The following is a 55085-nucleotide window of genomic DNA, read 5'->3' on the forward strand; positions in this document are numbered from 1 at the left end:
ACCAAGGAGGAGGGGGCGCATGTCCGCGGATACATTCGACCATATCGTGATCGGCGCAGGTTCGGCAGGCTGCCTGCTGGCCAACCGGCTGAGCGCGGATCCCTCGCGCCGGGTGCTGCTGCTGGAAGCGGGCAGGCGCGACAATTATCACTGGATCCACATCCCGGTCGGCTATCTTTATTGCATCGGCAATCCGCGCACCGACTGGCTGTATGAGACCGAACCCGATCCCGGCCTGAACGGGCGCAAGCTGCGCTATCCGCGCGGCAAGACGCTGGGGGGCTGTTCCTCGATCAACGGCATGATCTATATGCGCGGGCAGGCGCGCGACTATGACGGCTGGGCCGAGGCCACCGGCGACACCGCCTGGAACTGGCAAAACAGCCTGCCCGATTTCAAGGCGCATGAGGATCATTACCGGCTGGACGGCGGCGCCGATCCCGCGACCGGCGGCAACAGCCGATTCTCCGACCTGCACGGGCATGGCGGCGAATGGCGGGTCGAAAAGCAGCGCCTGCGCTGGGATGTGCTGGACGATTTCGCCGAAGCAATGGTGCAGGCCGGCATCCCCCGCAGCGACGACTTCAACAGCGGCGACAATTCCGGCGTGGGCTATTTCGAGGTCAACCAGCGCTCGGGCTGGCGCTGGAACAGTTCGAAGGCCTTTCTGCGGCCCGCGAAATCCCGGTCGAACCTGACCGTGCGGACCGAAGCCCATGTCCATCGCCTGCTGTTTGAAACCGGCGCGGACGGCCGCCCGCGCTGCACCGGCGTCCTGCTGCGGGGCGGGGCGATCCTGCGCGCGCGGCGCGAGGTGATCCTGTCGGCGGGGGCGGTCAACACGCCCCAGATCCTGCAACTGTCGGGCATCGGGCCGGGCGCGCTGTTGCGCGAACACGGCATCGAGGTGGTCCGGGACCTGCCCGGCGTTGGCGAGAATCTCCAGGACCATTTGCAGATCCGCGCCGTCTACAAGGTGACGGGGGCGAAGACGCTGAACACGCTGGCGGGCAGCATCTTCGGCAAGGGCAGGATCGGGCTGGAATACCTGCTGCGCCGGTCCGGCCCGATGAGCATGGCGCCCAGCCAGCTTGGCGCCTTCACCCGCTCGGACCCCGGCCAGCCCTGGCCCAACCTGGAATATCATGTCCAGCCGCTGAGCCTGGAGGCCTTTGGCGAGGGGTTGCACCCCTTCCCGGCGATCACCGCCAGCGTCTGCAACCTGAACCCGACCAGCCGGGGCCATGTGCGTATTCGTTCCGGCGATGCAGGCGATGCGCCGCTGATCGCGCCGAACTACCTGTCCACCGACGAGGATCGCCGGATCGCGGCGGAAAGCCTGCGGCAGGTGCGCAAGGTCGTGGCGCAGGCCGCCTTCGCGAAATACCGGCCCGAGGAGTTCAGGCCCGGCCCGGAATACCAGACCGACGAGGAACTGGCGCGGCTGGCGGGCGATATCGCGACGACGATCTTCCATCCCACCGGCACGGCCCGCATGGGCCGCGCGGACGATGCGGGCGCGGTGGTGGACGCCCGGCTGCGCCTGCGCGGGATCGAGGGGCTGCGCGTCGTCGATGCCAGCGTGATGCCGGCGATCACCAGCGGCAACACCAACGCGCCGGTGCTGATGATCGCGGAAAAGGCCGCGCGCTTCATCCTCGGCGCGGCTTGAGCGTGGTTCTTCGTCAGGTGCTTCATAAAAGCTGCCCGGTGCCTGTCCTTTCATCACGCGGCCATGCGCACGGCATCTGTCGCGGCCCGGTTCCAGCACCGCGATGATCCGCCCAAGATCATCTTGTGCCGATCCGTGCGGCTGTGACTTGCCGGCCATCGCCAAGGCATGATTGGACTACCCGCAGGCCATGACTTCACGCTCATGCGTCAGGTAGGCGGTGACCGCTTCGGGCAATTCGGCCATACCCAGCCCCGCGCGGTCCGGGACGTGCCACAATCCACCGCGCATATTCTCCGCCATCGGGCAGATCGCATCACGCAGCGGATTGGGATTGATGTCCACCTCCAGCACACCCTGCCCGCCTGCCACCGCCAGAACATGGGCCGAGGCCAATAATCCGATACCGCCACCCAGGAAATGCGGACAATAGGTTCGCCCTGCCGCCAAGGCTTGCCGCGCGACGGCAAGACAGCCGGTCACGCCGCCCCATTTGGCGACATCCGGCTGGATGAATTGCAGCGCCCCCGCAGCCAGTGCCTGCGCGAAATCCGCCGCTCCGGCAATGTTCTCGCCACCGGCCAGCGGAACGCCGAGACTTGCCAGCCTCTGCCAGTCGGCAGGCAAGGCATCGGCAGGGATCGGCTCTTCCATCCAGCCTAGGCCAAGGGGCGTGATATTGCGCAGGAATTTCTCGCCCTGATCGACATCCCACGCCTGGTTGGCATCAGCGAAAAGGCGTTCACCCGGTCGCAGTCCGGCAGCCAGCGCCGCGAGCTTTTGCGGTTCCGTTCCAGTATCAAAGCCCACCTTGACCTTGAAGGCGGAAAAACCCAAGGCGCGGGCGCGAGGTATCTCGTGGCCCGCTGCATCGACATGGATACCGCTGGCATAGGCTGGCACCCGCAGGCCGCTATCCGCCGCCAGCATCCGCGCGAGCGGCCTGCCAGCCCGCCGCGCGACCAGATCCCAGGCCGCGATATCCAGCGCCGCGATGACCTGCCGAAACGGTCCCGGTTCGCCGCATTGCAAGGCGCGGATGCGGGTCGCGGCTTCAAGCGCCGCGAACATCGCGGCAGGATCGGGCCAATCAGCACCCATCACCAAGTCGGCCACGTCGTCCAGCAGCAGGTTGACGCGATGCTCGGCCCCGGCCGCCGGCCAGTTGGCGAATGGACATATGCCTCTCCTCCTCCGCCGTCCTCCCAAACGGCTAGTAACCGGTTACATATCAGCGATGCCGCGAATCGTCAATGTCGCTTTCACCACATGGCAAGACTTGTGCAAACGGACATGTATCGGAATAATCCCCGATTGGGAGATTGATCATGTCCAAACATGCGGAAAACAGAAAAAACAGCCAGAAAGCCAGTGTGGGCATAAGAGATGTGGCACGTCACGCCAATGTCTCGACCGCTACGGTGTCCCGTGCGCTGAACAAACCCGAGCGTGTCAGCGCCGATCTGCGTGATCGTATTGCCCGCGTTATCTCAGAAATCGGTTACATTCCTGATGCTTCGGCGCGCGCTCTTTCGTCGCGACGGACCCGCACCATCGGGGCCATCGTGCCGACGATAGACAACGCCATGTTCGCGCAGGGCATTCAGGCGCTGCAAGGCTATCTGGCGACGCAGGACTATCTGCTGCTGCTGGCGACGAACCAGTATGATCTGGAAACCGAGCTGAAACAGGCCCGCAACCTGATCGAGCGCGGCGTCGACGCGCTGATCCTGCGCGGCGACGAACGCCATGCGGAATTGCGCCGCCTGCTGGCCGCCAAGGCGATCCCCTTCGTCAATGTCGGCGTCTACGAGCCGCACAAGCCCTACCCTTCCATCGGGACCGACAATGCCGAGGCGGGGCGGGTCCTGGCGCGCTACGTCACCGGGCTGGGTCACCGCCGGATCGCCGTCGTGGCCGCCCATCAGCGCAACAACGACCGTGCGCAAGCGCGGCTGCGTGGCGTGATCGATGGTCTGGCCGAAAGCGGAACCACCCTGCGTCCCGAATGGCTGCTGCATGTGGAATATACGCTGGATGACGCCGGCAACGCCGCACGCGCCTTGTTGTTCGACAAGGATCGCCCAACCGCCGTGATCTGCGGCAATGACGTGATCGCCTATGGCGTCATGCTGGCAGCGATGCGGCAAGGCATCCGGGTTCCCGATCAGCTTTCCATCGTGGGCTTCGACGATCTGGAATGGAGCCGCCATCTGCAACCCAGCCTGACCACCATCCATATGCCGACCAATGAAATATGGGTCAGGGCAGGAAAATACCTGGTCGACCTTCTGGCCGGACTCAGCCCGTTGAAGCATCAGAAGGTGGATTTTTCCCTGATCGTCCGCGAATCCACCGCGCCCTTTTCCGAATGAACGCAGAGATCGGATCATCCTCGGCGCGGCCCTAGCATGGCACGCCTACGGGATCGGCCCGGTTCATATCCACCGGGAATGGCGCGCGGCGGAACCTTGCGCCTTTACCCAAGCAGGTGAAGGCCAAAGAGGATGGTGGCGGCAAGGAAGACCGTCTCGGCCACGATCAGGGCGACGGCGCTGCCGCCGACCTCCATCATCCGCACGAGCGAGGTCTTGATCCCGACCGCAGCGATGGCGGTCAGAAGCGCCCAGCGGCTGAGTTCCTCGGCGGCATGGGCAACAAGGCCGGGGATGAGACCGAACAAGTTCACCGCCGCCAGAACCAGGAAACCTACGACGAAACCGGGCAGCAGAGGCGGACGTCCGCCGCCCTCGCCACCATCCAGCCCGCGCGCGCGGATCGCCAGCGAAAAGACCAGCACCACCGGGGCCAGCATGGCGACGCGAATCAGCTTAACCACGGTCGCGGTCTCGCCCACCTCGGGGCTGACAGAAAAGCCCGCGCCGACCACAGCACCGTGACGCCCATGACGGTAAAGGCCAGGTTGCGCTCGGACTTGTCGGTCCTGGGCAGGACGGCGGCAATGGCCATTGCCGCCGAGGCCCCGCAGATCGCCACCGCGCCGCCCGAAAGCAGCGCCATCCGCCAGCCGCGGCCAAAGAAGCGCGCGGCGATCAGGGCGAAAAGGATGGTCGCCACGACACCGCCGATCACTAGAAGGATCATCGCGCCGCCCAGATCGGTCAGCATCCCGACCGAGATCCGCGCGCCCAGAAGCGCGACCCCCAGCCGCAGCACCGTGCGCGCCGCATATTCGACGCCCGCCTGCGTCCGCGTGCCGTTCTCGGCCAGGAAGTTCAACGCCAGCCCCATCAGCAGCGCCATCAGCATCGCGGGGGCGCCGTAATGATCGGACAGGAACTGCGCCGCAACCGCGACAAGAAGCGAGACCGCGATGCCGGGAAACAGTTTCGGTCCGGCCGGCGTCCAGAAGATCCTGCGAGCCGGCGATTGCATCTGGTTTGCTGGTTTCGTCATTTGGATCGGGTCCAGGCGTGATAACCGTCCACAGCCATATCCTTCACGGCTGGAAAGATTGCGGGCAGGTGCCGCCCTGTTCTTGCCGCGTTTGAATTGCCACGTCAGGCGGCTGCAAGCGAAGGCCGGGGCCAAGCGCATCCGCCAGCCCTGCCGATCAGGGCTGGCGTTCATATCACCGGTCGCTCAGGCGCTGCGATAGAGCTTGGTCATCGAGAATTCGCGATGCCCCAGCGCCTCGGCGGCGGTGGCGCGGCCGTTCGCGGTGCGGATGATCATCTCGATCAGCGCGTCGCCCGCCTGGTCGATGGTCATCTCGCGCGTCAGAACGCCGGTCACGTCCACGTCGATATGTTCGGACATGGTGCGCAGGGTGCGCGGGTTGCCCGAGATCTTGATGACCGGAACGATCGGGTTGCCGACCACGTTGCCCTGCCCGGTCGGGAAGGTGTGGATGACATAGCCGCCCGCCGCCATCAGCGTGACGCATTCCGCCGCCGCCGAGGAACTGTCCATGAAGTAAAGCCCCGGCCCCTTTGCGGGCGCCTCGGCCGGACCCATCGCATCGATATAGGTCGAGGTGCGGCCGATCTTTTCCAGGTTGCCCAGCGCCTTTTCTTCGATGGTGGTCAGGCCGCCGAGGATGTTGCCCTTGGTCGGCTGGCTGTCCGAAAGGTCGTCGGTCTGGTGGGCAAAGATCACGTCATCCTGATAGGCCTGCCAGATCTGCCTGAACTTCGCCGCCGCCTCGGGGTTGGCGGCGCGCTTTTCGCAGATATGTTCGGCCCCGGTGATCTCGGACGTCTCGCCGAAGCAGCCGTAGATCCCCTGCGGCAGCAGCTTGTCATACATGTTGCCCACGGTCGGGCAGGAGGACAGGCCGGTGGTCGTGTCGCTTTCGCCGCATTTGGTCGAGATCCACAGGTCGCTGATCGGGCAATCTTCCTTTTGCAACTCGGTCGCCCAGTGGACGTATTCCTTGGCCTTCCAGCTTGCCTGGCGTATGGTCTCGAAATCGCCCTTCTGCTCGATGGAAAAGCCCGCGACAGGCTTGCCGGTCCTGGCGATGCCGTCGACGATCACCTGCGTCCATTCCGGTTCGATCCCGATCACGACGACGGCGGCGACGTTGGGGTTCGCGCCGGTGCCGATGATGGTGCGGAAATGCAGGTCCAGATCCTCGCCGAATTGCAGCCGGCCATAGGCATGCGGGATCGCCATCGTGCCCTTGACGTTGTTGGCCACCGCCTCGCAGGCGGCGTTCGAAATGTCGTCCACGGGCAGGATCAGGACATGGTTGCGCACACCGACGCGGCCATTCTCGCGGCGCCATGCCTTGACGGTCGTATTGCTGAAATCAAGAGCCATGACTTACCACCGTTTCGTTTTGCAGTTGTGGGTGTGGACATGCTGTCCGACCTCGGCATCGCCGACCATCTTGCCGATATCCTCGCCGTATTTGATCACGGTATCGCCGGCCTTCAGCGGCTTCAGCGCGACCTTGTGGCCGATGGGGATATCGGCCTTCGCAGTCAGGCGGAAATCCGAATTGTCGTGGGTGACGACGCAAAGCATCTCGGTTCCCGCCGAAAGGTTTTCGACGACGACGACGCCGACGTTGTCCTCATGGTCGTGGACCAGAAGTTGTGGAATGCCCAATTGCTCCTCCTTTTTTTGATGGCAGCATCAAATCCGTGGTTGATATTTATCATGTATAAGATGTCTTATACAAGACTAATTCGTGGCTTTACCCGAATGGTTCCGTCTTGCCGGTCATTCGGCTGGCGATGGCCGGAGATTCCCGGCCAAACCCCTTGGCAGGCTGCTTATTCCGCGTTGACGAAATCGGACAGCGCCTGATCCGCCGCGACGGCCAGCATGGGGCTGGGGTCGATGTAATCGCCCGCCTCGGGGGCCGTGGGGATCGTGCCCACGCTGGTCATGAACTCGGCGATCTGCGTCATCCAGCCATCGACATCGGACGCGCCATCGTCGCGGGCCATCATCGCCACCTGTTCGTCCAGCGTGAAGATCGGGCGCAGTTCGAATTCGGCACTTACGCCCGCCTCGGAAATCTCGACCCCGCCCTCGGAATAGAAATCGACCAGCATCTCGGTCGCTTCATCGGGGTTGGCCTTGATCCAGTTGATGCTTTTCAGATAGACGGCCAGGAACTTCTGGATGGCTTCGGGGTTTTCGGCGGCGAAATCCTCGCGCGCGACCAGCGCACCGGGAACGATGGCACCCGCATCCGCGCCCGAGCAAAGGTAATCGTAGCCCGCCCGTTCTTGCAGCGTATAGGTGTTCGGCGCCCAGACACCGGCGAAACGGCCGTTGCCGCTGATGACGGCGGAAATGATCTGGGCCTGCGCCAGATTGACGAACTCGACCGATCCGGGTTCGACGCCCCAGCTTTCCAGACAGGCGCGCGCGGTATAATCCACGGTCGAGTTGGTCGTCAGCAGCAGGCTGGTGATCTGGCCCGGGTCGGCCTTCACCGCCTCGATCTCATCCGCCGGGGCCATGATCGCGTTGGTGCGCGATTCGTCATTGGTCAGGCCGATGGTCTTCAGTCCGAAACGCGACGCGCCAAGGATCGCGGGAACCGAGCCGGTCCCGCCCACGTCCCAGTCCCGCGCCTGCGCCGCCGCGATCTGCGGCGCGCCCGCGGGGAAGGTCACGAAGGACGGCTCAAGCCCGACCTCGGCCCACCAGCCCTTTTCGGTCGCGACATGGAACGGCAAGGCCCAGTAGAGCGAGGGCTGATAGCTGACGGTGATCGCCTCGGCATGGGCGATCCCGCCCGTAAGCGCAAGCGCGAGGGCTGCGGAAATTCCGGTCTTCATCTTCTTCCTCCCAAGAATTGAATACGGGTTATTGTCCAGGGTGACGGGGGCACGGGGTCAGGCGATCTCCATCGCCTTTTCCTCGCGCAGGCTTCGCCAGATCTGCGTGCGCAGGTGGACGAAGCTTTCCAGATCCATCACGTCCTCGATCTTTTCGTGGTCGTCCCAGCGCTCGGCCTCGCGGATCGTGCGGATGTCCACGATTTCCTTCACCCGGCCCGGCTGGCGGGCCATGATGGCCACGCGATCGGCCAGATAAACGGCTTCTTCGACGGCATGGGTGATGAACATCACCGTGCGCGGATTGCGGCGGGCAAGGCGGACCAGTTCCTCTTGCATGACGACGCGGGTCTGGGCGTCCAGCGCGCCGAAGGGTTCGTCCATCAGCAGGACCTCGGGGTCCAGCACATAGGCCCGCGCGATGGAAACCCGCTGCTGCATCCCGCCCGAAAGCTGATGCGGAAAGGCGTCGGCATAGCTGGTCAGGTTCATCAGCGCCAGGATGCGCTGGATGCGGTCGGCGCGCTCGGCCTTGGGCACGCGCTTGTTGCGCAGGCCCAGCTCGATATTCTCGCGCACGGTCTTCCACGGCATCAGCGCGTATTGCTGGAACACCACCGCGCGGTCGGGGCCGGGGCTGGCGACCCTGACGCCATCGACGCTGACGGTCCCCGAAGTCGGCTTGTCGAAGCCCGCGACGAAGCGCAGGCAGGTGGTCTTGCCGCAGCCCGAGGGACCGACGACGGCCATGAACTCCTTGTCCGCGATTTCGAGGTTCACGCCCTTCAGCGCCTCGAACCCCCCGGTCTTGTCGCCGTAGATGCGGCCGACATCGTCGAAGCGGATCTCTCCCATCCGGTCATTCCTTCCGTTTCATGCCGACAGGCCCCGGCGGCGCAGGATGGCCTCTTCGACCTGCCGCAGAACCACGTCGATGATAAGTCCGATGATGCCGATGCCGATCATCCCGGCCATGACGGTAGTGGTGGAAACGTTCCCCTGCCCCTGCACCATCATGTAGCCGATCCCGGTCGAGGCCACGATCAACTCGGCCCCGACCAGCGACTGCCAGCCAAGCCCCGCCGAAATCCGCAGCCCGGCGATGATCGAGGGCACCGCCGAGGGCAGCAGCACCTCGGTGATCATGCGCCGGTCGGGGGTGCCCAGCATCCTTGCGGCCTCGATAAGGCGGGGGTCGGCGAATTTCGCACCACGATAGGCGTTGATCAGGCAGGGCGGAAACGCGCCCGCGAAGATGATCATGATCGGCCCGCCGATGCCGGTGCCGAACCACAGCGCGGCAAAGGGCACCCAGGCGATCGGCGCGATGAAGCGCACCGCGTCAAAGAGCGGCGTCACGATATCGTCCAGCAGCCGGAACCAGCCCATCAGCAGGCCCAGCGGCACGCCCACCGCCACCGCCAGCCCGAAGCCGCCCGCGAAACGCAACATGCTGGCCCCAAGGTGGTCAAGCAGCGTGCCGCCTGCGAAGCGGTGGTCCAGCAGATAGATGAAACGCTCGATCACCGCCAGCGGCGAGGGCAGGAACAGGCTGGGGATCAGCCCCGAGACGCTGAGCAGCGTCCAGACCCCCAGAAAGGCGGAAAATCCGATCAGGCCCAGCAGCAGGTTGTTGGTGGTGTTGAAAATCCGCATTACCTCAGTCCCTCGCCTGCGTCGCGGTGTTCCACGACAGCGCGCGGCGCTCGGCCACGCCAAGGGCGGCGGTCATCAGCCAGCCGCAAAGCGTGACGGCGATCATGCCGACAAGGATCATGCCGGGATACAGGTCCTGCTGCGCCGCGTTCAGCACCCGCCCCAAGCCTGTCATCGCACCGACCAGTTCCGCCGCGACCAGCGTGGTCCAGGATGCCTGCAAGGACAGGCGCAAGCCGGTGAAGATCATCGGGCTTGCGCCGGGCAGCAGCACCTCGCGCACGAAGGTCAGGAAGGGCGTGCCCAGCATCTTCGCGGCCTCGATCAGCGTCCGGTCGAGGTTGCGCACCCCGGTATAGGCGTTGATGACCGAAGGGACGAAGGCCGCGAACCAGATCACCAGTATTTTCGCCGCATCCCCCAGCCCCAGCCACAGGATCGCCAGCGGAATCCAGGCCAGAGGCGGGATCGGGCGGATGATCAGAAAGACCGGATTGATCAGCGCCTCGGCCCTGCGGCTCCACCCCATCCACAGACCCAAGGGAACGCCGGTGCAGACCGCGACCACAAAGCCCAGGCTGACCAGCATGACCGAGCGCAGGACGTGATCCAGCAGCACGCCGTTCGCATAGCCGGTGCCGGTGATCTGGCGGAACGCATCCCATGTATCGCCGGGCGACGGAAACCGCCCCGGAGAGATCATCTGCGTGACCGAGGTGGTCAGATACCAAAGGGCAAGGGCCGTGACGATCGTCGCGCCACCAACCATTGTCTTGCGTGACATTCTTCTCCTCCCATCTCTATGTAAGCGATTACATAGGTAAAGGAGCCAGTCAATCTTTTTTCTTTCGGCAAGGGAAGACACACGGAAAATTCAGCGCCGCGTATCGTTATTTCATATTTATTCCAGCCAGTTGCAATCGAAAGGCGGTTCCGGCACCGGCGCGCACCCCGCCCCCATCGGCAAGAATCACGCAGGCGCGGAAAGGTCCTTTCGCCGGGGCGGCGCATGGGTGCCGCGCGCCATGAGGCGGGTCGGCAAAAGCACGCTTTCGCCCTCTTTTCCGTCGATGAGCTGCTGCAAGAGCCGTGCGGCTTCGCTGCCCATCCGACGGTGCGGAACCCGCACGGTCGTCAGTTCGGGATGGGTGATCGAGGCGATGTCGATATCGTCGAAGCCCGTGATCGTCACGTCCTGGGGCACACGCAAACCCATGCGATGCGCCGCGCGCAAGGCCCCCGCAGCCAGCACGTCGTTGCCGCATATGACCGCCGTGACAGGGTGATTCGCGATCAGGTCCTCGAACGCGCGCGCGCCGGTTTCCAGCCCATAGGGCACTTCGGCCACACCGCGAAAATCCAGCCCGGCCCCTGCAAGCGCGCGGCGCGCGCCCTCAAGGCGGCCCCGCGCCCGGTCGTTGCCCTCGGTCATGCCCGAGATCATGGCGATCTCGGTATGGCCCAGTTCAAGGACCATGCCGACCATCTCGGCAATGCCCGCCTCGTTGTCGAAACCCGCATAGGGCCGCGAATCACCGCTGGCCCATGCCAGAACATAGGGCACCCGCCGGTTTTTCAGCCATTCGTAGACCGCCGGGTCGCGGTCGAAACCGACCAGCATCAGCCCGCTGGCGCCGCGCGCGACCAGCGCCTCGATCTGTTCCCTTTCGCGCTGCGGATCATAGCTCGAGGACGCGATCAGAAGCGCGAACTTACCGGGCGGAAAGGCTTGCTCGAACGCCTCGATCCCGTGGGCGAAAACCGCGTTTTCCAGCGTCGGCACGACCGCGCCGATGATCCCGGTCCTGCGCGAGGCCAGCGCCCGCGCCCCGAAATTCGGCGTGTAGTTCAAGGTGCGGATCGCCGCCATGACCTTTTCGCGGGTCGCCGGAATCACCCGCTCGGGCGCGTTCAGGCAGCGCGAGACGGTCGCCGTGGACACCCCCGCAAGCGCGGCCACGTCATCCACGGTGGCATGGGTCGTTTTTTCGCTCAAACCAACATCCTCGCTGAACCTTCCGGCTTGCCGTTCAATTTCGCAGCAAGCGCATGGTTTGGCCAGAACCGATCCCAAAGGGGCTTGCGCCGGATTTATGAAAGCGCTTACATACGGTCGAAAGGCAGAAACCGCACCGCGGCAGGCTGATCCGCGCGGACGCAAGCCAGAGGCCAACCACAGAGGACCGAAGAACATGGCTGTGCATTACCTGAAAAAAGCGCCCAAGACCGCGACCAGCGACGCCGGCGAGACGCGGGGGATCGTCCAGAAGATCCTTGACGACATCGAAAAGGGCGGCGAGGAGGCCGCCCGCAAATATGCGCTGGATCTGGACAAATACGACGGCAACATCGTCCTGAGCCGCGACGAGATCGACGCCGCCAAGGCCCGGGTTCCGCAAAGGCTGCAAGACGACATCCGCTTCGCCCATGACAACGTGCGCCGCTTTGCCCAGGCGCAAAAGGATTCGCTGCGCGATTTCTCGGTCGAACTGATGCCGGGGCTGACGACCGGCCAGCGTTCGATCCCCTGTCGCTCGGTCGGGTGCTATGTGCCGGGCGGGCGCTACAGCCATGTCGCATCGGCGATCATGACGGTGACGACCGCCAAGGTCGCGGGTTGCCGGGACATCACCGCCTGTTCGCCCTCGCGCCCCGGCGCAGGGCTGAACCCCGCCATCGTCTATACGGCGGATCTGTGCGGCGCCGACCGGATCCTGGCGCTTGGCGGCGTGCAGGGGGTCGCGGCTATGGCCTTCGGGCTGTTCGGCAGTCCGCCCGCCGATATCCTGGTCGGCCCCGGCAACCAGTTCGTGGCCGAGGCCAAGCGGATCCTGTTCGGACGGGTCGGCATCGACATGTTCGCCGGTCCGACCGACAGCCTGATCCTTGCCGATGCCAGCGCCGACCCGATGGTGGTCGCCGCCGATCTGGTCGGTCAGGCGGAACACGGTTATAATTCGCCGGTCTGGCTGGTCACCGACCACCAGCCGCTTGCCCGCGCCGTGATGGACCTGGTTCCCCAACTGATCGCCGCGCTGCCCGAACTCAACCGCAAGAACGCCGAAGCCGCATGGCGCGACTATGCCGAGGTGATCCTTTGCGCCGACCGCGAGGAAATGGCCGCGGCGTCGGACGATTACGCGCCCGAACACCTGACGGTGCAGGCCGCGGACCTGGACTGGTGGCTGGACCGGCTGCAATGCTACGGCTCGCTGTTTCTGGGCGAGGAAACGACCGTCGCATTCGGCGACAAGGCGTCGGGTCCGAACCACGTCCTGCCGACCTCGGGGGCGGCGCGCTATACCGGGGGACTGTCGGTCCATAAATACATGAAAGTGGTCACTTGGCAGCGCGCCACCCGCGACGGCGCCCGCCCGATTGCCGAAGCAACCGCGCGCATCTCCCGTCTTGAAGGGATGGAGGGTCACGCCCGGACCGCCGATATCCGGCTGAAAAAATATTTCCCCGATACGCAATTCGATCTGGGCGCGGGTGGCTGACATGGAACGGGACCTGTTTTCCGTCACCGGCCGCGTGGCCTGCGTGACCGGCGCCAGCAGCGGCCTGGGGCGCCAGGCCGCGCTGACGCTGGCGCGGCGCGGCGCGAAGGTCATAGCCATCGCCCGGCGCAAGGACGAACTGGCCGCGCTGGCCGATCAGGGCGAGGGGCGCATCCACCCCCTTGCCGCCGATCTGGCCGACCGCGACGCCATTGCCGGGATCGCGGCGCAGGCTGCCCGACCCTTCGGCGCGCCCGAGATCCTGATCAACGCGGCGGGCGTGAACACCCGCGAACATGCCGACAAGGTGACGCCGCGGGGCTGGGACCTGACGCTGATGCTGAACCTCTCGACCCCCTTCTTTCTGGCGCAGGCGCTGGTGCCGGGGATGCGCGAAAAGGGCCGGGGGCGGATCGTCAATTTCGCTTCGCTGCAATCCAGCCGCGCCTTTGCGGCGGGGATCGCCTATGGCGCCTCGAAAGGCGGGATCGCGCAACTGACCCGCGCGATGGCAGAAGCATGGTCGCGCGACGGCATCACCGCCAACGCGCTTGGCCCCGGCTTCTTCCGCACGGAACTGACCGCCGCCATTTTCGCGGACGACGCCCTTGCCGGACGCAATGCCGCGCAGACCTGCGTCGGCCGCAATGGCGAACCCGAGGACATGGATGGGCCGCTGCTGTTTCTCTGCTCGGACGCCTCGGCCTATGTGACGGGGCAGATACTCATGGTCGATGGGGGGTTCACCGCGAAATGAAGGCGCTTGTCTATACCGATACCGAAACGCTTGAAATGCGCGACATGCCCGACCCGGTCCCCGGCAAGGGCGAGGCGCTGGTGCGGGTCGAGGCCGTGGGCATCTGCGGCTCGGACATGCACGCATGGCTGGGCCATGACGAGCGGCGGCCCGCGCCGCTGATCCTTGGCCACGAAGTCGCGGGCACCGTCGCCAGCGGTCCCCGCACGGGCCAGCGCGTCACGTTGAACCCGCTGGCGACCTGCGGCGCCTGCCCGGCCTGCCGCGCGGGGCGCGACAATCTCTGCCCCGACCGGCAGATCATCTCGATGCCCCCGCGAGAGGGCGGTTTCGCAGAACTGGTCCGCATACCCGAGCGCAACCTGGTGGCCCTGCCCGACCATGTGCCCGCCACCGCCGCCTGCATGGTCGAGCCGCTCGCCTGCGGATGGCACGCCCTGAGGCTGGCCCATCGCGTGCTGGATGGCACGCCCGCCCGCGTCCTGATCCTGGGCGGCGGCGCGATCGGTTTCGGCGCGGCGCTGGCCGCGCGGGCGATGGGCAGCGCCGATATCGCCATCGTCGAGCCGAACCCCGCCCGCCGCCGGCGCCTGTCCGAAATCGACCGCTTCACGATGCTGGAACGCGCGCCCACGGGTGCCGCGCCCGATCTGGTCGTCGATGCCGCAGGTTTCGCGGCGACACGCCAGACGGCTTCGGATCTGGTCGCGCCGGGCGGGGTCATCCTGCACATCGGCCTGGGCCAGCCGACCGAGGGGCTGAACATCCGCCGCATGACCCTGCAAGAGATCACCTTCATCGGCACCTATACCTATACCGCGCAGGATTTCCGCGATTGCGCACAAGCCCTGTTCGACGGGCGCCTTGGGCCATGCGATTGGGCCGAGACGCGCCCGCTGAACGAAGGGGCCGCCGCCTTTCGCGACATTCACGGCAATGCCGTCGCCGCGCCGAAGCTGGTGCTCGTGCCCTGACCCGCCGGGCGATCAGCAGCCGCAAAGGCCGCCATCCCTAGTCGTCGAAGGTCCTTGCCGGCAGCGCCGATCTGAGCCGCAGCGTTTCCAGAACGGCGGACCAATCCTTCGGCCCGAACCCATCCGCCCGCGACATGGCATAGACCTGGCTGGCCGCCGCCCCGACCCCAAGGGGAACGTCCAGCCCGGCGGCATATGCCAGCGCAAGGCCAAGATCCTTCGACGCCAGCGCCAACCCGAACTCGGGCGAGATATCCCCGCTGAAGATCTTGCGATCATAGGCGCCGGTCAGGAAACCCTTGCCCGCCGTGGTCCCGGCCAGGACCTTGACCGTGCGCATGACGTCAAGCCCGGCGGCCTCGGCAAAGGCCAGCGTCTCGGCGGTCAGCGCGTTCAGCACCGTGGACATGTAATTGTTGACCAGCTTGGTCCGCGTTCCCGCCCCTGCCGGTCCGCAATGGATCGTTTCACGGCCCACCGCGTCGAATACCGGCAAGGCCGCCTGGACATCCTGCGGATCGCCACCGGCAAGGATCAGCAACTGTCCGCGCTCGGCGAATTCCGAGGTTCCGCCGACGGGCGCATCCACCATGCGGATCCCCATCGCCGACAGGCGCCCGGCAATCGCGTCGGTCGCCTCGGGGGCGACCGTGCTCATGTCGATGTAAAGCGTGTCCCTTGCCATCGCATTCGCCACGCCGGGCGCAGCGAACAGCACTTCCTCGACATCCGGGCCGTTGGGCAGCATCGTCACGACGAAATCGCGGCCCTGGGCAGCCTCTGCCGCGCTGGCGGCGGCGTGTCCGCCTGCCCCGGCGATCCGGTCGACCGCCGCGGGGTCGAGATCGAAGGCCCACAGATCATGTCCGGCCTCGATCAGCTTGCGCGACATGGCGCTGCCCATGCGTCCAAGCCCGATGAACCCGATACTGGCCATTCGTTCCCCCTTTTGCCGAATGCAGCCTGGCAATCCTTGATCGAAAGACTGGCTAATTCAAATAAATAATACTTGCCGAAAGTGTAAGGGAAACTGCATGATTTTCGGGTTGGGGAAACGGGGCTGCCATGACGATTCGAATGCTCAGGACATTGATCGCGGTCGCCGATCACGGCACCTTCAGCGCGGCGGCGGATGCGGTTTTCGTCACCCATGCCGCCGTCAGCCAGCAGATGCGCGCGCTGGAGGCGGAATGGCAGGTCGCGATCTTCGACCGCTCGACCCGCACGCCGGAACTGACGCCCATCGGACGCGCCTTGCTGGCCAAGGCGCGCGAGGTGGTGCGCGCCTATGACGACATCGTGCCCTCGGTCCTTGGCGACGACGGGTTGAAGGGCGATTTCAGCCTTGGCGCGGTGCCCACGACCCTGACCGGACTGGTTCCCTTCGCGACCGCGATGCTGAAAGCGCAATGTCCCGAATTGCGCGTCGGGCTGTTTCCGGGCCTTTCCATCCCCCTGATCCATCAGGTCGAGCGGAATGCGCTGGACGGCGCGCTGATCTCCAAGCCCGACATGCTGCCGCGCGGTCTGATCTGGCACCCGGTCGCCGCCGAAAGGCTGGTCCTGATCTGTTCGCAAAAGGTTCGGGACGACGATCCGGTGCGGATACTCAAGGAACACCCCTTCATCCGGTTCTCGCGCGATGCCGTGGTCGGCTCGATCATCGAGAAATGGTTGCTGGCCAACAACATATCCGTAAGCGACAGTATGGAGCTGGCCGGGCTTGAGGCGATCTACAGCATGGCGCTGGCCGGATTGGGCGTCTCGATCGTGCCCGATTCCTGCGTCAGGATCGCCAGCCCGCCCGCCCTGCGCCGCATTCCACTGGCCCCCGAGGGCGGTCCCGCGCGGCACCTGGGGCTGGTCCAGCGCAAGGACAGCACGAAAAGCCGCGTCATCCGCGAGATCGCCCGCGCGATGGAGCGCGCGGTCGAAGTGGGAACCTTCTCGCCCGAAACCATCGACCGGATCGCCTGAGCGCCGCAGCAGCGGACGGGCTTGCGATTGCCGCCGAACAGGGGCAATGTAAAGATTACATGAATATTATAATAAAAACTTCATGTTCATGTAAGAAAATCTGTCGCCCCCCGGCGCATTCACCCCCTTCGAGATATGGAAGAGGCGAAACGACATGACAGCGGAATTCGTCGCGGTGCTTCTTGCCGGTGCATTTGCCGGAGGCTTCATCAACGGTCTGGCGGGATTCGGCACCGCGCTGCTTTCGCTGGGGCTGTGGTTGCAGATCATGCCGCCGCCGCAGGCCGTGGCGGTCGTGGTCGTCATGTCGGTGGTCAGCGGGTTGCAAGGGCTGTGGACCGTGCGGCGCGAAATCCGCGACCGTCCGGGCAGGCTGGCGCTGTTCCTGCTGCCGGGGCTGATCGGGCTGCCGCTGGGGGTCACGCTGCTGAACGTGATCAGCGCGACGGCGCTGAAGCTGACGATCGCCGGTTTCATGGTCGCCTATGGCGGGTTCTTCACCCTGCGCCGCTCATTGCCGCATTTCGACAGGCCGACGCCCGCCATCGATGGCGGGATCGGCTTTCTGGGCGGCGTCCTGGGCGGTGCGGCCTCGCTGTCGGGGGCGCTGCCGACGATGTGGTGCGCCATGCGCCCCTGGCCCAAGGGCGAAACCCGCGCGGTGCTGCAACCCTATAACGTGGGCATCCTGGGCGGGGCCATCGTGCTGTTCGCCTTGCAGGGCCTTTACGACCGCGAAACCCTGCTGCTGGTCGCGCTGGCCCTGCCGGGCACGGTGATCGGCGCACAACTAGGCATCGCGCTCTTTCACCGGCTGAGCGATTCGCAATTCCGCCGCCTGCTGATTCTGGTGATGTTCGCCTCGGGCATGGCGCTGGCGCTGCGCGAGATGTTCTGAAAAGGGCGGATCACCCGCCCCTCCGGCAGGCTTCAAGCCGGTTTGAAGAAAGGTGCGGGGATCAGGATCTTGTTCTCGATATGATCGACCAGCGGGCGCATCTGGACCGCATAGGCCTGCCATTCCTCGGATGCCTGCAACGCCTTGCGGCGGGTCCAGCGGTCGTCCATGCTGTCATAGCCCCACATGTGGACGACCTGGTTCAGCGGCCCGATATCGGTGAAGTAATAGCCGACCATATTGCCCAGGATGCGGGTCTGCACGGCCAGCCCTTCCTCTTGGTATAGCTTCAGGAATTTGGGGACATTTCCGTTCTTCAGCGTGTAGATCCGCATGTCGATGAACATCGCGATGCTCCTTTCGGGGGGGCGTCAGATATCAAGCAGGTGAATGGCGCATAGCGCGAAAACCGCCAGCAGCACGGTCAGGCCGCAAACGATGGCGATGGCGCCGCCGCCGACCTCGCCCAGCTTTTTCAGCGAGGTCTTCATGCCAAGCGCGGCGATGGCCGTGATCAGGCACCAGCGCGACAGTTCCAGCAGGATCGCGGTCGCCTGCGCCGGGATGATATCGGCGCTGCCGAGCAGCACCAGCGCGGCGAAGCCGATCACGAAGAACGGGATCGGCAGCGCGCCGCCCTGCCCCGCCGTGCGGCTTTTGAAGATGAGCGACAGGGCGACCACGACCGGCACCAGCAAAGCCACGCGCAGCAGCTTGACGAAGGTTGCCGCCGCGCCCGCCTCGTCCGAGACCGAATAGCCTGCGCCGACCACCTGCGCCACGTCATGGATCGTCGCGCCGAAGAACACGCCCATCGCGTGGTCGGACAGGCCAAGCGCCGCGCCGATGATCGGATAGAGGATCATCGCCAGCGTCGAAAGCGCGGTGACGGCGATGACGGTAAAGATCGTGTCGCGCTCGTGGTTCGCATCGGTCTTGGGCAGGACCGAGGAAATCGCCAGCGCCGCCGAGGCGCCGCAGATCGCCACCGCGCCGCCGGTCAGCAGCCCGAAGGGCAGCGAACGGCCCAGCATCCGCGCTAGCACCACCCCCGCCCCGACCGTCAGCGCGACCCCGGCGAAGGTCACGACCACCACCCCGATCCCGGCCGATGCGATCTGCTGCACCGTGATCCCCAGCCCCAGCAGCGCCACCCCGAAGCGCAGCAGCTTTCTGGCGGCGAATTCAATGCCTGGTTCCGCCGCCGATCCGGCTTCGGCAAGGAAAGTCAAGGCCATGCCCAGCAGCAGCGCCATCAGCATCACGGGCGCGCCGTAATGTTCCGAGATGAACTTCGCCGCCAGCGCCACCGTGACCGCCGAGACCAGCCCCGGAAACAGCAGCCGCAGGGTGCCGGGCATCGAGACGGCAAGCTGTCTCATCCGATCAATTCGTCCCGGCGGTCGTCGGTCTCGCCGAAGCGTTTCAGAACGGCGGGCCTGGTGCCTTCGTAGACGCGGGCCAGGTTCTCGGCGATCTTGGCGTTCTCGCGCTCGAACAGGCAGTTGCCTTCAAGGTCCGAGGCCACCAGGAACGGTCCCATCCGGTTGCAGCGGATCACCCACATCGCCTGGGCAAGGCCCAGTTCCTCGTTCCAATGCACGGCCTCGACATTCTCGACCCCGCGGCCCAGCAGCGCGCCGGTGCCATAGCCCACGGTGGACAGGTAGACCGCGCCGTTCGGGACAAAATATTCCTTGTAGTCCCTGGACGACATGCCGCCCTTGCCGATGATCAGCTTGGCGCCGGTCCTGGCCATCCATTCGGGCAGCCACTTGGCAAAGCGAAAGCTGGCGGTGGCGGTCACTGCGCCCATGTCGAAGCTGCCGTCCTCGCGGATCGTGGCGGCGGGCGAGCAATGGAAATTCGCCGCGCTTTGCGAGGGCAGCTCCATCGGGATATTGGCCTGGTCTTCCAGCGCGCGCATATAGACGCCTTCGCGCGCGGTATACATCAGCCCGTTCAGATAAACGATGTCGCCCAGGCGCAGGGCGGCGATTTCCTCGGGCGTGGGGGTGGTGGACAGGATGACTTCACGCGGTTTCATTCGGCGGCCTCCGTGGTGGCAGGCTGTTGGGTCACATCCCAGCCCACGGTCTCGCGGCGTTGATAGGGGGTGAACCAGTCGGGATCGGTGCGATGCTCGACCCGCCCATCGGGGAAGATGCGGGCCACGGCGCGGCGCGAGGACAGGCAGAAAGCATGAACCGACATCTGCATGCCGCCGGTATGGCAATATCCGACCTCGATATGGGTATCGATCACCATGTTCTTGCCGACAAAGCCCATCGCGCCCATGCCGATCGAGTTGCCCAGCTCCTTGAACTCTTCCTCAAGCGCGGCGATGCGCGGGTCGCTGTTGCGGTCGCCCACCGTGCGCAGGCAGGCGGCGCGCTTGCCCAGCACCATGCAACTGTCCTTGCAGCCGCCCAGGCCGATGCCGATGATCGCCGGCTGGCAGGCCAGCCCGCGCTTGCCAAAGGCCACGAGGCTGTCCAGATAGAACCGCTTGATCCCCTGAATCCCGTCCGAGGGGAACAGCATCCGGTAATCGGTCCCGAACAGCCCGCCCTTGTGGACGGTAATCAGGTCGATCCATTCGCCGCCCGGTTCATAGCCATATTCGATTTCCGGCGCGCCGATGCCGACGTTGTTGTCATGGTCGGTGCGCCACAGCGGATGCACCCGGTTGGGGCGCAGGGGCACGCCGTTCGTGGCGCTGGCGGTGGCGCGGCGCAAGGCCTCCTCCAGCGCGACGGGGCCGCCTTCGATGCGGGTGTCGTTGCCCATCTTGACATACCAGCGCGGGGTGCCGGTATCGCCGCACATGGCGCGGCGGTCCTGCTTGGCGGCCTCGTAATTCTCGAGCATCGCCTGCAAGACGAAAGAGGACAGGTCGCCGTCCTCGGTCTTTGCGGCGGCTTGCAGCCCTTGCAGGTAATCCTCGGGGATCTCGATGGCGGCCTTGGCCATCAGATCCTCGGCGGTGGACTGGATCAGGTTGATCGGTATCACGTTCGCTTCCTTCCTGATTGGCTATTGCGCGGCGACCAGCGTTTCGGGTTCATGCGCGGGCAGGATCGTCTCGCCCGGCCGGACGATGGTGAAGGCGACCTGTTCGCGGCTCAGCACCAGGTCATCGCCGCTTTTCCGCGCGAGGGTGAAATACGAAGTCTCAAGATCGCCGCTTTCGGGGAAATCCTCGCGGTAATGCGCCCCGCGAGAGTTCTCACGCAATTCGCCCGCCTTTGCTATGACCTCGGACACCTCAACCAGCGAAGCCATGTTCAGCCAGTCATGCCAAGTGAGATTAAAGGCCAGATTGGCCGGATCGACACCGGTTTCCATCAACTCGTCGCGGATCTCGGCGATGCGCTTCTGGCCGCGCTGCAAGCCGGGGCCGGTGCGCATGACGCCGACATCTTCCCACATCGCTTCCTGCAACTTGTGGCGCAGCGGCTGGATCGGCGCGGCGGGGCGCGAAAAGGGATGGCAGGCGCGTTCGATCTCGGCGGCCAGCACGGCCTTATCGGGATCGCGCAGCGACATGCGGCGCACATCCATGCCCATCACATCGCCCGCGATACCGCCAAAGACGGTCGAGTTCGCCACGCCATTGCCGCCCAGCCGGTTCGAGCCATGCGCGCCGCCCGCATCCTCGCCCGCGACATACAGCCCCTCCATCCCGGTGCGGGTGTCGGGATCGACCACCACGCCGCCCATGAAGTAATGCGCGGTCGGCACCACCTCCACCTTGCCCGCCGCCAGATCGAAGCCGCTGTCGGCACAACGCTTGACCATGCCCGCGAATTTGCGGCGCACATTATCCGGCCCGAGATGGCCCATCGAGATGAACATGCCGACCTGGCTGGGGTCGTTCATCTTGCGCATCTCGGCATAGATGCCGCGGCTGACCACATCGCGCGTGGCCCGTTCGCCCCGCGCGTCATAATCGAACATGAAGCGGTCGCCGCGCGCATTCAGCAACTGTCCGCCCGCACCACGCAGACCCTCTTCCAGAACGGTGCCGGTCATGCGGGTATGGTCGCCCGCCAACAGGCCGGTGGGGTGGAACTGCACCATCTCCATATCGCGCAGCGGCAGGCCGATGCGCAGGGCCATCGCCAGCCCGTCCATCGTCTTGTCGCCCGAGGGCGTATGATACTTGTACATGGTCGGGCCGCCGCCCGTGCCCATCATCACGCATTTGGCGCGGACAAAGCGGAAGCGGCCCGTGCGCATGTCGATGAACAGCACCCCCGACAGCGCCGTGCCGTCGGCGGTCGGGATCAGCCCGATGGCGCGGTGTTCCTGCAATTTGGCGATGGGACGGGCCAGCACCTGCTCCATCAAGCGGCTGATGATCTCGATGCCGGTCAGGTCGCCCTTGTGGACGGTGCGGTCGGCGGTCTGGCCGGCGAATGCCTTCTGGTGCAGCGTGCCGTCGGGGTTGCGGTCGAAGAAACAGCCGACCTCGTTTTCCAATTCGCGGATGCGGACCACGGCCTGCTCGCACAGCCGCCAGGCCATGTCCTGGTTGGGCAGCCATTTTCCGCCGTTGATCGTGTCCATGAAGTGGCGCTCGACCGTGTCGCCGCCGCCAAGCGCGACGTTATAGCCGCCCTGCACCATGCGCGTGCAGCCGCATTTGCCGATCAGTCCCTTGACGGCCAGCGTGATCCGGGTGCCCGGCGGCGCGCTTTGCTGGGCGTGCAGCGCAGCGAACAGCCCCGCCCCGCCCGAGCCGAGGATCAGGATGTCGGTCTCATCCCGTTCGATGTCGAATTTCAATGGCATGGTTCACACCGCCCGCAGAAGAAAGGTTGCAGAGATCAGGAAGGCGCCCGCCACCGCCCCGGCGGCCAGGCTTTTCTGGCGCGGCGACCAGGGCAGGAACTCCAGCGCCAAGAGGCGCAGCCCACCGAAGAAATGCACCGCCAGCAGAAAGACCAGCCCGAATTCCGCCAGCTTCACCAACGGGTTGTCGGCAAGGCTAAGGAAGTGGTCGAGTTGCCGGGGTCGCGTCAGCGCCAGCGACAGCATGTAGAAATGCGCGGGCAGGAACAGCGCCAGTGCCAGGCCCGACAGGCGATGCAGCATATAGGCCAGCCACAGCGGATGCCTGCGATGCGGCCTGACCATCATGGCATGGTCACGGCCAGAACGGCGCGTGCCCCCATGAACAGCAAGGCGGCGCCCGTGCCCCAGGTAAAGACCTCAAGCCAGCGCCCCGCGAGGCCGGTGACCTCATGCACGATCACCCGCAACCCGATGGCGGCGTGGATCGAGACGGCGACGACGAAAGCGCCGTAGAACAGGAACCAGGCGATGCTGCCCTGCGTGCGGGACAGGATCTCGGCGCTGCTCAGCCCGCCCTGGATGGCATAGATCATGACGGCCAGATGCCCCAGAACCAGCGGCCCCATGACCATCGCGCTCAGCCGCTGCGCCATGTAGTAACGAAGATCAAGCATCATCCCCTCCCCTTCAGGAACGACCGCGCGGCGGCGCGCTTCAGCCCGGCGATGGCGCTCAGCGGGTCCAGCTCATTGGGGCAAAAGCGCGTGCAACTGCCCTGCGAATGGCAGTTCATGCAGCCGCCGGTGCCGGTGACGGCATCAAGGACGGACTGCCGGTCCTGAACCTTGACGTCGTTATACAGCGTCCAGGCGCGTTGCAGCGCCGCCGGACCGAGGTAATCGGGATTGCCCGCCACCGTGTCGCAGGCCGCATAGCAGACCGAGCAGTTGATGCATTCGATCGCCGTATTCGCGACGACGCGGCCCGGATCGTCGGGGCTGACCTCTTGAATCGGTTCCTCGCGCGTTCGGCTGGGCTTGTGGACGCCGCCCGCCTTGACCCATTTGTCGAAGAACGGGTCCATGTCCGCCACCAGGTCCTTGATCACCGGCAGATTCCGCAGGGGACCGATCTGCAACCTGCCATCCGCCAGCACGCGCTTGACATGCGTCCGGCAGGTCCAGCGCGGCTGGCCGTTGACCATCATCGCGCAAGAGCCGCACATGCCGACACGGCAGGCATAGCGGTAGGTCAGCGACGGATCGACCGCCTGCTGGATCCAGCTTACGACATCAAGCACGGTCTGGTTGTCATGGGCAGGCACGGAAAAGGTCTGGTAGGCGCCCCGATCCCCCGATCCGCGCCAGACCGCAACCTCCATTGTCTTTGCATTCTCGCTCACAGCGCATCCTGTTGGCTCAGTTCACGGGCCAAGTTTATTCACCAAAATATCTAACATAAAGGAACTAATTCTAAATTATATTGTAAATTATACTAACAGTTTATCCGCATGGATTCGTAAATCCAACTTACGATAAACATAAGAATTAATCAGTTTGAGGCAGTAAAATTTGCAAATAGACTGCCCGCAACAGGGCAGCATCTTGCCCTGACTGGCTTGCGCAAGGAGGAAAGCGCGGGATCCGGTATCCGCCTCCCGCAAGGGGGTCCAGCATCACGGCGGCCCGGAAAACGGGACGCGCGCCAGAAAACCATAGGGAGGAGACATGCAGCATCAGGATCCGCTGCTTGCCGTTCGGGGCGTCACGTTGCAATACAAGACGCCCCATCACCTGATAACGGCAACCTATCGCGTCAGCTTCGATGTCCAACAGGGTGACCGCTTCATCCTGCTGGGTCCGTCGGGTTGCGGCAAATCCACGCTTCAGAAGGCCGTCGGGGGCTATATCACGCCCACCGAGGGGGACATGACGCTGAAGGGCCGCAAGATCACCCAGCCCGGTCCCGACCGGATGATGGTGTTCCAGGAATTCGACCAGCTTCTGCCGTGGAAGACCGTCAAGCAGAACGTGGCCTTCGCCCTGCAAAACGCCAAGCGCATGTCCCGCCGGCAGGCCGAGGAAAAGGCGATGGAATATGTCGAAAAGGTGGGCCTGGGCAAGTTCGCCGACAGCCATCCGCATATGCTGTCGGGCGGCATGAAGCAGCGCGTCGCCATCGCCCGCGGCATGGCGATGGAGCCGGACATCCTGCTGATGGACGAACCCTTTGCCGCGCTGGACGCCCTGACCCGGCGCAAGATGCAGGACGAATTGCTGAAACTGTGGGACGACACGCGCTTCACCGTGCTGTTCGTCACCCATTCCATCGCCGAGGCGATCAAGATCGGCAACCGCATCCTGCTGCTGTCGCCCCATCCGGGCCGGGTCAAGGCCGAGTTGAACAGCACCACCGACCCGCGCGAGGCCGCCGAGCTGGAGCGCCACATCCACCAGATGCTTTTCGCCCACGAACCCGAGGAGATGGAGCATGCCTGAAGCGACCGCCCGCGTCCTGCCCCTGCGCAACGGCGCCACCACCGAGCGCCCCGAGATCTATCACGACGATGTCGAGGGCGGCGAGTTGACGATCATCGAACAGCCGCTTTCCACCTTCGAGACCTTCTATCGCGAACCCTGGCTGCGCAAGCTGTTCATTCTGGTCGTGCTGGCCTGTATCTGGGAAATCTATGGCCGGGTGCTGAACAACGACCTGCTGTTTCCGACCTTCACCGCCACGGCGGGCGCGTTCTTCGGCGCGCTGATGAACGGCACCCTGCCCTCGGCGGCGTGGGTTTCGCTCAAGGTCCTGGTCACGGGTTATGTCATCGGCATCGCGCTGGCAGCCGCGCTGACCGCACTGGCGATGGCGTCGCGGATCGGGACCGACTTCCTGGAAACCATGACCTCGATGTTCAACCCGCTGCCCGCCATCGCACTCTTGCCGCTGGCGCTGATCTGGTTCGGGCTTGGCAATGCCAGCCTGGTCTTCGTGCTGGTCCATTCGGTCACCTGGGCCATCGCGCTGAACACGCATTCGGGTTTTCTCAGCGTCAGCAAGACACTGAAGATGGTCGGACGGAACTATGGCCTGAAGGGATTCGGCTTCATCACCAAGGTCCTGATTCCGGCGGCATTCCCCAGCATCCTGACCGGCCTCAAGATCGGCTGGGCCTTTGCCTGGCGGACCCTGATCGCGGCGGAACTGGTCTTCGGCGTCAGTTCCGGCTCGGGCGGTCTTGGCTGGTTCATCTTTGAGAACAAGAACCTGCTGGACATCCCCAAGGTCTTCGCGGGTCTGCTGACCGTCATCGTCATCGGGCTGGTGGTCGAAAACCTGATCTTCCGCACCATCGAGCGCTGCACGATCCAGCGCTGGGGCGTGCAGCACTGAAATCGCGGCCCGTCCCGATGGGGCGGGCCTGTTTGCCACGGAACGGGAAACCGTGGCTTTCGGGAGGAAAAAAGAATGAACAACTTCAAGCTGTCCGTCGCCCTTGGCGCGGCTTTGTCGGTCTTCGGGGCGCTGCCCTCGATCGCCGAAACCGTCAATGTCCGGCTGGCCCGCCAGTTCGGCATCGGCTACATGCCCCTGACGCTGGTGCAGGAACAGGGCCTGCTGGAAAAGCACGCGCAAGAGGCCGGTGTGGACGTCACCACCGAATGGCTGCGCTTCACCGGCGGATCGGGCATGAACGAGGCGCTGCTTTCGGGCAACCTGGACATCGCGGCGGGCGGCACGACGCCCATGCTGACGATCTGGGCGCGCACGCAGAACAACCTGGGGATCAAGGGGTTGGCCGCGCTTTCCTCGATGCCCTTGCACCTGGTCACGACGAATCCCGAGGTCGAATCCATCGCCGACTTCTCGCGCGGGGACAAGATCGCGCTGCCGGCGGTCAAGACCTCGATCCAGGCCATCACCCTGCAAATGGCGGCCGAGAAATATCTGGGCGAAGGCAGGCACGCCGATCTTGACGCCTTCACCGTTTCGATGGGCCATCCCGACGCGCAACTTGCCCTGATGGGCGGCCAATCCGAGATCAACGCGCATTTCGGATCACCCCCCTTCCAGAACCTTGAAATAAAGGATCCGCGCGCGCGGAAGGTCCTGGACAGCTACGACGTTCTGGACGGTCCCCATACCTTCACCGTCATCTGGGCCAAGAACGACTTTGTAGAAGGCAATCCCGAAATCGTCGCCGCGCTGATGGCCGCGCTTGAGGAAAGCATCAGTTTCATCCAGGAAAACCCCGAGGAAGCCGCGCGCATCTGGGCCGCTGCCGAAAGCACCAACCTGACGCATGAGGAAATCGTGGCCCTGATCCAGGACCCGCAAACCAGGTGGACGACCACGCCCCAGCGCCTGCTGCCCTATGTGAACTACATGGCCCGCGTCGGCCTGATCACCCAGGACACCGACGACTGGCGCGACCTGTTCTTCGACACCGTCAGGGACAGCGACGGAAGCTGAACGCGCTCGCCGGTCGGCCTTGCCGTGATCGCGGCAAGGCAAGGCCCCGGAAAGCCCGCGTTGCTGCGGGCTTTCCCCATCCCGGCACCGGCCTCAGCGCAGATCGACGCTGTAGTGAAAGCTTTCGGTCGCGCATCTGCTGATCCGCAATTCGACGGGCCGGTCTTCCAGCGAATAGGCGATGCGGCTGATTTGCAGCACTGGCGCACCGGGGGCAAGCGACAGCAGTTCGGCCTCGCGGGCACTGGCGTCGACGGCCTTGAGCCGCTCGGTCGAACGCATGATCACCACCCCGAAACTGACCGCGAAAAGACCGTAGAGGTTGTTGGGCAGTTCCATCCCCTGCAATGCGCCGAAAATATCGGCGGGAAGGATGACCGTCTCGACGATGGCGGGCATTCCGCCGATCGACCGCAGCCTTTCGATGCGGATGACCTGCGCGGCGGGCGCAAGACCCAGGGCCTTCTGCTCTTCGACGCTGGCCGGAAAGGTGCCGGTGGACAGGATGGCGCTGTCGGGGAACTTCTGCTCGCCCGCATCGGGCGTAAGGCGAAAGAACTGGAACATGATGCGTTCATCGTCATGGCGCGCAACGAAGGTGCCCCGCCCCTGCTTGCGCACGACCAGGTTTTCAGCCGCCATCGCGTCCAGCGCCTTGCGCACCGTGCCCTGGCTGACGCCAAGCTCGGCGGCAAGCTGCATCTCGCTTGGCAGGATGTCGCCGGGCGCCCAGACCCCGTCCACCAGCCGGCGCAGCAGCTTTTCGCGCACCTGCACATAAAGTGGCCGCAGGCCGAGACCCGTCGTTTCATCCGCCCTGGCTGTCGTCATGCTGTCCTGCCCCTTGTTGCCCTTGCAATCTAGGCGCTTGGCGCGCCGGTGAGAAGAGGCTTGACTATTATATAAGATATAAGATAGCTATTATATGATGAAAGATCCGGTCCGGGCGGGGAAACGCCTTCCCTGTCCGTCGTGAAAATCCCTGACCCCTTTCCACCCACAAGTCCGGGGCCTTCTTCACCGACCGGGACCGCAGGCACGACAGCAAGGCCGCGCGGGCATCGAGGAGGAATGCCCGCGCAGCCCGATCACGGCCAACCACTGGGAGGAAAACATGATTTCAAGACTTCAATCCGCGGCACTCGCCTTGATCGGCGCTGGCGCACTGGCTGCGCCGGTGCTTGCCCAGGACTATCCGACGCAGCCAGTCACCATCGTCGTGCCTTTTTCGGCGGGCGGGCCAAGCGACACCGTGGCCAGGGTCATCGCCCATTCGATGGGGCGCGAGATGGGCCAGCAGGTCCTGGTGCAGAACGTCGGCGGTGCGGGTGGAACGCTTGGCTCGGCGCAGGTCGCACATGCGGCGCCCGATGGGTATAACCTGCTGATCAACCATATCGCGATGGCGGTTTCCGGCGCGCTTTATGCCAACCTGCCCTATTCCACGACCCAGGACTTCACCCCCATCGGCCTGGCTACCGACGCGCCGATGGTGATCACCGGCAGGCCCGGCCTCGGGGCCGACAGCATCGAGGAACTGCTGGACCTGATCCGCGCGGAAGGCGAGGCCATGACCATCGCGCATGGCGGCATCGGCGGTGCGGCGCATCTGTGCGGAATGCTGATCCAGGAATCCCTGGGCATCGAGATGATCACCGTCCCCTATCAGGGAACCGGCCCCGCGATGACCGACCTGATGGGCAACCAGGTGGATGTCATGTGCGATCAGGCGACAACCACCGTTTCGCCCATTCGCAATGGCAGCATCAAGGCCTATGCGGTGACCTCGCAGGAACGTATCGACAGCCTGCCCGACCTGCCCACCACCGCCGAGGCGGATATCGCAGCCGTTCAGATCGGCGTCTGGCACGGCCTTTACGGTCCCGCCGGAATGGATGAAGCGGTGGTCACCAGGCTGGAGACCGCGTTGCAGACCGCCCTTCAGGATCCCGATGTGATCGCGCGGCTGGCGGATATCGGCACCGTCCCCATGCCCATCGAACAGGCCAATCCCGAAGGGCTGCGCCAGATGCTGGAAGCGCAGATCGCCCTGTGGGAGCCGATCATCGACCGGGCGGGCATCTTCGCGCAATAATCGCCACGCATATCGCAGCCACCCGCGCCCCCAATAACGGAGGAGACCAGTTTGAAGGCAGTCGTATCGGAATTCATGGAAGAGGACATCCTGCGCGACGGGCTGGCGTCCTGGGATATCGTCTATCGCCCCGAACTGGTGGACGACCGGCAGGGGCTGCTCGATGCCCTTGCCGAGGCCGATGCCCTGATCGTCAGGAACCGCACGCAGGTCAACGCGGAACTGCTGGCCCGCGCGCCCCGGCTGCGTGTCGTGGGCCGGTTGGGCGTGGGTCTGGACAATATCGACCTCGCCGCCTGCAAGGCCGCCGGTGTCGCGGTCTGTCCGGCGACGGGGGCGAATGACGTCTCGGTCGCCGAATATGTCATCGGCGCGGCGATGGTGCTGCTGCGGGGCGTCTTCGCGACCCCCTCGCGGCTGGCCGGGGGCGATTGGGCGCGAAATGCGCTGATGAACGGGCGCGAGATACAGGGCAAGCGGCTGGGACTGGTCGGCTTCGGCTCGATCGCGCGGGAAACGGCGGCGCGCGGGCTGGCGATGGGGATGCGCGTCGCGGCCCACGACCCGTTCGTGGCGGCGGACGATCCGGCCTGGACGACGCCGCTTGGCCGCGTCGAACCGGCCAGCCTTGACCAGATCGTGGGGCAAAGCGACGTGATCTCGCTGCATGTTCCGCTGACCGATGCGACCCGCCACCTGATCGGGACCAAGGCCATCGCCGCGATGAAAAAGGACGCGATCCTGATCAACGCCGCGCGCGGCGGGGTCGTGGACGAATCCGCACTGGCGCAGGCGCTGGCCGCAGGCAGGCTTGGCGGCGCGGCGCTGGACGTGTTCGAGACCGAGCCGCTGCCCGCCGATCAGGCCGCGGGTTTCGCGGGGCTGCCCAACGTCATCCTGACCCCGCATATCGCCGGGCTGAGCCGGGAATCGAACCACCGCGTTTCTCAGGTCACCGTCGCCTCGGTGCGCGCGCATCTGACGGGGGACGTTTAGATGACCCGGTTGTCATTGCAGGACGCCCAGGACCTCGCCAGCGCCGCACTGATCCGCAACGGCGCGGCGGCGCCTGTCGCGCAAAGCGTGGCGGGCGCGCTGGTGCGGGCCGAGGCGGACGGCTTCAAGGGGCACGGGCTGGGGCGGTTGCCGTCCTATATCGCGCAGTTGCGGGCGGGCAAGGTCAACGCCTCGGCCAATATCCGGCCCTCGCGCCCCCGTCCCGGCGCCCTGCTGGTCGATGCCGATCACGGTTTCGCCTATCCGGCGCTGGACCTCGCGGTCGGCGAACTGCCCGACATGGCGCGGGCGCAGGGCATCGCCTGCGCCGCCATCGCCCGCTCGCATCATTGCGGCGCGGCGGGACTGTTCGTCGAGGCGCTGGCCCGGCAGGGGCTGATCGCGCTGCTGTTCGCCAATACCCCCGCCGCGATGGCGCCCTGGGGCGGCAATCGCGCGGTCCTTGGCACCAACCCCATCGCCTTCGCCTGCCCCCGCAGCGCCGAGGACCCCATCGTCATCGACATGGCCCTGTCCAAGGTCGCACGCGGCAATATCGCCGCCGCGGCCAGGCGCGGCGAGGTAATTCCATCGGATTGGGCCTTCGACAGCAACGGGCAGCCGACGACCGACGCCAAACGCGCCCTGCAAGGCACGATGGCGCCCCTTGGCGATGCCAAGGGCATCGCGCTGGCGCTGATGGTCGAACTGCTCGCCGCGGGCATGACCGGCTCGAACTACGCGGCCGAGGCGTCCTCGTTCCTGGATGCCGAAGGCACACCGCCGGGCACCGGGCAATTCCTCATCGCCATCGACCCGCTGGCGTTCTCGCCCGGCACCCCCGACCGCTTCGCCGTCCTGGCGCAGGCCATCGAAGGGCAGGAAGGGGCAAGGCTGCCCGGTGCAAGGCGTTTCGCCATGCGCGCCGAGGCCGAGAGGCGGGGCATCATGGTGAACGGTGATCTGCTGAACGAAATCGCCGCGCTGTGATCCACGGCGGGGGGTCGGGCAGAGCCATGACTGCGCCGCCCGGTCCCCACCGGATCAGGCAGGGCGTTCGGGTTCGCGCATTTCCCGGCCGGGTCCGTCCTCGGGCAGGTCGAGACCCGAGGCGATGTCACCGATCGAGCCATCGAATTTCATCCCCAGTTCATCCCCGATCTGCTTGAGGATCGGCATCGCCACCGCATTGGTGCGCATTCCGCTGAACAGGCTGTCCATCACCCCGTCGCCGGTCTTGTCGGCAGCCGAGCCCCCGGTCAGCCCGCCCACGCCCGTGACCTGATGGACGCGGAAGGATTCGATATGGCGCGCAGGCTCGACCATCGCCGAGATGATGGCGGGCAGCGCCTCGATCTTGGCCAGCCGCTCCTTATGGGCCATGACCTCGGGCGAGATGCGGTTTTCGGCCTCGACCCGCGCGGCGATGGCGTCGGCCTCGGCCTGGCCCTTGTCGCGGATGGCGGCGGCAGAAATCTTGATCGCCTGCGCGTCGGCCTCGGCCTTGGCGATCACGGCGGCGGCCTGGTCCTCGGCGGCTTCGCGTTCGACCCGCGCCTGGACGCGCAGGGCGGTGGCGCGCTGCTCGGCCTCTTGCTCGGCGACCATGACCGCAACGTCCTTTTCGCGTTCTGCCACGGCAAGGATGCGCGCGGTGTTCACGCCCTCGGCAGCGGCGATGGCCTTGGCGCGCGCCTCGGCGGCGGCGGCTTCGGCCTGGCTTTGCCGTTCCGAACTGATCGCGACTTCGGCGGCCTTCAACTGCTCGGCCAGTTCGATGGACTGCTGGCTGGCGATGTCGGCGGCGCGGATCTGCTTGTCGCTTTCGATCTCGTTCTCGCGCACGGCGCGCTCGCGCTCGATCCGCGCCCTTTCGCGGGCAAGCGCGGTTTCCTCGGCAATCTTGGCCTCTTCCCGCTCGGTATTGGCGGTCATATTGGCGACTTCCAACCGCTGCGACTGGGTCGCGTCATGTTCCTCGCGCTCGACCTGAAGGCGGCGGACCCGGTTTTCCTTCTGGGTCCGGGCGATCTCCAGCGCGGCCTCTTCCTCGATGGCGACGCGGGCCTTGCGCTGTTCCTCGACCGTGGCGGCGCGGGCGCGCAGGCCGGTGATGTCGAAAGAGTTGTTTTCGTCCAGCCGCGACAGCGGGGTTTCGTCCAGCTTGGTCAGCGCGACGCTTTCCAGTTCAAGGCCGTTGGGCTCCAGGTCCTTATTCAGCGTCTGCTGGACCTTCTGCACGAAATCCGCGCGCGAGCGGTGCAGTTCGATCAGGTCCATGCCGGCGGTGATGGCGCGCATGGTGTCCTGCACCTTGCCCTCCAGCAGGCTGCGGATCGCCGCGACGTCATTGGTGTTCTGGCCAAGCGATTGCGCCGCCGCCGCGATGGCCTGCGCGTTCGAGCCGACGCGGATGAAGAACTGCGCCTCGGCATCGACCCGGCGGCTGTCCTTGGTGATCAGCCCCTCGCCGCCGTTCACGGTGATGGTCATGGTCTTCATGTTCACGCGCAAGAGGTCGTGCAGCCCCGGAACCACCAGGACCCCGCCGCCCGTCACGACCTTCAGCCCACCGACGCCGGTGCGCACCAGCGCGGTTTCGGGGTTCGATTTCTTGTAGAGCCGGACAAGGACCATGCCCGAGGCCAGCAGCGCGACCAGCAGGATCAGCGCAGGAAGAAGAATGCCGAGATAGGCCATATGCTATGCCTTTCCTTTCAATAACTTGCAAGTTGGTTGGGCCCTTCCGTCCGCGCGACGATGCGGGGTTGCATCTGCCGGGTGCGGACAAGAAGAACCTTCGTGCCCTCGGGGATCGCATCGGTTTCGCGGAAGGGTTCGGCCATGATGTTGTGCATGGTGCCGTAAAGGTCATACCAGCGGACCTGCGCGGGATAACCGGCGCGGGCGGTGCCGGTCACGACAACGCCGTAGCGGCCGTTGTAGGTCTTGGCGGAAATGGCCTGGCTTTCAAAGGTCGGGATCAGGCGCGACAGCCAGCGCGTCATGCCCCCCGCCATGCGCAGGCCGGGGATCAGGACGATCAGCAGCGCCACCACCCCCGGCAGCATGAAGCCCAGCAGGCTGTCCAGCGCGGCTTGCAGGGCGAAGCCAAGGGCGCACACGCAGGCCGACATGCACGACAGCGCCACCAGCAGCGGGCCGTTGCCGATCCCGATGCTGGACAGGATGGCGCGGCGGCGCGACGGGCGGGGGCGCAACATTTCAGCGCGTTCGTCGCGGGGCAGGTCGAGGCTCGCGATCTCATCGGCGCTGAACAGGTCCAGATCGGCGGGCTGGATGCCCGACTCCATCCCCTCGGCGTCCAGGTCGAAATCGGCGCCTTCGCCATCATCGCCGCTGGACAGGCCAAGGACCATCAGCAGCACCTCGAACAGTGCCAGGACCAGCGTGATGCCCGCGATGATGCTGAAGGGTCTGAGTTCCGCGCCCAGAAAGATCTCCATTCAGAAAAGCCTTTCGATTCCCGGTCGGTCAGATCGCCGCCGAACCCCGATCCGGTCGTCCTGCGGAAGCAGCGGGGACGGCATCGCCCCGTTCATGGCGCGATCACGCCAGCGGCGCAAGATGCCGAAGCGACCGGCCTTCAAAGCACGATGGCCGAGATCAGCCGTCCGTAATCGGCGGCCCCTTCATGGGTCGCACGGCGATAGGAAAAGAACCGCTGCGGGTCCGAATAGGTGCAATGCCCGATCCATTCGGCTTCGACCCCTGCATCGCGCAGGCGCATCAGGCCGTAGGACGGCAGGTCGAACATGGGCCGCCCGTTCGGCCCGCCCGTGAAAAAGCGGTGCCAGTCGGGGTCCTCGGCCAGGAATTCGTCCATGAAATCCTCGCCCACCTCATAGACCCGCTGGCTGATCGTGGGACCGATGACGGCGCGGATGCGGGTCGCGCCAAGGTCCTGCATGGCGCCGACGGTGGCCTCGATCACGCCGCTCAGCGCGCCTTTCCAGCCGGCATGGGCCGCGCCGATGACGCCGGCCTGCGCGTCGGCCAGCAGGATCGGCTGGCAATCGGCGGTCAGCACGGCCAGCGCGCGGCCCGGCACGTTGGTCACGATCGCGTCCGCGGGGCGGCTGGCCAACTGGGCGGGATCGTCGCCTTCGGTCACGGTCACGACATCGGCGGAATGGGTCTGGTTGACGGTGACCAGCGCGCCCGGGGCCACGCCCATCGCCTCGGCCACGCGGGCGCGGTTGATCGCCACGATCTCGGCCTGGTCGCTGGACCCGCGCCCGCAGTTCAGCCCCGCGAACAGGCCCGAACTTGCCCCGCCCTTGCGCGTGAAGAACCCGTGACGGACGGGGGAAAGCAGGTTCTGGGTCAGGATCTCAATCGTGGTCTGCATGAGCGTCCAGGGGTTCGAATCCGGGCGGCGGGACTGCCTGGCGCGGCCAGATCGCCAGCGCCTTGAACAACTGTCCCATTTCTTCGGCGTGGGTCAAGCGGTGAAGCGCCCCAGCCGCGCCGCCGTCCCCCGCCGCGCCAAGCCTTGCCGCCCGCCCGGCCATGCCAAGCGACAGAAGCCACGGCCCTTGCGCGACCAACCTGGACGCCTGCGCGCCCGCCGCGATGGCCGCGCGGGCAAGGGGCGCGAAATCGACATGCGCGGTCAGGTCGACCTGTCCGGGATGGGCCAGCACATCCTCGGGGCGGTGATTGCGCAGGGCCTGGAAGGTGTCGCCCGCGCCGTCCCATCCGCCATAGTCGATCACCAGCGCGCAGCCGCCGAAACGCGCGATCAGGCTGGCGATCCGGGTCATGATGGGGGCGGCGGCGGGGCAGATTTCGCGCACATCGCCCAGTTGGCCAGGCAGGTCCAGAGGCTGCGGCGCGGCAAGGCCAAGGGTCAGATCGCCCGCGGGGTCGATGCCCACGATCCGCTCGGCCCAGCCTTCGGGCTGGCGCTGGAACTGGCGAATGGGCAGGGCGTCGAAGAATTCGTTCGCGACAAGGAAAAGGGGCGCATCCGGCAAGCTGCCGACATCATCCAGATGCAGGGCCTGCCCCAGCCTGTCGCGCTGGATGCCGCGCAGATGGGCCGATGCCTCGACCAGCGTTACGCGGGCGGCATCCAACATCCCCGGAACGATTCGGATCGCGCGCAGGATGTCGGCCATCAGCGTGCCGCGCCCCGGCCCGACCTCGGCCAGCGTGAAGGGGGTGGGCGCGCCCTGATCCAGCCACGCCTGCGCCAGCGCAAGGCCGACCATCTCGCCGAACATCTGGCTGATTTCCGGCGCGGTGGTGAAATCGCCCGATGCGCCGAAAGGGTCGCGCGTGGCGTAATAGCCGTGCTGCGGATGCAGCAGGCAAAGCTGCATGTATTCGTCCAGCCGCATCGGTCCGCCTGCGCGGATACGGGCCGCGATCAGGCGTCCAAGCGCAGTCACGGCCCGACCGCTGGCCGCCGCAACGCAAGGGCAACAAAGGCCAGCCCGACCAGCACCATCGGCAGCGACAGAAGCTGGCCCATCGTCACGCCCCAGACCGGGCCGCCGATGACATGGCCCAGCGGGTTGTCGGCCGTGATGAAGCGGGCATCGGCCTGGCGGAAGAACTCGACCACGAAACGCGAAAGCCCGTAACCGGCGACAAAGACGCCAAGCGCCAGGCCCGGACGGCGCAGCCCCCCCGCGCGCACGATGGCCAGCAGGACCAGCAGCAGCAGGACGCCCTCCAGCGCGGCCTCGTAAAGCTGGCTGGGGTGGCGGGCGCAGAGGCCGGTGACGCCGGGGCAGAACTGCGCGGCCTGACCGGGAAAGACCACGCCCCAGGGCAGGTCGGTGGGACGGCCCCACAGTTCGGCGTTGATGAAGTTCGCGACCCGGCCCAGCCCAAGCCCTACCGGCGTCGCCACCGCCAGCGCATCGGCCAGGCGCAGGGTCGCGATGCCGTTGCGGCGGCAGAATATCCAGGACGCGATCACCACGCCAAGGAAACCGCCGTGAAAGGACATGCCGCCCTGATCGATGCGGATGATCTGGCCCGGATTGGCCAGATAGGTCGCGGGTTCGTAAAACAGCACGAAGCCAAGCCGCCCGCCGACGATGACGCCGCCGATCACCCATGTCAGCAGTTCCTCGGCCTTGCCCGGCGCCATCGGCGCGGTGCCGCCCCAAAGATGCGGGCGGCGCATCAGCGCGGCGATGATCCACCAGCCGACCAGCAACCCGACCAGATAGGCCAGCGCATACCAGCGCAGCGACAAGGCCGTGCCGAAGATGTGGATCGTGAAAATTTCGGGCGAAATCTCGGGGAAGGGGATCATGGCGCGCCTTGGTTTTCGGTTTTCCGGTTCGGCGGGGAATTGAACCCGGCCCTGATGGGGGCCATATAGAAGACCAGTCCATTCCGAAAGGCCCCAGCATGTCCTCGCAGAACCGTATGTTCGACGATCTCTCGAAATTGATGACCAACGCGATGGGCGTGGCCCAGGGCGCCCGGTCCGAGGCGCAGACGGCCTTCAACGGCTGGATCGACCGCTGGCTGGCCGAGCGCGACTTCGTCACCCGCGAGGAATTCGAGGCCGTGCGCGAGATGGCCATCAAGGCGCGCACCGAAAACGCCGAATTGCGCGCAAGGCTCGACGCGCTGGAAGGCAAGCCGGCCGATCAGGGCTGAAGCCTGCCCCGCAGCACGCCATCATGGTCGTAAAGCAGCACCTCGCCCGACCCGGTCACGACGACGATCCAGTCGCGGGCGAAGGTCAGCGCCTCGACCGCGCTGCCTTGGGGCAGTTCGATCCCGGCGGGCAGTTCGGGCAGGGGCGCGGGTGCGCTCAGCCTCAGCCACAGGATGGCCGCGATGGCGATCATCCCCAGGGCCATGACCACCGCAAGCAGGGTGACAAGCGCGCGCAGATAGCGCAGCATGGGCACCATTGGCGCATCTTCCCGATCTTCGACCCGCTTCATGTCCGACCTCATCATCACCCTGCCCGCAGACAGCCCGCCCGAACGGCTTGATAAGGCCCTTGCCGCCGCCGCGCCAGAGGATGCGTCGCTTTCCCGCTCGCGCCTTGCGCGGCTGATCGCCGAGGGCGCGGTCGCGGGACCCGAGGGCGTGGTGACCGACATCCGCGCGAAAGTGACGGGCGGCGCGTTCCGCATCACGCTGGCCGCGCCCGAACCGATCGAGGCGCAGCCGCAGGCGATACCGCTGAACGTCATCCACGAGGACGACGACCTGATCGTGATCGACAAGCCCGCGGGCATGGTCGTCCACCCTGCCCCCGGATCGCCCGACGGCACGCTGGTCAACGCGCTTCTGGCCCATTGCGCGGGCAGCCTGTCGGGGATCGGCGGCGCGGCAAGGCCGGGGATCGTGCATCGCATCGACAAGGACACCTCGGGCCTTCTGGTCGTGGCCAAGACCGACCGCGCCCACCACGGGCTGGCCGCCCAATTCGCCGCCCATGACATCGACCGCCGCTATCTGGCGCTGGCGCATGGGGCGATCGACCCCGCCGATCCGCGCCTGCGGGGGTTGCGCGGCATCGCCTTCGAGCCGGGCGGCGTCTTGCGCATCACCACCATGCTGGGCCGCCATCCGACCGACCGGCAGCGGCAGGCGGTCAGCTTCGACCGGGGCCGCCACGCGGTCACGCGGGCGCGGATGGTGCAGGCTTTCGGCACACCCCCCGGCGCGATGCTGGCCGAATGCCGGCTGGAAACCGGGCGCACCCATCAGATCCGCGTCCATATGTCCCACGCCGGACTGGGGCTGATCGGCGACCCGGTCTATGGCGGCGCGCGGCGCGCCTCGACCCGTGCGCTTGGGCCGGAGGCGGCGCAGATGATCGCGGCTTTTCCGCGCCAGGCGCTGCATGCGGCGCATCTGGGCTTTGTCCATCCGGTCAACGGACAGTTACTGGCCTTCGACAGCCCCTTGCCCCAAGATATGGACCAACTGCTGCAAATCCTGCGGCAACCGGCGTAAGTTGCAGAACAAAACGGAACCGCCGCCGATCTGGCGCGTTTTCGGACAAACCCGCGAAACCCGTGGGATCAGGGAAATACGATGGCGAATTTTTCAAATCTTCCGGCCCTCAACCCAGAACAGGGCCTCAACAGATATCTTCAGGAAATCAGGAAGTTCCCCCTTCTTGAACCGGAAGAGGAATATATGCTGGCCAAGCGTTGGGTCGATCACGAGGACCCCGAGGCCGCCGAAAAGCTGGTCACCAGCCACCTGCGGCTGGCCGCCAAGATCGCGATGGGCTATCGCGGCTACGGCCTGCCCCAGGCCGAGGTGATATCCGAGGCCAACGTCGGCCTGATGCAGGCCGTCAAGCGATTCGACCCCGAAAAGGGCTTTCGGTTGGCGACCTATGCGATGTGGTGGATCCGCGCCTCGATCCAGGAATATATCCTGCGGTCGTGGTCGCTGGTGAAAATGGGCACGACCAGCGCACAGAAGAAACTGTTCTTCAACCTGCGCAAGGCCAAGGCCAAGCTGGGTGCCTTCGAGGAAGGCGACCTGCGGCCCGAAAACGTCCAGCAGATCGCCCATGACCTGAACGTGACCGAGCAAGAGGTCATCGACATGAACCGCCGCCTGTCGGGGGGCGATGCCTCGCTGAACGCGACGGTGGGTTCGGCCGATGGCGATGCGACCGCGCAATGGCAGGACTGGCTGGAAGACGAGACCGCCGATCAGGCCGGAAGCTACGCCGAAGCGGATGAGCTTTCGACCCGCCGCGACATGCTGATCGGCGCGATGGGTGTGCTGAACGACCGCGAAAAGGACATCCTGATGGAGCGCCGCCTGCGCGACGACCCGATGACGCTGGAAGAACTGTCCGAACGCTATGGCGTCTCGCGCGAGCGCATCCGCCAGATCGAGGTCCGCGCCTTCGAAAAGCTGCAAGACCGCATGCGCAGCCTTGCGCGGGAAAAGGGCATGGCCGTGCCGCAGCGCGACTGAGCGCCAGGCCGCACAAGGCAGTCGGGGAAAGCTTGCGGCAGTTTTCGGGGTCCGGGGCGACCAACTTGGGGCGCCCTGAATTCGCCCGCCGCCCCGGATGAGTGTCCCGCCACGGACCGCATTGCCCCCGTGGTCCTTGGCCCGATGCAGTGACGCGGCGCCTTGCAAAACCATCGGATTTTGCCGGAAGCGACAGCGACAGCGACAGCGACAGCGACAGCGACAGCGACAGCCGTTCCCATCATCGGCGCGCGCCGCTCAAGACCTTCCGGCGCGCTGATCTGCGGCTTTCCTTCCTTGGCCCGACCGGCAAGGGTTTCCCTTCAACAAGATCGCCCGATCTGACGGCGACCTACCTGCAACCACCCAAGGCGGTCCCTCGTAAAAATACACGCCATCCCCACCCTGGACAGCGGCATGATATCGGAAAATCGCTCCTGCAGCAGGGGGACATGCGGGCCGCCCTATCATCGCGATCCATTCGGTCACGCCAAAGCAGGTTCTGCATGCCGTCGCGCAAACTGTTGATAGTTATATGATAGACTGGCAAGCTATGGGGGAAAGGGATGCTGAAAAGTATCGCGGAAGAACTCTGCGCCTGATGAAAATCAACCCGAAAAGATGGCATTCTTCGACCGATTCGAGAAAATTTCCGCCTTCAAGACCAGTTTGCCCTGCTGCGCAGACCATTTCGGCCGCCTATCAAGGGATGTCGGTCGGTATTCCCCTCTCGTTCAGCCGCACAGGCCGGCGACACGGGTTCGACCCAGCTACGCCGCATCGGACAAGCCGTTCAACGCCCCATCAGGCGATGCCGATCAGGTATTTGCGCTTCAGACGTCCCATGCAACGGATTGCCCACCCGGCTCGGGCCGAATCGCACCGCATCGGACAAGCCCTTCAACGCCCCTCAGGCGATGCCGATCCGCTATTCGCCCTTCAGGCGCACCACGCAACGGGGCGCCCGCACGGCTCGGGCATGGTCATGCGACATTGGACAGATCGTTCAGCGTCCCTTGCCCCTTCACGGTCCCGGCATCCGCACACCTGCCACAACCGTTACGGCTTTCGCGATCGGTGCCGCCGACAGCCAGCCCGCCCGGCAAGCCGACAGTCGGGCAGATCGGGTTTGCATTCCCTGCCACGGGATCAGGGGGTTGCCCATGCCATCCGCGCCACCTTGCCGCTGGCCGGTTGACCGCCGCCGCGCAAGCCCTATGGTCAGGTGAAACATCACCTGAACCAACCGCTTAACCATGACCGCGCTGAACCAGTATGAACGGCTAGAAGCCTCGGGTATCTGGCGCGAGACGCCCGAGGCGCAGCGGCGTGATGTCATTGTTTCCTTTGGCGATGCGACGCTGGTGCTGACCGATCCGCGCTCGGACACTCCGCTTGCGCATTGGTCGCTGCCCGCGGTCACCCGCCTGAACCCCGGCCAGATGCCCGCGCTTTATTCCCCCGGCGGCGATGGGGCGGACGAAGAACTTGAGGTCGAGGACGACCTGATGATCTCGGCCATCGAGAAGGTCCATCGGGTGATCGAGGCGCGCCGTCCCCACCCCGGCAGGCTGCGCCAGGGAATCACCCTGGCCGGAGCCCTGGCGATGCTGGCGGCGGCGGTCCTGTGGCTGCCCCCGGCGATGATCCGCCACGCCGCCAAGGTCGCACCCCCTGCGCAGCAAAGCGATATCGGCGCCAGGGTTCTGGCCCAGATCGAACAGACCACCGGCACAGCCTGCCATCGCCCTTCGGCGGATGCATTGTCCGGGCAGTTTGCAGAGCGGCTGCTTGGCCCGGGCCACAGCCTGCATATCGTGCCCACCGCGCTGGACCGCGCCCTTGCCCTGCCCGGCAAGATCACGGTCGTCGGCGACAGGCTGGTGTCGGGGCAGGCCGATCCCGAAGTCACCGCCGGGCATGTTCTGGCCGCACAGGCGACCGCCCAACGCGACGACCCGCTGTTGCAAGCCCTGCGCTATGCGGGCGCAAGGGCGAGCTTTTACCTGCTGACGACCGGTGCCCTGCCCGAGGGTGCGCTGGACGGATATGGCGAGGTTCTCTTGACCCAGGAACCTGCGCCGCCGGGGGATGAGCCGTTGCTGGCGCTTTTTTCCCGTGCGGGCGTTCCCAGCCAGCCCTATGCGCGCGACCTGGACCCGACGGGCGAAGCGACGCTGGCACTGATCGAGGCCGATCCCTATCGCACCGCCCCCCCGGCCGCCCCGGTGATCGAGGAACGCTATTGGACGGTGCTGCGCACCATCTGCGCCGACTAGACCAGCGACGCGCGCGCCTTCATCGCGGCATGGCGTCGCGAAACCCGGCCCTGCGCAATCGGTCCAGGGCGATCACGATGGACTGGCGATCGTCGAACGGACCCGCCAGCAGGACCTGCGGACCATCGGCGCCGTCGGATCCGGGCTTGAGGCGGTGGGGGCGATAACCCAGCGCAAGGATGTGCCGGGCGACCTGATCGGCCTCTGCCGCACTATGCACGGTGGCAAGCTGCACGAATCTTGCGCCGGGTGGGATACCATCGACAAAGGCAGCCCGCCGCCCCCCCGCGTGAGAGGCAGCCGCGGACGGGATCGGCGTCGCAACAGCGGGCGAGGCGGCAGGCCGGGGTGACGCGGCCCCCGCAGGCGGGGCGGCGGGCTGGGCGTTCGCGGCCAACTGCGGGGCCTTGTCTTGCGGGGCCGGTTCCGTGGGATCAGGCGCTGGCCCGGCTTCGGGCGGCTGCGGCAATGTGGCAGGGCGGGCGAAGGCCAGGCGCGACAGCGCGGCACCCGGCAGCGCATCGCAGAACCCTTCGGTCGGGTCCTGCCCGATCCGGCCCGGTTCCGGCCCATCGCCCGGCCCGTCATGGCCCAGCAACCGGCAGAGGTTGCGATTCGGCCTCAGCCCGCCCGCCATGCTGCGGCGGATCTGCGGTTGCGCCGCGATTTCGGCTTGCAGGGCAAGCGCCGGCGCGTCCGAGGCAGGCTCGGGTCCCATGTCGGGCAATGGCCGGAAGGGTTGGGCAGAGCCTTCCAGCTCACCATCGCGCAGCCCTGCAAACAGCGTTTCCGCCAGCACCTGTTCGACCTGGCGACCGCGCGCGGGATCGGGCGGCCTTGATGCAAGCTGGCGCACCGACAGGGTGGGCGGATAGCCGCAAAGCAATTCGCCATCATAGAGGCGCGGCACCCAACCGCCTGCCCCGTCGGCCATGAAGATGCAGCCACGGCTGTCGATATATTGCCTGCCCGCGAAATCCGGCGGAGGCGGTTCCGCCGGTTGCAGCACCGACGCCGCCAGCGCCCCGCAACACAGCCAGAAGGCCGCAAGGCCCTGCCACAGCCGAAATCCCATCTTCCTTCCCCCGATCGCACAGGTAACGGGGCAAGGCATAAGGCCAAAACCTGAACGCCCGGTTAACGCGCGATCATTTCGTCCCGAACAGCCGGTCGCCCGCATCGCCCAGACCGGGCAGGATATAGCCGTGGTCGTCCAGCCCCTGATCCAGCGCGGCGGTGACGATGGGCACATCGGGATGGGCTTCGCGCATCCGCGCCACCCCTTCGGGGGCGGCCAGCAGGCACAGGAAGCGGATATTGCGCGCGCCTTCCTGCTTCAGCAGGTCGATCGCCGCGACGGTCGAGTTCCCGGTCGCCAGCATCGGATCGACCACGATCGTCATGCGCGCGTCCAACTGATTGGGAACCTTGGCATAATATTGCACGGGCCGCAGCGTTTCGGGGTCGCGATACAGCCCGACAAAGCCCACGCGGGCCGCCGGGATCAGTTCCAGGATCCCGTCCATCAGCCCGTTTCCCGCCCGCAGGATCGAGATCAGCGCCAGCTTCTTGCCTTCCAGCGTCGGGGCCTCCATCTGCTGCATGGGCGTCTCGACGGTGGTGGTGGTCAGGTCCAGTTCGCGCGTGATCTCATAGGCCAGAAGCAGGCTGATTTCGCGTAAGAGCCTGCGAAATCCCCCGGTCGAGGTGTTCTTGTCGCGCATGATCGTCAGCTTGTGCTGGACAAGCGGATGATTCACGACGGTCAGATGCGGGGTCATGTCAGTTCCTTTCGCAGGTGTTCCTTGACCTCTTCCTTACAGAAAGCCGCGTCGATCGCCCACTGGTTCATCTGCGTGAATTCGGCCTCGGCCCAGCCGAAGGCATCGGCAAGCCCCTGATATTCGCGGCGCAGGTCGGTGCGAAAAAACGGCGGATCGTCGGTCGAGACGGTGACGCGCACCCCCGCATCGGCCAGTTGCGCAATGGGGTGGGCGCGCAGGTCGCGGCAAAGCCCAAGCGCCACGTTCGAGCCGGGGCAGCATTCCAGCGTGATCCCCGATTCGGCCAGGTGGCGGACCAGCGCGGGATCCTCGACCGCGCGGATGCCGTGGCCGATGCGGGTGACGCCCAGCGACAGCGCCTCGCGGATCGAGGACGGGCCACCCCATTCCCCGGCGTGGCAGGTCAGGCCCAGCCCCGCCTCGCGCGCGCAATCGAAGGCCCAGGCGAAATCGCGGGCGGGGGCGGCGGTCTCGGCCCCTGCCATGCCAAAGCCCGCGACCCAATCCCCCGCCGTTTCCGCTGCGCAGATCGCGGCCTTCTTCGACTGCGCGGGGTCCAGATGGCGCAGCGCGGTCAGGATCGCCGAACTGCCGATCCCTTGCGCGCGCATGTCGCGGGCGACCTCCTCCATCGCGGCAAGATGATCGCGCCAGGCGGGCAGATCGCCGCCCCCGCAAAAATCGGGCGAGACGAAAAGCTCGACATGGATCGCGCCGTTTTCCGCGCATTCCTCCAGCACCACGCGCAGCAGCCGGGCATAGTCGCGCGGGCCTTGCAGGGTTGCGCTGACGGCGTCGTAGACCCGCAGGAAGTCGCGGAATCCGTCAAAACGGTAATTGCCGCCTTCATCGAAGATCGCGGGCAAGGCATGGCTCTTTTCGGCGGCCAAGCCGCGAATGAAGGCGGGCGGGGCCGCGCCTTCCAGATGCAGGTGCAATTCGATCTTCTTCATCTCTCCTCCAGAAACGAGCGTCCGGCATCGGGCGGGGGCAGGCCCAAATGGGCCAGGACCGAGGCCCCCACATCCGCGAAACCCACCTTGCCGATGGCGCGCGACCCGACGCCCCAACCCAGCACCGGCACGCATTCGCGGGTGTGATCGGTGCCGTGCCAGGTGGGGTCGTTGCCGTGATCGGCGGTGAACAGCGCCAGGTCGCCGGGCCGCAGCCGCGCCAGAAACTGTCCGGCCACGGTGTCGAACCATTCCAGCGCGCTGCCATAGCCCAGGGCGTCGCGGCGGTGGCCATACAGGCTGTCGAACTCGACGAAATTGGCAAAGACCAGCGCGCCGTCCCCCGCCTGGTCGGCCAGCCGCAGCAAGTGACCGGCAAGTTCGGCGTCCGTGGCCCCCTTGTGCAGCCGCCCGACCCCGCGATGCGAAAAGATATCGCCGATCTTGCCCAGCGCGTGGGTCTCGCGCCCGGCCTTCCGCGCAATGTCCAGGATGGTGCGGCCCGGCACCGGCAGGGCGTAATCGCGGCGGTTGCCGGTCCGCGCGAAACCGCCCGGCTGGCCAAGGAAGGGCCGCGCGATGACCCGGCCTACCCGCATCGGATGGACCAGCGCGGCGACGCCCTCGCACAGGCGATACAGCCGGTCGAGACCGAAGGCTTCCTCATGCGCGGCGATCTGCAACACGCTGTCGGCCGAGGTGTAGCAGATCGGCCAGCCGCTGGTCAGATGCGCCTCGCCCAGCCTTGCGACGATCTCGGTCCCCGAGGCATGGCAGTCGCCCAGGATGCCCTCGGTCTCGGCCAGTTCCGCGATGGCGCGCCCAAGGGTTTGGGGAAAGGCCGGGCTGCCCTTGGGGAAATAATGCCAGTCCCACGGCACGGACACGCCCGCCAGTTCCCAATGCCCCGAGGGCGTGTCCTTCCCCTTCGAGCTTTCGACGCCCACGCCCCACAGCCCAAGCGGCGCCTGCCCCAGCCCCGGCGCGTCTTCCCCCGAGGCCAGCCGCACCGCCGCCCCCAGCCCCAGGCGGTCGAGGTTGGGCATATGCAGCCCGCGCGCCTGCGCGATATGGGCAATGGTATTGGCGCCCGTGTCGGGCAGGCCATCGTTGAAATAGGCGCCGGCATCGGGCGCGCCACCGATGCCCACGCTGTCCATCACCACCAGGAAGGCCCGGCTCATGCCGCCGGCCTTTCCAGGCCCCGCGGCCGGACGGCGGCCACCGCGCCCGAGGCGCAAGCCTCGCTGGCCCGCGCCGGGTCGATCCCGGCACGGGGCAGGGCCCCGCCCGGAAGAACCGGCGCCAGACCACGCGCGGGGCAGCGACCCAGGGGGCGGGAATCAACCATCGCGGCGCATGAGGTGATCGGTCCCGAAACGGCCCGGCAGCAATTCGCCGATCGTCGTCCGCAAGGTCGCGCCGGACAGGGTGGCCAGCAGGATCGGGGTTTCCGGCCCGCCGAATTCCGCCAGCTTCTGGCGGCAACCCCCGCATGGGGGCACGGGCGCAGGGCCGCCGGCCATCACGCAGACCTCGACCAGCTCCGTCTCGCCCGCCGCGATCATGGCGGCGATGGCACCCGCCTCGGCACAGGTGCCTTCGGGATAGGCCACGTTCTCGACATTGCAGCCGCGATAGATCGCACCCGACGCGCCGCGCACCGCCGCACCGACCTTGAAACGCGAATAGGGCGCATAGGCATTTTCGCGAACCTCGCGGGCTGCTAACATGATGTTCATCTTTACCTCATAGGCTTGGGGGCAAATCTGCGCGCGACGGAAAAATCTTGCAAGCGTCACCCGGCTCTGTTCGTCGCGGAAAAAATAGTTTAACGATGAACCATCTTTTTGGAGGGGCAGAAATGGAAGAACGCAGACAGGATAGCGCCAGGCAGGCCGCATTGGATTATCACGAATTTCCTCGCCCCGGAAAGCTGGAGATCCGGGCGACCAAGCCGCTTGCCAACGGGCGCGACCTGTCGCGCGCCTATTCGCCGGGCGTGGCCGAGGCCTGCCTGGAAATCCAGGCCGATCCCCATGACGCGGCGCGCTATACCGCGCGCGGCAACCTGGTCGCCGTGGTCTCGAACGGCACGGCGGTGCTGGGGCTGGGCAATATCGGTGCGCTGGCCAGCAAACCGGTCATGGAAGGCAAGGCGGTCCTGTTCAAGAAATTCGCCGATATCGACTGTTTCGATATCGAGGTGAACGAAACCGACCCCGAGAAACTGGCCGATATCGTCTGTGCGCTGGAACCCACCTTCGGCGCGATCAACCTTGAAGACATCAAGGCGCCCGACTGCTTCATCGTGGAAAAGCTGTGCCGCGAACGCATGAACATTCCCGTCTTCCACGACGACCAGCACGGCACCGCTATCGTCGTGGGGGCCGCCGCGACCAATGCGCTGCATGTCTCGGGGCGGCGGTTCGAGGATATCAAGGTCGTCTCGACCGGCGGCGGCGCGGCAGGCATCGCCTGCCTGAACATGCTGCTGAAGCTGGGGGTCCGGCGCGAAAACGTCTGGCTTTGCGATATCGAGGGGCTGGTCCACGAAGGCCGCGAGGCGCAGATGACTCCGCAAAAGGCCGAATATGCACAGAAGAGCGATCTGCGCACGCTGGATCAGGTGATCGAGGGCGCGGACCTGTTCCTGGGCCTGTCGGGTCCCAATGTGCTGACGCCCCAGATGGTTTCGCGCATGAAGCCGCAGCCGATCATCTTCGCGCTGGCCAACCCGACGCCGGAAATCCTGCCCGACGACGCGCGCGCCGTGGCGCCCGATGCGATCATCGCCACGGGCCGGTCGGATTTTCCCAACCAGGTCAACAACGTGCTGTGCTTCCCCTTCATCTTCCGGGGTGCGCTGGACGTGGGTGCGACCACGATCAACGACGAAATGCAGATCGCCTGCATCCAGGCCATCGCCCAGCTTGCCCGCGCCACCACCAGCGCAGAAGCCGCCGCCGCCTATCAGGGTGAGCGGCTCACCTTCGGGCCGGACTACCTGATTCCCAAGCCCTTCGATCCCCGCCTGATCGGCACCGTCGCCTCGGCCGTGGCGCGCGCCGCAATCGAGACCGGCGTGGCCGCCCGCCCGCTGGACGACCTGGCGGCCTACAAGCAGAAGCTGGACGGCTCGGTTTTCCGCTCGGCCCTGATCATGCGTCCGGTCTTCGAGGCCGCCGCCACCGCCAAGCGCCGCATCGTCTTTGCCGAGGGCGAGGATGAGCGCGTGTTGCGCGCCGCCAATGCGATGATCGAGGAAACGACCGATGTTCCGATCCTCATCGGCCGCCCCGAGGTGATCGAGCGCCGCGCCGAACGCGCCGGCCTGCCGATCCGTCCCAATGTCGATTTCCAGATCGTGAACCCCGAAAACGATCCCCGCTATCGCGATTACTGGGGCACCTATCACGAGTTGATGGCCCGGCAGGGCGTCACCCCCGACATCGCCCGCGCGATCATGCGCACCAACACCACCGCCATCGGCGCGGTCATGGTCCATCGCGGCGAAGCGGACAGCATGATCTGCGGCACCTTCGGCCAGTTTTCCTGGCATCTGAACTATGTCCGCCAGATCCTTGCCCGCGACGGCCTGCGCCCCGTGGGCGCGCTGTCGCTGATGATCCTGGAAGACGGGCCGTTGTTCGTCGCCGATACGCAGGTCAACCACCACCCCACCCCCGAGCAGGTAGCCGAAGCCGCCATCGGCGCCGCCCGGCATGTCCGCCGTTTCGGCGTCACCCCCAAGGTCGCCCTGTGCAGCCATTCCCAATTCGGCAACCTGCAAACGGATTCCGGCAACCGCATGCGCGCCGCGATGGAGATCCTGCACAAGCGCGGCGCAGATTTCATCTTCGACGGCGAGATGCATGTCGATTCGGCGCTGGACCCTGCCATTCGCGAACGGCTGATGCCGAATTCCCGTATCGAGGGCGCGGCGAACGTGCTGGTCTTTTCGGGGACCGACTCGGCCTCGGGCGTGCGCAACGCGCTCAAGCTCAAGGCCAAGGGGCTTGAGGTCGGGCCGATCCTGATGGGCATGGGCAACCGCGTGCATATCGTCACCCCCTCGATCACCGCGCGCGGCCTTCTGAACATGAGCGCGATCGCAGGCACCCCGGTCGGACATTACCAGTAAGCCCCTGCGAAAGCGGTCCGGCTACAGCATCGCGCCGATTTCCACGAATCGGTGCGATGCGCCGCCTCCCCATGACATAGCGCAAAGACCGGCGGTTTTCCGGCCCCTATCCTGACCTCTGCGCAGTATTGTTGCGTGAACCAAGGTTCTCGCGTAACAAGCTGTCATTGAGTGAGGAGGATCACTTGGGTTATACCGACGTTTACGAAAGCTGGAAGGCCGATCCCGAAGGTTTCTGGATGGCTGCCGCTCAGGGCATCGACTGGGTGCGCCCGCCTTCCAAGGCGCTTTTCGACGAAAAGGCGCCGATCTACGAATGGTTCTCGGACGGGCTGGTCAACACCTGCTGGAACGCGGTGGACCGCCATGTCGAGGCAGGCCGGGGCGACCAGCTTGCCCTGATCCACGACAGCCCCGTCACCCGCTCGACCAAGGGGCTGACCTATGGCGAATTGCGCGACCGGGTGGCCAGCCTGGCGGGCGCGCTGCGCGCCAAGGGCATCGAAAAGGGCGACCGCGTGATCATCTACATGCCGATGATCCCCGAGGCGGTCGAGGCGATGCTGGCCTGCGCGCGCATCGGCGCGATCCATTCGGTCGTCTTCGGCGGTTTCGCCGCGAATGAACTGGCCGTGCGCATCGACGATTGCACCCCCAAGGCGATCATCGCCGCCTCTTGCGGGATCGAGCCGGGGCGCATCGTCCATTACAAGCCGCTCCTGGACCGCGCATTGGAACAAGCCAGCCACCAGCCCGATTTCTGCGTGATCTTCCAGCGCGAGCAAGAGGTCTGCAAGCTGACCCCCGGACGCGACGTCGCCTGGCACAGCTTCCAATACGGGGTCGAGCCTGCCGAATGCGTCCCGGTCGAGGGCAACCACCCCGCCTATATCCTCTATACCTCGGGCACGACCGGCCAGCCCAAGGGCGTCGTGCGCCATACCGCGGGCCACCTCGTCGCGCTGAACTGGACGATGCCCAACATCTACGGCATCCAGCCCGGCGACGTGTTCTGGGCGGCCTCGGACGTGGGCTGGGTCGTGGGGCACAGTTATATCTGCTACGGCCCGCTGATCTCGGGCGCGACCAGCATCGTCTTCGAGGGCAAGCCCGTCGGCACGCCCGACGCCGGCACCTTCTGGCGCGTGATCCAGAACCACAAGGTGAAAAGCTTCTTCACCGCCCCCACCGCCATCCGCGCCGTCAAACGCGAGGACCCGGACGGGGAACTGATCGGCGATTACAACCTGCGCGGCCTGCAAGCCGTCTTCCTGGCGGGCGAGCGCGCCGATCCCGACACGATCCAGTGGCTCGAGGACAAGCTGGGCCTGCCCGTCATCGACCATTGGTGGCAGACGGAAACCGGCTGGGCCATCGCCGCCAACCCCTTCGGCATCGGCACCCTGCCGGTCAAGAGGGGCAGCCCCGCCAAGCCGATGCCCGGCTATGACGTGCATGTGCTGGACGAGGCGGGCCACCCGGTTCCCCCCGGAACGCTGGGCGCCATCGCGATCAGGCTGCCCCTGCCGCCGGGCACGCTGCCGACGCTGTGGAACGCCGAGCCGCGATTCCTCAAATCCTACCTCGACCACTTCCCCGGCTATTACGAAACCGGCGACGCGGGCTATATCGACGAGGACGGCTATCTCTACATCATGGCGCGCACCGACGACGTCATCAACGTCGCGGGCCACCGCCTGTCCACCGGCGCGATGGAGGAAGTGCTGTCCAGCCATCCCGACGTCGCCGAATGCGCGGTGATCGGGGTTGCGGACAAGTTGAAGGGGCAGATGCCGCTGGGTTTCCTCTGCCTCAGGAAAGGGGCGGCGAACCCGCCCGAAACCGTCGTCAGCGAGGTCGTCGCCCTGGTGCGCGAGCGGATCGGCCCGGTCGCGGCCTTCAAGTCGGCCTGCGTCGTGGATCGCCTGCCCAAGACCCGCTCGGGCAAGATCCTGCGCGCAACGATGGCGAAGATCGCCGATGGCGAGGAATACCGCATGCCCGCCACCATCGACGACCCCGCCATCCTGGACGAAATCCGCGAGGCGCTGAACGATATCGGGCAGGTCCCGAAATAGGCCCACGAAAAGGTGCAAAAACCCGCAATCCTGCGGGTTTTTTCATTGTGGTTGGCGTTCGCTAGCGGAAACGGCCCGAACGGTAGTCGCCGATCGCCCGCTCGACCTGCCCCATGCGCGAGGCTGTCGAGGGATGAGTGCCCAGGATCTTGTCGCCCGGATCGGGGATGCGGCGGAAGAACTGCGCGCCGTTGCGCGGATCGAAGCCCGCGTTCAAGGCGATGATCGCACCCAGATAATCGGCCTCCAGTTCCCACTCCTGCGAATAGTAGCGCGCACCGACCTGCGCGCCCAGGTTCTGCGCGCTCTGGATCGCGATCTCGCTGGCGCCATAGGCTGACGCCAGCCCGCCCAGGATCACTGCCCCGGCGGTGGCCGCGCTGCTCTTGCGGTTCAGGTGGCCCAGGATGTGATGGCTGGCCTCGTGACCGACGACAAAGGCCAGTTCGTCGGCGTTACGGGCCTCGTCGATCAGCGACAGGGTAAAGCCCACGATCGGGCGGCCATTGTCGTCCACGGTCTGAAAGGCGTTCGGTTCCAGCCCCGGACGGCTGTCGACGATGAACTGGAAATCGCAACTGATCGGACCGCCGCGCCGCTGCATGCATTCACGCTCGACCGCGGGTTCCATGTCGCGGATGACCTGCGCGAAGGCGCGCGCCTTTTCCGCAGGCCCGCCCGCGATATCCGGCGAAGGCGGCGCAACCACGGGCGGCTGCGCGGGCGAACCGGGCAGCGACGGCATCGGACCGGGGCCGACACAGCCCGAAAGCGCCAGCATCACGGCCAAGGCGATACCCGTTGCGCGCATTTTCGCCATCCTGTCATCCCTCGTTACATCGGGCATCCGTCCCAAGCGCGCCCATTTATCCGCAAGCCGCCCCGCTCGCCAAGGGTGACGCTTGCAACTTGCCCCGATTTCACGGGAAAGTTTCCAAAACCAGCAGGAGGAGCGGATGTTCACCATCGAACACGAATTCGACGCCACGATCATCACCCTGATCGACGAGAACGAGCCGAACCAAGGCCCCTTGTCCGAGGACATCACCATCCTGACCTTCGACGACCGCGTGATCGTGGAGCAGGCCGACGCCGATGGCCAGGGCGTGTCGCGGGTCGTCTTCAGCATGGTCCAGTTGAACGAATTGCGCGCCGCCCTGAACCTGCCCGAAGGCAACTATCGCCTGCAACGCGACGGCTAGTCGATCTGGAACAGCTTGTCGCGCCCGCTGGCACCGCGCAGCAGCGTCAGCCGCGACTTGGCGATGCCAAGCGCCTTGGACAGGTGGCGCTGGACCTCGGCATTGGCCTTGCCGCCCTCGGGGACGGTGGTCACCATCACCCGCACCAGATCGCCGTCCAGCATCACGGCATTGCGCGAGGCGCGGGGTGTCACGCGAACCGAAAGGCGGCGGCCGGGTTGTGCAAGGTGCGAAAGATCGGTCATGCTTCCTGCAAACACATGACGAGGCGGAAAATCAATGCAAAAGCCCACGGGTTTCTTCCATGATGAACGCTGCATGTGGCACGGGGGCGGCGATTACGTCCTGACCGTGCCGGCCGGCGGCTTGGTCCAGCCCGGCAGCGGCCTGCCCGAAAGCCCCGAGACCAAGCGGCGGCTGGTCAACCTGTTGCGGGTGACCGGGCTGATGACACAGTTGCAGGAACGCACGGCCCCCGCCGCCACCCGGCAGGACCTGCTGCGCGTCCACCCGGCCAGCTATCTGGATGCGTTCAAGACCATGTCCGACGGCATGGGCGGGGACCTGGGCCTGCGCGCGCCCTTCCTGAAGGGCGGATACGAGATCGCAGCCCTTTCGGCGGGGCTTGCGCAGGCGGCGCTGGCCGAGGTGCTGACCGGCAGGGCGCGGAACGCCTATGCGCTCTCGCGTCCGCCCGGCCATCACGCCCTGCCCGACTTTCCCAACGGCTTCTGCCTGCTGGCCAATATCGCCGTCGCCATCCGCTCGGCCCGTGCCGCCGGGCTGGCGCAGCGCGTGGCGGTTCTGGACTGGGACGTTCACCACGGCAACGGGACCGAGGCGATCTTTCTGGACGACCCCGACGTGCTGACCATCTCGATCCACCAGGACCGCAACTATCCGCTGGATACCGGCGGGGCGGATGTGCGGGGCGCGCAGGCCAGCAACATCAACATCCCCCTGCCCCCCGGCGCGGGCCAGCAGACCTATCTTGAGGCGGTCGAGCGGATCGTCCTGCCCTCGCTGCGCCGTTTCGCGCCCGAGGTCATCGTCATCGCCTGCGGCTACGACGCCTCGGCGATGGACCCGCTGGGGCGCATGGTGCTGAGCGCGGACAGTTTCGCCCGCATGACCGCGCTGGTGATGGATGCCGCAGGCCAGCTTTGCGCGGGGCGGCTGGTCGCCGTCCACGAAGGCGGCTATTCCGAGTTGCACGTCCCCTTCTGCGGCCATGCGGTCGTCCAGGTGCTGGCAGGTTCCCCAACCCATGCGCCGGACCCGCTGCAAGCAACCATCGACCTGCGCCAGCCGCCGCAGTTCCTTGTCAACCACCTGTCGGCCTACCTGAAGGAACTGGCCGAATTCTTCGAGGTCTGAACGATGTCCGAACATGAAAACCACGGCAATGACACAGCGTTGGAGTTCCTGCGCACCCGCCGCTCGCACCCGCCCAAGATGCTGCAAGGTCCCGCGCCGGATCGCGAAGAGCTGCGCGAGTTGCTGACCATCGCCGCCCGCGTGCCCGATCACGGCAAGCTGGAGCCTTGGCGCTTCATCGTGCTGGAGCGCGCGGCGCTGGACCGGCTGGCACCCCTGCTGGCCGATCATGTCGCCGCGCAGGGCGGGGACGAGGCCGCGGTGGCCAAGGCCCGCTCGGGCATGGAATCGCCGCTGATCGTGGCGGTGGTGTCCTCGCCCGTCGCCAGCGACAAGATCCCGCAATGGGAACAGTTCCTGTCGGCGGGGGCGGTCTGCCTGCAACTGGTCAATGCGGCGCTGGCCCAAGGGCTTGGCGCGGCATGGCTGACAGGTCCCGCCAGCCAGCCCGAATTCGCCGGGCCGCATCTGGGCCTGGGCGAACACGAACGTATCACGGGCTTTGTCCATATCGGCCAGCGCGGCAAGACCCCACCCGAGCGCCCGCGCCCCGATATCGACGCCAGGACCAGTTTCGCGCAATGAGCCTGCGCGCCCTGATCCTTGCCTGGCGCGACCTTCTGCATCCGCGCATCCTGTCGGTCGTGCTGGCGGGGACAGGGCTGACGCTTGCGCTGCTGGTGGCCGTGCAGGCGCTGGTCTTCTGGGCGATCCGCTGGTTCTCGCCCGAGACCGTCACCCTGCCCTGGCTGGGCCAGGTGCCGCTTGGCAGCTACCTGTCCTGGGGGTCGATCCTGCTGCTGCCGGTGATGGCGGTCTTCCTGATGGCCCCGGTCGCCGCCGCCTTTTCAGGGCTGTTCGCCGAAAGGGTGGCCGTGGCGGTCGAGGAAACCCACTATCCCGATCAACGCGGCCAGCCGCTGGATTTCTGGGACGGGCTGCTGGAATCGCTGGCGGTGACGGGGGCGGTCGTGCTGGTGGGGCTGGGCACGATGCTGCTGACGCCCTTCCTTGGCCCGCTGGCGCCGCTGGTCTGGTTCACCGCCAACGGCTGGCTGCTGGGGCTCGAGTTCTTCCAGATGGCCGCCCGCCGCCACCTGCCCCGCGAACGCGCCGCCGAGATGCATCGCGCGCTGAACCTGCGGGTCACCGCGCTTGGCGTGATGATCGCCGTCCTGCTGGTCGTGCCGGTGCTGAACATCGCCGTCCCGGTGCTGGCGGCGGCGGGCTTTACCCATCTTTTCCAGCTTAGCCGAACATCCTTTCCAGATCGGCGCGGGTGATGATGTCGGCAAAGATGATGAAGGCGATGATCCCCCACAGGATGGCCGAGATCACCGTCGTCCACAGCGCCTTTTTCTTCAACTGGGGTTCGTGCGGGGCGCCTGCGGGGGTGCCGGGGACGACCTCTCCGGCATCGGCCTGGCTTTTCTGGCCGATCGGCAAAAGCACGAACAGCACGAGAAACCACAGCATCGAGTAAAGGACGAATGCGCCGGTAATGCTCATTTGACTTGCTCCAATTCGATCAGGGTGCCGTTGAAATCCTTGGGATGCAGGAACAGGACCGGCAGGCCGTGGGCGCCGGTCCTGGGTTGCCCGTCGCCCAGCACCCGCGCGCCCTGCGTCACCAGCCGGTCGCGCGCGGCCAGGATATCCTCGACCTCAAAGCACAGGTGATGAATCCCGCCCGCGGGATTTCTGTCCAGGAACGCCCGGATCGGGCTGTTTTCGCCCAGGGGATAAAGCAGTTCCAGCTTGGTGTTCGGCAGTTCGATGAAAACGACCGTGACGCCATGTTCGGGCTGATCCAGCGGCGCGCCGACGCGCGCGCCAAGCGTATCGCGATATTGCGCGACGGCCGCTTGCAGGTCGGGCACGGCAATCGCGACGTGATTGAGACGACCGATCATCTGATCCTCCGGGTTTTGGGGTGTTTTAGGCCCGATACAGCCGAAGTGAAAGGGAAAGAGCTGCGGCATTAACCGCATATTAGGGGAATCAGCCGATCCTGCGGACAAGCGGCGATTGTGAAAGGTGATTCCATGCTGGGTTCCGAAGAGGCGTTTTTCAAACCTGAACGATCCGTCTGGCCTGCGGCTGGCCAGCCGGACAGGCCCCTTGCGGGGCTGACGATGCTGGTGGTCGAGGACAGCCGCTATGCGTCCGAGGCGCTGCGGCTGCTCTGCCTGCGCTCGGGCGCACGGATCAGGCGGGCCGATACGCTGAAGGCCGCGATGCGGCATCTGCAAACC

At 65.9% G+C, this 55085-nt stretch carries 57 protein-coding genes and 1 pseudogene (1 of these 58 running past the window's edge); 24 read left to right on the forward strand and 34 right to left on the reverse strand.

Annotated elements, in window-relative coordinates; all coding sequences use genetic code 11:
* Positions 1–19 precede the first annotated feature (19 nt).
* A complete protein-coding gene (locus Q0O97_RS07160) occupies positions 20–1672 on the forward strand; it encodes a GMC family oxidoreductase N-terminal domain-containing protein (RefSeq protein WP_294926673.1) in 1653 nt (550 codons plus the stop codon).
* Between the two features lie 177 nt (positions 1673–1849).
* Here the strand turns inward: Q0O97_RS07160 and Q0O97_RS07165 are convergent, their stop codons facing one another.
* Positions 1850–2773, reverse strand: coding sequence for an enolase C-terminal domain-like protein (locus tag Q0O97_RS07165; protein ID WP_294926675.1), 924 nt, complete (start codon positions 2771–2773; stop codon positions 1850–1852).
* A 227-nt stretch (positions 2774–3000) separates the two neighbouring features.
* On the opposite strand from Q0O97_RS07165, the gene Q0O97_RS07170 reads away from it, so the two are divergent.
* The gene (locus Q0O97_RS07170; RefSeq protein WP_294926677.1) at positions 3001–4047 is read left to right on the forward strand and encodes a LacI family DNA-binding transcriptional regulator; all 1047 of its coding nucleotides are present in this window, start codon (positions 3001–3003) and stop codon (positions 4045–4047) included.
* A 104-nt stretch (positions 4048–4151) separates the two neighbouring features.
* Here the strand turns inward: Q0O97_RS07170 and Q0O97_RS07175 are convergent.
* From Q0O97_RS07175 to Q0O97_RS07210, 8 genes and pseudogenes are all read right to left on the reverse strand, one after another.
* A pseudogene (locus tag Q0O97_RS07175) lies at positions 4152–5068 on the reverse strand (putative sulfate exporter family transporter).
* Positions 5069–5275: 207 nt separating this feature from the next.
* Positions 5276–6457, reverse strand: a complete 1182-nt coding sequence (locus Q0O97_RS07180; protein WP_294926680.1) for a UxaA family hydrolase — start codon at positions 6455–6457, stop codon at positions 5276–5278.
* Positions 6458–6460: 3 nt separating this feature from the next.
* On the reverse strand, positions 6461–6748 hold the full coding sequence (locus Q0O97_RS07185) for a UxaA family hydrolase (protein WP_294926682.1): 288 nt from the start codon (positions 6746–6748) through the stop codon (positions 6461–6463).
* 167 nt (positions 6749–6915) lie between these two features.
* Positions 6916–7935 (reverse strand): ABC transporter substrate-binding protein, encoded by a 1020-nt coding sequence (locus tag Q0O97_RS07190; RefSeq protein ID WP_294926684.1) that lies wholly within the window; start codon positions 7933–7935, stop codon positions 6916–6918.
* A gap of 57 nt (positions 7936–7992) precedes the next feature.
* Complete coding sequence (locus Q0O97_RS07195) at positions 7993–8790, reverse strand: ABC transporter ATP-binding protein (RefSeq protein ID WP_294926686.1); 798 nt, start codon at positions 8788–8790, stop codon at positions 7993–7995.
* An 18-nt stretch (positions 8791–8808) separates the two neighbouring features.
* Complete coding sequence (locus tag Q0O97_RS07200) at positions 8809–9591, reverse strand: ABC transporter permease (protein ID WP_294926688.1); 783 nt, start codon at positions 9589–9591, stop codon at positions 8809–8811.
* 4 nt (positions 9592–9595) lie between these two features.
* Positions 9596–10375, reverse strand: coding sequence for an ABC transporter permease (locus tag Q0O97_RS07205; RefSeq protein WP_294926690.1), 780 nt, complete (start codon positions 10373–10375; stop codon positions 9596–9598).
* Between the two features lie 186 nt (positions 10376–10561).
* Entirely contained in the window at positions 10562–11587 is a 1026-nt protein-coding gene (locus Q0O97_RS07210; RefSeq protein ID WP_294926692.1) for a LacI family DNA-binding transcriptional regulator, read from the reverse strand.
* Positions 11588–11783: 196 nt separating this feature from the next.
* On the opposite strand from Q0O97_RS07210, the gene hisD reads away from it, so the two are divergent.
* From hisD to Q0O97_RS07225, 3 genes are read left to right on the forward strand one after another with little or no spacing between them, the layout of a single operon-like run.
* Complete coding sequence (hisD, locus tag Q0O97_RS07215; protein ID WP_294926694.1) at positions 11784–13091, forward strand: histidinol dehydrogenase; 1308 nt, start codon at positions 11784–11786, stop codon at positions 13089–13091.
* A gap of 1 nt (position 13092) precedes the next feature.
* Complete coding sequence (locus tag Q0O97_RS07220) at positions 13093–13848, forward strand: SDR family oxidoreductase (RefSeq protein ID WP_294926696.1); 756 nt, start codon at positions 13093–13095, stop codon at positions 13846–13848.
* Complete coding sequence (locus Q0O97_RS07225; protein ID WP_294926698.1) at positions 13845–14822, forward strand: alcohol dehydrogenase catalytic domain-containing protein; 978 nt, start codon at positions 13845–13847, stop codon at positions 14820–14822. Before Q0O97_RS07220 ends, Q0O97_RS07225 begins: the two co-directional genes overlap by 4 nt.
* Before the next feature lie 37 nt (positions 14823–14859).
* Here Q0O97_RS07225 and Q0O97_RS07230 read toward each other — a convergent pair whose 3' ends face one another.
* Positions 14860–15759, reverse strand: coding sequence for an NAD(P)-binding domain-containing protein (locus Q0O97_RS07230; RefSeq protein WP_294926700.1), 900 nt, complete (start codon positions 15757–15759; stop codon positions 14860–14862).
* A gap of 128 nt (positions 15760–15887) precedes the next feature.
* On the opposite strand from Q0O97_RS07230, the gene Q0O97_RS07235 reads away from it, so the two are divergent.
* Together Q0O97_RS07235 and Q0O97_RS07240 are read left to right on the forward strand one after the other, a co-directional pair.
* The gene (locus Q0O97_RS07235) at positions 15888–16799 is read left to right on the forward strand and encodes a LysR family transcriptional regulator (protein ID WP_294926702.1); all 912 of its coding nucleotides are present in this window, start codon (positions 15888–15890) and stop codon (positions 16797–16799) included.
* 154 nt (positions 16800–16953) lie between these two features.
* Complete coding sequence (locus Q0O97_RS07240) at positions 16954–17697, forward strand: sulfite exporter TauE/SafE family protein (protein ID WP_294926704.1); 744 nt, start codon at positions 16954–16956, stop codon at positions 17695–17697.
* A gap of 32 nt (positions 17698–17729) precedes the next feature.
* On the opposite strand, the gene Q0O97_RS07245 is transcribed toward Q0O97_RS07240, so the two are convergent.
* The 8 genes from Q0O97_RS07245 to Q0O97_RS07280 are packed head-to-tail and all read right to left on the reverse strand — an operon-like array spanning position 17730 to position 23899.
* Complete coding sequence (locus tag Q0O97_RS07245; RefSeq protein WP_294926706.1) at positions 17730–18044, reverse strand: NIPSNAP family protein; 315 nt, start codon at positions 18042–18044, stop codon at positions 17730–17732.
* Positions 18045–18068: 24 nt separating this feature from the next.
* On the reverse strand, positions 18069–19079 hold the full coding sequence (locus Q0O97_RS07250) for a putative sulfate exporter family transporter (RefSeq protein WP_294926708.1): 1011 nt from the start codon (positions 19077–19079) through the stop codon (positions 18069–18071).
* Positions 19076–19744 carry a fumarate hydratase C-terminal domain-containing protein gene (locus Q0O97_RS07255; protein ID WP_294926711.1) on the reverse strand — a complete coding sequence of 223 codons (669 nt, stop codon included), beginning with the start codon at positions 19742–19744 and terminating at the stop codon, positions 19076–19078. Before Q0O97_RS07255 ends, Q0O97_RS07250 begins: the two co-directional genes overlap by 4 nt.
* On the reverse strand, positions 19741–20712 hold the full coding sequence (locus Q0O97_RS07260) for a fumarate hydratase (RefSeq protein ID WP_294926713.1): 972 nt from the start codon (positions 20710–20712) through the stop codon (positions 19741–19743). The genes Q0O97_RS07255 and Q0O97_RS07260 overlap by 4 nt, the downstream gene beginning before the upstream one ends.
* Before the next feature lie 21 nt (positions 20713–20733).
* Positions 20734–22488, reverse strand: coding sequence for an FAD-binding protein (locus tag Q0O97_RS07265; RefSeq protein ID WP_294926809.1), 1755 nt, complete (start codon positions 22486–22488; stop codon positions 20734–20736).
* A gap of 9 nt (positions 22489–22497) precedes the next feature.
* The gene (sdhC, locus tag Q0O97_RS07270; protein WP_294926715.1) at positions 22498–22842 is read right to left on the reverse strand and encodes a succinate dehydrogenase, cytochrome b556 subunit; all 345 of its coding nucleotides are present in this window, start codon (positions 22840–22842) and stop codon (positions 22498–22500) included.
* A complete protein-coding gene (locus tag Q0O97_RS07275) occupies positions 22839–23171 on the reverse strand; it encodes a succinate dehydrogenase (RefSeq protein ID WP_366125246.1) in 333 nt (110 codons plus the stop codon). Before Q0O97_RS07275 ends, sdhC begins: the two co-directional genes overlap by 4 nt.
* Complete coding sequence (locus tag Q0O97_RS07280) at positions 23171–23899, reverse strand: 2Fe-2S iron-sulfur cluster-binding protein (protein WP_294926719.1); 729 nt, start codon at positions 23897–23899, stop codon at positions 23171–23173. The genes Q0O97_RS07275 and Q0O97_RS07280 overlap by 1 nt, the downstream gene beginning before the upstream one ends.
* Before the next feature lie 325 nt (positions 23900–24224).
* Between Q0O97_RS07280 and Q0O97_RS07285 the strand changes: the two genes are divergently transcribed.
* The 3 genes from Q0O97_RS07285 (at position 24225) to Q0O97_RS07295 (ending at position 26970) form a co-directional block, all read left to right on the forward strand.
* Positions 24225–24995, forward strand: a complete 771-nt coding sequence (locus Q0O97_RS07285) for an ABC transporter ATP-binding protein (protein ID WP_294926721.1) — start codon at positions 24225–24227, stop codon at positions 24993–24995.
* On the forward strand, positions 24988–25890 hold the full coding sequence (locus Q0O97_RS07290) for an ABC transporter permease (RefSeq protein ID WP_294926723.1): 903 nt from the start codon (positions 24988–24990) through the stop codon (positions 25888–25890). The genes Q0O97_RS07285 and Q0O97_RS07290 overlap by 8 nt, the downstream gene beginning before the upstream one ends.
* Before the next feature lie 75 nt (positions 25891–25965).
* Positions 25966–26970, forward strand: coding sequence for an ABC transporter substrate-binding protein (locus Q0O97_RS07295; RefSeq protein ID WP_294926725.1), 1005 nt, complete (start codon positions 25966–25968; stop codon positions 26968–26970).
* 93 nt (positions 26971–27063) lie between these two features.
* Here Q0O97_RS07295 and Q0O97_RS07300 read toward each other — a convergent pair whose 3' ends face one another.
* Positions 27064–27801, reverse strand: coding sequence for a GntR family transcriptional regulator (locus tag Q0O97_RS07300; protein WP_294926727.1), 738 nt, complete (start codon positions 27799–27801; stop codon positions 27064–27066).
* 283 nt (positions 27802–28084) lie between these two features.
* On the opposite strand from Q0O97_RS07300, the gene Q0O97_RS07305 reads away from it, so the two are divergent.
* The 3 genes from Q0O97_RS07305 to Q0O97_RS07315 are packed head-to-tail and all read left to right on the forward strand — an operon-like array spanning position 28085 to position 31051.
* Positions 28085–29065: a tripartite tricarboxylate transporter substrate-binding protein gene (locus Q0O97_RS07305; protein WP_294926729.1), complete on the forward strand. Its 981-nt coding sequence runs from the start codon at positions 28085–28087 to the stop codon at positions 29063–29065.
* 51 nt (positions 29066–29116) lie between these two features.
* The gene (locus tag Q0O97_RS07310; protein ID WP_294926731.1) at positions 29117–30061 is read left to right on the forward strand and encodes a hydroxyacid dehydrogenase; all 945 of its coding nucleotides are present in this window, start codon (positions 29117–29119) and stop codon (positions 30059–30061) included.
* On the forward strand, positions 30062–31051 hold the full coding sequence (locus tag Q0O97_RS07315; protein ID WP_294926733.1) for an Ldh family oxidoreductase: 990 nt from the start codon (positions 30062–30064) through the stop codon (positions 31049–31051). It begins immediately after the preceding gene.
* Between the two features lie 54 nt (positions 31052–31105).
* Here the strand turns inward: Q0O97_RS07315 and Q0O97_RS07320 are convergent, their stop codons facing one another.
* From Q0O97_RS07320 to lgt, 5 genes are all read right to left on the reverse strand, one after another.
* Positions 31106–32761 (reverse strand): flotillin domain-containing protein, encoded by a 1656-nt coding sequence (locus Q0O97_RS07320; RefSeq protein WP_294926735.1) that lies wholly within the window; start codon positions 32759–32761, stop codon positions 31106–31108.
* Positions 32762–32778: 17 nt separating this feature from the next.
* Entirely contained in the window at positions 32779–33528 is a 750-nt protein-coding gene (locus Q0O97_RS07325; protein ID WP_294926737.1) for an OB-fold-containig protein, read from the reverse strand.
* Positions 33529–33668: 140 nt separating this feature from the next.
* Entirely contained in the window at positions 33669–34433 is a 765-nt protein-coding gene (pgeF, locus tag Q0O97_RS07330) for a peptidoglycan editing factor PgeF (RefSeq protein ID WP_294926739.1), read from the reverse strand.
* Positions 34417–35478 carry an SAM-dependent methyltransferase gene (locus Q0O97_RS07335; protein ID WP_294926741.1) on the reverse strand — a complete coding sequence of 354 codons (1062 nt, stop codon included), beginning with the start codon at positions 35476–35478 and terminating at the stop codon, positions 34417–34419. Before Q0O97_RS07335 ends, pgeF begins: the two co-directional genes overlap by 17 nt.
* Complete coding sequence (gene lgt / locus Q0O97_RS07340; protein WP_294926743.1) at positions 35475–36356, reverse strand: prolipoprotein diacylglyceryl transferase; 882 nt, start codon at positions 36354–36356, stop codon at positions 35475–35477. Before lgt ends, Q0O97_RS07335 begins: the two co-directional genes overlap by 4 nt.
* A 98-nt stretch (positions 36357–36454) precedes the next feature.
* Between lgt and Q0O97_RS07345 the strand changes: the two genes are divergently transcribed.
* On the forward strand, positions 36455–36709 hold the full coding sequence (locus Q0O97_RS07345) for an accessory factor UbiK family protein (protein WP_294926745.1): 255 nt from the start codon (positions 36455–36457) through the stop codon (positions 36707–36709).
* Here the strand turns inward: Q0O97_RS07345 and Q0O97_RS07350 are convergent.
* Positions 36700–37002: a DUF6476 family protein gene (locus Q0O97_RS07350; RefSeq protein WP_294926747.1), complete on the reverse strand. Its 303-nt coding sequence runs from the start codon at positions 37000–37002 to the stop codon at positions 36700–36702. The genes Q0O97_RS07345 and Q0O97_RS07350 overlap by 10 nt on opposite strands.
* Between Q0O97_RS07350 and Q0O97_RS07355 the strand changes: the two genes are divergently transcribed.
* From Q0O97_RS07355 to Q0O97_RS07365, 3 genes are all read left to right on the forward strand, one after another.
* Positions 37001–38026 (forward strand): RluA family pseudouridine synthase, encoded by a 1026-nt coding sequence (locus tag Q0O97_RS07355; RefSeq protein ID WP_294926749.1) that lies wholly within the window; start codon positions 37001–37003, stop codon positions 38024–38026. The genes Q0O97_RS07350 and Q0O97_RS07355 overlap by 2 nt on opposite strands.
* 81 nt (positions 38027–38107) lie before the next feature.
* Positions 38108–39013: an RNA polymerase sigma factor RpoH gene (gene rpoH, locus Q0O97_RS07360; RefSeq protein WP_294926751.1), complete on the forward strand. Its 906-nt coding sequence runs from the start codon at positions 38108–38110 to the stop codon at positions 39011–39013.
* A 1256-nt stretch (positions 39014–40269) separates the two neighbouring features.
* The gene (locus tag Q0O97_RS07365; RefSeq protein ID WP_294926753.1) at positions 40270–41292 is read left to right on the forward strand and encodes a hypothetical protein; all 1023 of its coding nucleotides are present in this window, start codon (positions 40270–40272) and stop codon (positions 41290–41292) included.
* Between the two features lie 19 nt (positions 41293–41311).
* Here Q0O97_RS07365 and Q0O97_RS07370 read toward each other — a convergent pair whose 3' ends face one another.
* The 5 genes from Q0O97_RS07370 to Q0O97_RS07390 form a co-directional block, all read right to left on the reverse strand.
* Positions 41312–42367, reverse strand: a complete 1056-nt coding sequence (locus Q0O97_RS07370; protein WP_294926755.1) for an SPOR domain-containing protein — start codon at positions 42365–42367, stop codon at positions 41312–41314.
* A 73-nt stretch (positions 42368–42440) separates the two neighbouring features.
* Positions 42441–43073 carry a uracil phosphoribosyltransferase gene (upp, locus tag Q0O97_RS07375; protein ID WP_294926758.1) on the reverse strand — a complete coding sequence of 211 codons (633 nt, stop codon included), beginning with the start codon at positions 43071–43073 and terminating at the stop codon, positions 42441–42443.
* Positions 43070–44029, reverse strand: a complete 960-nt coding sequence (locus Q0O97_RS07380; protein WP_294926760.1) for an adenosine deaminase — start codon at positions 44027–44029, stop codon at positions 43070–43072. Before Q0O97_RS07380 ends, upp begins: the two co-directional genes overlap by 4 nt.
* The gene (locus tag Q0O97_RS07385; RefSeq protein WP_294926762.1) at positions 44026–45213 is read right to left on the reverse strand and encodes a phosphopentomutase; all 1188 of its coding nucleotides are present in this window, start codon (positions 45211–45213) and stop codon (positions 44026–44028) included. Before Q0O97_RS07385 ends, Q0O97_RS07380 begins: the two co-directional genes overlap by 4 nt.
* Positions 45214–45372: 159 nt before the next feature.
* Positions 45373–45771, reverse strand: coding sequence for a cytidine deaminase (locus Q0O97_RS07390; RefSeq protein ID WP_294926764.1), 399 nt, complete (start codon positions 45769–45771; stop codon positions 45373–45375).
* A 122-nt stretch (positions 45772–45893) separates the two neighbouring features.
* Here Q0O97_RS07390 and Q0O97_RS07395 point away from each other — a divergent pair, with 122 nt between their 5' ends.
* Together Q0O97_RS07395 and Q0O97_RS07400 are read left to right on the forward strand one after the other, a co-directional pair.
* Positions 45894–48173: an NADP-dependent malic enzyme gene (locus Q0O97_RS07395; protein WP_294926766.1), complete on the forward strand. Its 2280-nt coding sequence runs from the start codon at positions 45894–45896 to the stop codon at positions 48171–48173.
* A gap of 185 nt (positions 48174–48358) precedes the next feature.
* Entirely contained in the window at positions 48359–50251 is a 1893-nt protein-coding gene (locus tag Q0O97_RS07400; RefSeq protein ID WP_294926769.1) for a propionyl-CoA synthetase, read from the forward strand.
* A gap of 61 nt (positions 50252–50312) precedes the next feature.
* Here the strand turns inward: Q0O97_RS07400 and Q0O97_RS07405 are convergent, their stop codons facing one another.
* Positions 50313–51062 (reverse strand): M48 family metalloprotease, encoded by a 750-nt coding sequence (locus Q0O97_RS07405; RefSeq protein ID WP_294926771.1) that lies wholly within the window; start codon positions 51060–51062, stop codon positions 50313–50315.
* A 145-nt stretch (positions 51063–51207) separates the two neighbouring features.
* On the opposite strand from Q0O97_RS07405, the gene Q0O97_RS07410 reads away from it, so the two are divergent.
* Entirely contained in the window at positions 51208–51453 is a 246-nt protein-coding gene (locus tag Q0O97_RS07410; RefSeq protein ID WP_294926773.1) for a hypothetical protein, read from the forward strand.
* On the opposite strand, the gene Q0O97_RS07415 is transcribed toward Q0O97_RS07410, so the two are convergent.
* On the reverse strand, positions 51450–51698 hold the full coding sequence (locus tag Q0O97_RS07415; RefSeq protein ID WP_294926775.1) for a DUF167 domain-containing protein: 249 nt from the start codon (positions 51696–51698) through the stop codon (positions 51450–51452). The two genes, Q0O97_RS07410 and Q0O97_RS07415, sit on opposite strands and share 4 nt — an antisense overlap.
* Before the next feature lie 34 nt (positions 51699–51732).
* On the opposite strand from Q0O97_RS07415, the gene Q0O97_RS07420 reads away from it, so the two are divergent.
* The 3 genes from Q0O97_RS07420 to Q0O97_RS07430 are packed head-to-tail and all read left to right on the forward strand — an operon-like array spanning position 51733 to position 54113.
* Positions 51733–52830 (forward strand): class II histone deacetylase, encoded by a 1098-nt coding sequence (locus Q0O97_RS07420; protein WP_294926777.1) that lies wholly within the window; start codon positions 51733–51735, stop codon positions 52828–52830.
* Positions 52831–52833: 3 nt separating this feature from the next.
* Positions 52834–53415, forward strand: coding sequence for a nitroreductase (locus Q0O97_RS07425; protein WP_294926779.1), 582 nt, complete (start codon positions 52834–52836; stop codon positions 53413–53415).
* Positions 53412–54113: an EI24 domain-containing protein gene (locus Q0O97_RS07430; protein WP_294926781.1), complete on the forward strand. Its 702-nt coding sequence runs from the start codon at positions 53412–53414 to the stop codon at positions 54111–54113. Before Q0O97_RS07425 ends, Q0O97_RS07430 begins: the two co-directional genes overlap by 4 nt.
* On the opposite strand, the gene Q0O97_RS07435 is transcribed toward Q0O97_RS07430, so the two are convergent.
* Positions 54079–54339: a DUF1467 family protein gene (locus tag Q0O97_RS07435; protein WP_294926783.1), complete on the reverse strand. Its 261-nt coding sequence runs from the start codon at positions 54337–54339 to the stop codon at positions 54079–54081. The genes Q0O97_RS07430 and Q0O97_RS07435 overlap by 35 nt on opposite strands.
* Positions 54336–54743, reverse strand: coding sequence for a methylmalonyl-CoA epimerase (gene mce, locus Q0O97_RS07440; protein ID WP_294926785.1), 408 nt, complete (start codon positions 54741–54743; stop codon positions 54336–54338). Before mce ends, Q0O97_RS07435 begins: the two co-directional genes overlap by 4 nt.
* 132 nt (positions 54744–54875) lie before the next feature.
* On the opposite strand from mce, the gene Q0O97_RS07445 reads away from it, so the two are divergent.
* A protein-coding gene (locus Q0O97_RS07445) for a response regulator (protein WP_294926787.1) crosses the window boundary here: on the forward strand, positions 54876–55085 show its 5' end (the start). Its footprint extends 528 nt past the window's final position; only the first 210 of its 738 coding nucleotides appear in the window; it begins with the start codon at positions 54876–54878; its stop codon lies beyond the right edge, outside the window.

Source organism: uncultured Paracoccus sp., from assembly GCF_945915435.1.
Taxonomy (GTDB): domain Bacteria; phylum Pseudomonadota; class Alphaproteobacteria; order Rhodobacterales; family Rhodobacteraceae; genus Paracoccus.

What these genes read in the sequence shown, in the direction of transcription:
- Q0O97_RS07160 (WP_294926673.1), top strand. Translation starts at nt 20, where the DNA reads ATGTCCGCGGATACATTCGACCATATCGTGATCGGCGCAGGTTCGGCA.
- Q0O97_RS07165 (WP_294926675.1), bottom strand. Translation starts at nt 2,773, where the DNA reads ATGGGTGCTGATTGGCCCGATCCTGCCGCGATGTTCGCGGCGCTTGAA.
- Q0O97_RS07170 (WP_294926677.1), top strand. Translation starts at nt 3,001, where the DNA reads ATGTCCAAACATGCGGAAAACAGAAAAAACAGCCAGAAAGCCAGTGTG.
- Q0O97_RS07180 (WP_294926680.1), bottom strand. Translation starts at nt 6,457, where the DNA reads ATGGCTCTTGATTTCAGCAATACGACCGTCAAGGCATGGCGCCGCGAG.
- Q0O97_RS07190 (WP_294926684.1), bottom strand. Translation starts at nt 7,935, where the DNA reads ATGAAGACCGGAATTTCCGCAGCCCTCGCGCTTGCGCTTACGGGCGGG.
- Q0O97_RS07195 (WP_294926686.1), bottom strand. Translation starts at nt 8,790, where the DNA reads ATGGGAGAGATCCGCTTCGACGATGTCGGCCGCATCTACGGCGACAAG.
- Q0O97_RS07200 (WP_294926688.1), bottom strand. Translation starts at nt 9,591, where the DNA reads ATGCGGATTTTCAACACCACCAACAACCTGCTGCTGGGCCTGATCGGA.
- Q0O97_RS07205 (WP_294926690.1), bottom strand. Translation starts at nt 10,375, where the DNA reads ATGTCACGCAAGACAATGGTTGGTGGCGCGACGATCGTCACGGCCCTT.
- hisD (WP_294926694.1), top strand. Translation starts at nt 11,784, where the DNA reads ATGGCTGTGCATTACCTGAAAAAAGCGCCCAAGACCGCGACCAGCGAC.
- Q0O97_RS07220 (WP_294926696.1), top strand. Translation starts at nt 13,093, where the DNA reads ATGGAACGGGACCTGTTTTCCGTCACCGGCCGCGTGGCCTGCGTGACC.
- Q0O97_RS07225 (WP_294926698.1), top strand. Translation starts at nt 13,845, where the DNA reads ATGAAGGCGCTTGTCTATACCGATACCGAAACGCTTGAAATGCGCGAC.
- Q0O97_RS07230 (WP_294926700.1), bottom strand. Translation starts at nt 15,759, where the DNA reads ATGGCCAGTATCGGGTTCATCGGGCTTGGACGCATGGGCAGCGCCATG.
- Q0O97_RS07235 (WP_294926702.1), top strand. Translation starts at nt 15,888, where the DNA reads ATGACGATTCGAATGCTCAGGACATTGATCGCGGTCGCCGATCACGGC.
- Q0O97_RS07240 (WP_294926704.1), top strand. Translation starts at nt 16,954, where the DNA reads ATGACAGCGGAATTCGTCGCGGTGCTTCTTGCCGGTGCATTTGCCGGA.
- Q0O97_RS07245 (WP_294926706.1), bottom strand. Translation starts at nt 18,044, where the DNA reads ATGTTCATCGACATGCGGATCTACACGCTGAAGAACGGAAATGTCCCC.
- Q0O97_RS07250 (WP_294926708.1), bottom strand. Translation starts at nt 19,079, where the DNA reads ATGAGACAGCTTGCCGTCTCGATGCCCGGCACCCTGCGGCTGCTGTTT.
- Q0O97_RS07255 (WP_294926711.1), bottom strand. Translation starts at nt 19,744, where the DNA reads ATGAAACCGCGTGAAGTCATCCTGTCCACCACCCCCACGCCCGAGGAA.
- sdhC (WP_294926715.1), bottom strand. Translation starts at nt 22,842, where the DNA reads ATGATGGTCAGGCCGCATCGCAGGCATCCGCTGTGGCTGGCCTATATG.
- Q0O97_RS07275 (WP_366125246.1), bottom strand. Translation starts at nt 23,171, where the DNA reads ATGCTTGATCTTCGTTACTACATGGCGCAGCGGCTGAGCGCGATGGTC.
- Q0O97_RS07285 (WP_294926721.1), top strand. Translation starts at nt 24,225, where the DNA reads ATGCAGCATCAGGATCCGCTGCTTGCCGTTCGGGGCGTCACGTTGCAA.
- Q0O97_RS07290 (WP_294926723.1), top strand. Translation starts at nt 24,988, where the DNA reads ATGCCTGAAGCGACCGCCCGCGTCCTGCCCCTGCGCAACGGCGCCACC.
- Q0O97_RS07295 (WP_294926725.1), top strand. Translation starts at nt 25,966, where the DNA reads ATGAACAACTTCAAGCTGTCCGTCGCCCTTGGCGCGGCTTTGTCGGTC.
- Q0O97_RS07300 (WP_294926727.1), bottom strand. Translation starts at nt 27,801, where the DNA reads ATGACGACAGCCAGGGCGGATGAAACGACGGGTCTCGGCCTGCGGCCA.
- Q0O97_RS07305 (WP_294926729.1), top strand. Translation starts at nt 28,085, where the DNA reads ATGATTTCAAGACTTCAATCCGCGGCACTCGCCTTGATCGGCGCTGGC.
- Q0O97_RS07315 (WP_294926733.1), top strand. Translation starts at nt 30,062, where the DNA reads ATGACCCGGTTGTCATTGCAGGACGCCCAGGACCTCGCCAGCGCCGCA.
- Q0O97_RS07320 (WP_294926735.1), bottom strand. Translation starts at nt 32,761, where the DNA reads ATGGCCTATCTCGGCATTCTTCTTCCTGCGCTGATCCTGCTGGTCGCG.
- Q0O97_RS07325 (WP_294926737.1), bottom strand. Translation starts at nt 33,528, where the DNA reads ATGGAGATCTTTCTGGGCGCGGAACTCAGACCCTTCAGCATCATCGCG.
- pgeF (WP_294926739.1), bottom strand. Translation starts at nt 34,433, where the DNA reads ATGCAGACCACGATTGAGATCCTGACCCAGAACCTGCTTTCCCCCGTC.
- lgt (WP_294926743.1), bottom strand. Translation starts at nt 36,356, where the DNA reads ATGATCCCCTTCCCCGAGATTTCGCCCGAAATTTTCACGATCCACATC.
- Q0O97_RS07345 (WP_294926745.1), top strand. Translation starts at nt 36,455, where the DNA reads ATGTCCTCGCAGAACCGTATGTTCGACGATCTCTCGAAATTGATGACC.
- Q0O97_RS07355 (WP_294926749.1), top strand. Translation starts at nt 37,001, where the DNA reads ATGTCCGACCTCATCATCACCCTGCCCGCAGACAGCCCGCCCGAACGG.
- Q0O97_RS07350 (WP_294926747.1), bottom strand. Translation starts at nt 37,002, where the DNA reads ATGAAGCGGGTCGAAGATCGGGAAGATGCGCCAATGGTGCCCATGCTG.
- rpoH (WP_294926751.1), top strand. Translation starts at nt 38,108, where the DNA reads ATGGCGAATTTTTCAAATCTTCCGGCCCTCAACCCAGAACAGGGCCTC.
- Q0O97_RS07365 (WP_294926753.1), top strand. Translation starts at nt 40,270, where the DNA reads ATGACCGCGCTGAACCAGTATGAACGGCTAGAAGCCTCGGGTATCTGG.
- Q0O97_RS07370 (WP_294926755.1), bottom strand. Translation starts at nt 42,367, where the DNA reads ATGGGATTTCGGCTGTGGCAGGGCCTTGCGGCCTTCTGGCTGTGTTGC.
- upp (WP_294926758.1), bottom strand. Translation starts at nt 43,073, where the DNA reads ATGACCCCGCATCTGACCGTCGTGAATCATCCGCTTGTCCAGCACAAG.
- Q0O97_RS07380 (WP_294926760.1), bottom strand. Translation starts at nt 44,029, where the DNA reads ATGAAGAAGATCGAATTGCACCTGCATCTGGAAGGCGCGGCCCCGCCC.
- Q0O97_RS07385 (WP_294926762.1), bottom strand. Translation starts at nt 45,213, where the DNA reads ATGAGCCGGGCCTTCCTGGTGGTGATGGACAGCGTGGGCATCGGTGGC.
- Q0O97_RS07390 (WP_294926764.1), bottom strand. Translation starts at nt 45,771, where the DNA reads ATGAACATCATGTTAGCAGCCCGCGAGGTTCGCGAAAATGCCTATGCG.
- Q0O97_RS07395 (WP_294926766.1), top strand. Translation starts at nt 45,894, where the DNA reads ATGGAAGAACGCAGACAGGATAGCGCCAGGCAGGCCGCATTGGATTAT.
- Q0O97_RS07405 (WP_294926771.1), bottom strand. Translation starts at nt 51,062, where the DNA reads ATGCGCGCAACGGGTATCGCCTTGGCCGTGATGCTGGCGCTTTCGGGC.
- Q0O97_RS07410 (WP_294926773.1), top strand. Translation starts at nt 51,208, where the DNA reads ATGTTCACCATCGAACACGAATTCGACGCCACGATCATCACCCTGATC.
- Q0O97_RS07415 (WP_294926775.1), bottom strand. Translation starts at nt 51,698, where the DNA reads ATGACCGATCTTTCGCACCTTGCACAACCCGGCCGCCGCCTTTCGGTT.
- Q0O97_RS07420 (WP_294926777.1), top strand. Translation starts at nt 51,733, where the DNA reads ATGCAAAAGCCCACGGGTTTCTTCCATGATGAACGCTGCATGTGGCAC.
- Q0O97_RS07425 (WP_294926779.1), top strand. Translation starts at nt 52,834, where the DNA reads ATGTCCGAACATGAAAACCACGGCAATGACACAGCGTTGGAGTTCCTG.
- Q0O97_RS07430 (WP_294926781.1), top strand. Translation starts at nt 53,412, where the DNA reads ATGAGCCTGCGCGCCCTGATCCTTGCCTGGCGCGACCTTCTGCATCCG.
- Q0O97_RS07435 (WP_294926783.1), bottom strand. Translation starts at nt 54,339, where the DNA reads ATGAGCATTACCGGCGCATTCGTCCTTTACTCGATGCTGTGGTTTCTC.
- mce (WP_294926785.1), bottom strand. Translation starts at nt 54,743, where the DNA reads ATGATCGGTCGTCTCAATCACGTCGCGATTGCCGTGCCCGACCTGCAA.